The organism is Flavitalea antarctica (assembly GCF_054461535.1).
The window spans coordinates 1-57,671 of record NZ_JBTLQG010000019.1; the positions used below are offsets into that span (position 1 = coordinate 1).

Here is a 57,671-nt window from a genome sequence, read left to right on the forward strand (position 1 = left end):
AAAAGCGTGCAGGAAGTAACCCTGGATATGGCTCCAGGCATGCATTTGATCGTCAAACGATGCTTTCCTTATGCACACAAGGTAGTAGATCGTTTTCATGTACAGCAACTGGCTACAGAGGCGGTACAGGAAATAAGAATAAAGTACCGGTGGCAGGAGTTAGATGAAGAAAATGAACAGATAGCGCGATCAAAAAAACTTCAACAGACCTATATCCCACAATTATTGCCAAACGGTGACTCTCCAAAACAACTGCTAGCCCGAAGCCGGTACCTTTTATTTAAACAAGCAAATGCCTGGACCGACAGTCAAAAGCATCGTGCTGCTATCATGTTCGAAAGGTATCCGGAGCTAAAAAAGGCATATGACATCTCAATGAATCTATCCTCAATCTTCAAAATCTGTACTTCAAAAGAACAAGCCTTCAAACGGTTGGCGCTCTGGTACAATGATGTAGAAGACTGCGGAATCGCTTCCTTCAGAACCGTGGTAAGAACCATTCAAAGCTATTATTTGGATATCCTCAACTACTTCAACAATCGAAGCACAAATGCCTCAGCAGAATCTTTCAATGCGAAAATCAAAGCCTTCAGAGCTTCTGCCAGAGGTGTCCGAGACATTAATTTTTTCCTCTTCAGACTCGCAAAAATCTATGCTTGACAAAATTATCCCCCAAGAATTAAACTTGATCCCAAATACCCCGGGACCCGGGCAAAAAAAAACTGCCGTGAAGGCAGTTCATTTTGTTGAGTCAAATGTGTTTCAGGCGTTTGCCATATCTGGTATAAATTCAACCTTATATGCTCCGGCATCCAGTTTTTGCTTTGTCTCGTCAAAAGCCTCTAAAGTCTTTTCAATGTCCTCAGCTGTGTGTGCAGCAGTAGGAATGAGACGGTAGATAATATGCCCTTTTGGTATCACCGGGTACACTACGATCGAACAGAAAATATTATAGTTTTCACGCAGATCCATTACCATAGCAGTGGCTTCTTCCACGCCGCCATTCATATAAACTGGCGTCACGGGTGAATCGGTTTTTCCGATATTGAATCCCCGCTCTTTAAGACCAGACTGTAACGATTTTACGTTCTGCCAGAGTTTCTCACGAAGACCGGGCTCTGTTCTTAATAGTTCAAGGCGTTTGAGATTACCCAATACGATTGGCATGGGAAGACTCTTGGCGAAGATCTGTGAGCGGATATTATAGCGGATAAAATCGATTATCGTTTTGGGCCCTGAAAGGAATGCACCGATTGATGCCATTGATTTTGCGAAAGTAGAAAAATACAGGTCGATATCATCCTGAACGCCCTGCTCTTCGCCGGCACCCGCACCTGTTTTACCAAGTGTTCCGAACCCATGAGCATCGTCGACCAATAAACGGAACTGGTACTTTGATTTCAGGGCTGCTATCTCTTTTAATTTACCCTGGTCGCCGGCCATTCCGAATACACCTTCTGTAATAACCAGGATACCTCCTGCATTTTGCTTTTCAATAAGTGTGGTGGCCCGCTGAAGCTGTCTTTCAAAGTCGGCCATATCGTTATGCTTATATACATAACGATGGCCGGGATGAAGGCGCAGACCGTCTATGATACAAGCGTGGCTTTCCGCATCATACACCACTACATCGTGCCGGCTGCAGATTACGTCGATAATGCTTGACATACCCTGGTAACCGAAGTTTAACAATATTGTATCTTCTTTTGATTCGAATTCTGAAAGTTCTTTTTCAAGTTGTTCGTGATGGTTGGAATTTCCGCTCATCATCCTTGCGCCCATGGGAGTTGCAAGACCGAATTTAGCTGCTGCATCAGCATCAGCCTTTCTAACCTCGGGATGATTAGCGAGGCCAAGATAATTATTCAGGCTCCAGACGATCTTTTCTTTTCCCCGGAAATTCATCCTGCTGCCGATGGGGCCTTCAAGTTTCGGGAAAGCAAAATAACCATGAGCTCTTTCACGATGTTGCCCAATCGGGCCATAATTTTTCAGAAGCCTGTCAAAAATATCTGCCATATGTATTGGTTTGATAAGAAAACAAAATCTGTTTTGAGATAGATTAAATTCACGCAAAGGTAATGGATTTGGTACTTGCGCCGGATTGAAGGGGTTTAAGTTTTCCTACATTTGTCGAAAATTGTTCAACCTGATGAAGAAGCTACTACTGGTTCCCACTCTCTCTTTTGTTATTTCCTTAACATTTGCTCAAACAAAATCCGCCCCTGCCACTACTGCTGCTACAAAACTACGTCCCAAACTGGTTGTAGGCATCGTAGTTGACCAGATGCGTTGGGATTATCTTTATCGTTATTATGACCGCTATGCCGCAAACGGGGCATTCAAAAAGTTTTTGAACCAGGGTTTTAGCTGTGAGAATGCGCTTATTCCTTATACACCGACCATCACAGCATGTGGCCATACCTGCATTTATACCGGGAGTGTTCCGGCTATACATGGTATCACAGGCAATGGCTGGTGGGACCGCGAAATGAGCCGCTCCGTTTACTGTACAGAAGATAAAGACGTTAAAACGGTTGGCGCAACCGGTAACGCCGGCGAGATGAGTCCCAGAAATATGCTCGTTACATCGATAGCCGATGAATTGAAACTTGCAACAAATTTTCGCAGTAAGGTAATAGGTATTGCGATTAAGGATCGGGGAGCTATTCTCCCGGCGGGACATTCAGCAGATGCGGCTTACTGGTATGATGGACGAACCGGAAACTTTGTCACTTCTACCTGGTATATGAATGAAGAACCAGACTGGGTGAAAGCATTTAATGGCCGTAAACTGATGAACGGATATTATGAGAAAGGCTGGAACACACTGTATCCCATAAATTCCTACGTGCAAAGTACGAAAGACGATAATGTTTATGAAGGGAAACCTTTCGGAGCTGAGCAAAAGGGTTTTCCTTATGACCTTAAAAAATTCGTGGATAAATCATATGGAGTTGTTTCAAGCACTCCTTATGGAAATACGCTCACTATTGAAATGGCTAAGGCTGCCATCGAGAATGAAAAGATGGGTGCCGACCAGGTTACTGATTTGCTCGCGATAAGTTTTTCAACTCCTGATTACATAGGCCATACATTTGGGCCGAATTCTATAGAGGTAGAAGATAACTATCTGCGTCTTGATAAGGAGATGGGTGAATTTTTTACCTACCTTGATTCGAAGGTTGGAAAAGGGGAGTACCTGGTGTTTCTTTCAGCTGATCACGGTGTTTCGCATGTTCCGGGTTTTAATAAAGAAAATAAATTACCGGGCGGGGTGATCCCGGATGAAAAGTGGAACAGGGAGATCAATGATGGACTTAAGAGTCAGTTCGGTGCTGACAAATTGGTGGTCACCAATACCAACTACCAGGTGCATCTGAATAACAGGCTTATAGATTCCATGAAACTCGACAGGGAGCCCATAAAGAAATGGATCATTGGTTATCTTAACAGGCAACCGGAAATTTCCCGGGCGTTTGACCTCGAGGACGTTGCCGGTACTACCTTGAATGCAAAAATAAAAGAGATGGTGAGCAATGGATACTATCCGAAAAGGGGAGGCGATATCCAGATGATCCTTCAGCCGGGTTATATTGATGGCGGAGCTACCGGTACTACGCATGGTAGCTGGAATCCCTATGATGCCCGCGTTCCGATGTTGTTTTATGGATGGAAGGTAAAACCAGGCAAACTGAACCGGGAAACGCATATGACAGACATTGCACCAACAATCTCCGCGCTCCTGAAAATTCAGAATCCAAGCGGTAATGTAGGACAGGCGGTTGAAGAAGTACTCAGATAGACTTTCGTATATATTTCGGTGTGCCCGTACATTTCTACGGAATAAGTTTGATCATGCAGCCGTTGACCCGGATTTCCCGTCTGGATCAACGGCTGTCCCACTTTTTACACCAGTGGGAGTTAAATTGAACTGTCTCTCGATACATTTGTTTCCATTATATCTAACTGCTAACTTAAAAAATCAAATATGTCAATGAAGTCGATTTTTGCAATGCTGGTCCTGATTACGGTCGGGACGGTTTCGGCGCAGGTGGGCCAGGTGAATACGGCCGACAAATTGCCGCTCGATAGCAAGGTGACCATAGGTAAACTGGAAAACGGCTTAACCTATTATATCAGGCCCAATCCCCGACCGGAAAAAAAGGTTGAACTCCGCCTCGTCGTTAATACCGGATCCGTGCTGGAAGATGATTCTCAGCAGGGGCTGGCGCATATGGCCGAACACATGGCATTCAATGGGACAAAAAATTATAAGAAAAACGAGATCATATCATTTCTTCAATCAATCGGTGTGGGATTCGGAAATGATCTGAATGCATATACCAGTTTTGACGAAACGGTATATATATTGCCGATCCCGACAGACAAACCGGGCAATCTTGAAAAAGGTTTTGATATCCTGGAAGACTGGGCCCATAATGTCACCTATTTGGATGAGGATATTGATGCCGAAAGAGCCATCATCCTCGAAGAAAGGCGTCTCGGGAAAGGTGCAAATGACAGGATGATGCGGAAGATCTATCCCCAGTTATTTGCGGGTTCAAAGTATGGCCAGCGTATCCCCATCGGACAGGAAGATATAATCAAAAACTTCAAGTATGATGAGATCCGGCGTTTTTATAAAGAGTGGTACCGTCCGGATCTTATGGCGGTAATTGTAGTGGGTGATATCACCAAAGAGAAAGCGCTTGAGCTGGTTAAAAAACATTTCGCTGCACTAACAAATCCTCCTAACCCACGTCCACGTGTAAACGTAGAATTGCCACCGTATACTTCAAGTTCTGCCGCCGTAGTTACAGATAAGGAGGCAACCAACTACCAGCTGGCGATCAATTATCCCGCATTCAAGGCAAACGAGAAAACAACCGTAGGTGACTACCGGAAGGACCTGGTTCAAAACATCTTCACAACACTCATGAACCAGCGCCTCCAGGAAATCACTCAAAAAGAAAATCCACCCTTCCTTTTCGGCGCAGTTGATTTTGGATCTTATGCCCGTGGATATGACCAGTTCAGTGTTTATGCCGGAACCGGTACGGGTGACCTGCAAAAAGGTCTCAGCGCCCTGACGGCAGAGATTGAGCGGGTTAAACGTTTTGGATTTACTGCTCCGGAGCTGGAGCGTGCAAAAAAAACAATGCTGACGAATTACGAGCGAGCCTGGAACAACAGGGATAAAACAGAATCATCAAATTATGTAGACGAATATGTAAGTCATTTCCTGCAACAGGAACCTACTCCTGGAATTGATAAGGAATTTGAATACGTAAAGGCATTATTGCCCGGCATTAAGCTGGAAGAAGTAAATGCGGTTACTAGCGTATTTAAAGATGAAAAAAACAAGTTCGTTTTCGCTATCGGCCCCGATCCCAAAGCAGATCAAAAATTACCATCCGAGTCCGAACTGCTGACAGTAATTGATAATGGCAGTAAGCTCGAACTTACAGCTTATGAAGAAAAGGCAGTGGCCGCTGATCTTCTGACAACAATGCCAACCGCCGGTAAAATTGTAAGCAGTACCAAAGACGCGCTTCTGGGTACCACGGAAATGAAACTCAGCAATGGCATTACTGTGACGCTGAAGCCAACGGATTTTAAGAATGACCAGATCCTGATGGCTGCAACCAGGCCAGGGGGTAAAAACAATTATGGTCTGAAGGATAAATACAATGCGGAATATGCAGTCCCTGTTGTGAATGCAATGGGTGTGGGGGAATTCTCACCGACAGATCTTAAAAAGGCTCTTGCCGGTAAATCAATTACGGTTAGTCCGAGCTTTGGTGCTCTTTCAGACGGCCTCCGTGGCAGTTCTTCAGTAAAGGACCTGGAAACAATGTTCCAGTTAACCAATCTATATCTTACTCAACCCCGCAAGGATACTGCTCTGTTCAGGTCATATGTTCAACGTAACAAATCTCAATACGCGATGCTTGGATCAAATCCACAAGCTGCGTTTATTGATACCATGTATAAGGTGATGTATGCAAACAATGAACTCGCACCCGTGGCCGTTCCGAAGTCCGATTATTTCGATAAGATTGATCTCGACAGATCCCTCGCCATCTATAAAGAACGATTTGGAGACGCCACCGGAATGCACTTTGTTTTTGTAGGCAGTTTTAAGGAAGCTGACATCAAACCACTTATAGAAAAATACATTGCGAGCCTCCCGGTAAGTGGTAAAAAGTTCAGCTTCGTTGACAACAAAGTAAGACCTGTCGCGGGTACTAAAAAGTTGAATTTTAGTAAAGGTAAAGAGCAGAAGAGCCTGATCCTCGCAATTTATAGCGGAGAGATTCCTTATAGCGAAGAGCTGGATCTGAAATTACAGGCAATGAGTGAGGTGCTTAATATCCGGATCATTGAAGAACTCCGCGAAAAAGTGCAGGGTATATATGGAGGTGGATCTTTTGCAGCCCTGGAGAAGGCGCCTTACTCAAACTATTCTTTTATGTTGCAGTTGCCATGTGGCCCTGAGAAAGTTGACACATTACTAAAAGCGGTTAACAACGAGTTCAGGCAGATTGCAGATCAGGGTCCTACTCAATCTTACCTTGATAAGGTGAAGCAGCAATGGAAGGAGCAATACCGTACGAGTATGAAAGAAAACGGAACATGGCTGAGTAATCTTATTGAACTAAAAGAGAAAAAAGGTGATCCCAAACGTTTCGTAAACTACGAGCAATTTGTAGATAAACTGACGGTGAAGGATGTTCAGGAAGCCGCAAAGCTTGTGTTTAACGGGAAAAATCAATTCATAGCCGTTCTTATGCCGGAATCAGTTGCTCCACCTGCAGGTGAACCGAAAAAAGCGTTCTGACAAGAGTATAATTAACAGGAAGCAAAACATAACTGCTTTCATTGTTCAACCACCTCAATCTGTTAAGCCTATGCTCTGAAATAATGAGCATAGGCTTTTGTTTTAATGGGGGGATTTGGTACTGGTCTTTCTACAGCGTTACAATTTGACAACGAGTCCATCAGGGTCGTTGCGACCCAACCCTGCTGATTCAGAACGGGTGACCAGTGCCCCGCGATGGTTGTAAATGATTACATAGTTATATACAAGGGTTGTGAACACCTCCGGTGCGGCCTTTATGGTGGTGCTGATATTCTGACCAGGACGATGTGTGAACTCATATAAATTGTTATTGGTGACGATGGTGTCCCATAACGTTTGGCTCGAGTTCTCAGCAAGGTTAAGCCTTGTAATGGAGAGTCTTAGTTTCAAGGAAATGTTCTTCGAAGTTTCTTCATCAAACTGGTTGGCTGGTGTGATGTTAAACTGAAAGTTTCTCTCAATGGTAACCGGCTTACCAGGCGATATTGAACCTTCACTTTTTGAGCATCCCATAACGATTGTTGCGATAAGGAAACTGATGAGGACGGCTTTACAAAAATTTCTGGGTGACAGCATTGACTGCTGTACAATCTGGTTCATTGTATGATGGCTTAGGTAAAAGGTTTAATGACTAATGGCATTTCAGTAGTGCCACACAAATATAGACTCAACATATTCCCACTACAATCGCATATTTGTGTGGAATTGCTCACCGAAAACAGGGATTTGATTTGGATGAGTCACACAAAATTGTAAAAGCAGCTTAAGAGGGTAGGACTTGCTGTCGTGGTTTCCGTTCGCGAACAGCAACAAGAATGAGAGGTTTCCCCAAATTCATAAAGAAAAGATAAAGTGTAATCGATTTGAGGCGGGGAGTTGTGACTTAGTGATTATAAGGAACATATGGCATGTTAATTGAAATTGCGTTAGCCAAATAATGTTCTCACTAACCAACAATTCCTCAATTAAAACAACAATTATGACCAGAAAGATCCTGACGTCGCTCGCACTTGCATCGATGGTACTGTTTATGAATTCATGTAAGAAAGACGATGATGATGGCCCCGTTGAGCCGTCTAACTATATGGTCGTTCACGCTGCAACAGGAGCCCCATCTGTTGAATTGTACCTCGATGATGCAAAAGCAAGTGCTTCAGCCATAGCTTTCGGCAGCAACTCGGCTTATGCTACGACTCCGCCGAAGCAGTATAATGTAAAACTTGCCGGGGTTAACACCATCAATGCTTTGGCTGAAACTTCTATCAATATGAATGCTGGTCGTTCATATTCCATTTACGCTTATGATACTTTGCTTAGTAACAAATTGAAAGTGTTCACCCTGGACGATGATCTGTCTGCTCCTGCTACCGGGAAAGCCAAGGTCAGGTTTTTACATCTTAGTCCAAACACAACTGTGAACAAAATCGCCGTAGATCTGGCCGCAAACAATACCGTTATATTTCCAAACCGGACATACGCTGATGTAACCACTGACGCAAGCAAGGCCGCTTTTGTAAGTGTTGATGCCGGAAGTTATGTAGTTAACGTAAGACTTGCTGGTACAAATGTATCTGTTCTTAGCGTTCCCGGCGTTGTTGTAGAGGCTGGAAAGATTTACACCATTGTTGCGAAAGGTATACTGGGCAGGGGAGGTTCAAATGAACTTTCAGCGCAGTTAATTGTCAATAAATAAAAAAAGAGGCCCTGTAGGCCGAAGCGTACAGGGCTATGATCTTTATATAGGATCTCGAATACAGTTAGACTGAATAATCTATCTAAAGGATGACACCACAAAGATAGTCACATACAGCTAGCTTTGAACAGTTTGAGACATTCATTTCTGTGAACAAAAACTCCCGCTCAACATTTCGATGAGCGGGAGTTTTTATTATGTGATTTCTACGAATTGGCTTCGTGTTTTTACTATGCATTCCGGTTGATGCAGTTCAAATCTTCAAATGCTACTTCCAATCTCTTGATAAAATTTTCCTCTCCTTTACGTAACCAAACCCGCGGATCATAATATTTCTTGTTTGGTTTGCCTTGTCCTTCAGGATTTCCCAATTGAGCTTGCAGATAGGCTTCGTTCTTTTTGTAATAATCCTTTACACCTTCCCAGAATGCCCACTGCATATCCGTATCGATGTTCATTTTTATTGCTCCATATCCCAGCGCCTCACGGATCTGATTTTGCGGAGAACCGCTACCACCGTGGAACACGAAGTATACGGGCTTAGGCTGGGTCTTCAGTTCTTTCTCAATGTACACCTGGCTGTTCCTGAGTATGTCTGGGCGAAGTTCAACATTACCCGGACTGTACACACCATGTACATTTCCAAAGGCTGCAGCAACAGTAAACAATTTACCAACTTTGCTCAGCTCGGTATAAGCGTAAGCCACATGCTCTGGTTGAGTATATAACTTGTCATTTTCAACACCACTGTTATCAACGCCATCTTCCTCTCCACCTGTAACACCGAGTTCAATCTCGATGCTCATGCCGAGTGGCGCCATCCGTTTGTAAAACTCAACTGAGGTATGTATATTTTCTTCAATTGGCTCTTCTGAAAGGTCAAGCATATGAGAGCTGTAAAGCGGCTGGCCTTTCTCTTTAAAATATTGTTCACCAGCGTCAATCAGGGCACTTATCCAGGGGAGCCACTTCTTGGCTGCATGGTCGGTATGCAACACCACGGGAACACCATAGTGTTGAGCAACGGTGTGTATATGCAGTGCGCCGGAAATTGCGCCGGAAATGTTTGCCTGGAGTTTATCATTTGGCATTCCTTTGCCAGCATAAAACTGAGCCCCACCATTCGAGAACTGTATAATAACCGGTGAATTCACTTTGGCTGCAGTTTCAAGGACGGCGTTGATGGTATCGGTACCGGTTACGTTCACTGCTGGTAACGCGAATTGATTGTCTTTCGCATCGTTATACAATGTTTCCAATTCTTTACCGAACAATACCCCGGGTCTGTATTTTTTCATGCTTTAAAAATCTTTTACTGTGTTATTAAGATGTTTAGTAATAAGTCAGGCGCGAAGGTAAGTAATCTGCATGGCAAAAAATCAAGCGGCAATGTGATTGTTCTGTCGGCGGACGGCTGAAAACGGGAGGATTTTTGGCGCTTAGTCTCCAAACCGGCTTTGAATCTTTGGTATTAGCAAAAGATTCTTACGCAGCGTTTGTTTCAGGTTCATTTTAACGATCTCACCCATGGAATGACATCTTTTGAATCCCGGGTTTTTTTCATCATAAAACTGGTATAGCTCTTCTTTTAACTGGTTGACTTTTTCAGGAGTTGATATTGTGTCGACGGTCATGATGTCAAGCAGGGCCTTGATCCGGTATCTTGCAGAGGCGAGCCTGAAGGCAACCAGCGTTCTTTCTTCGGTCTGGTACTGTTCGATGGAGTCTTTGTTCAATAACCTGAGACTGAGATCAACCAACGCAAGGTTCTCTTTGAAAAACTGTGGCATGTACAAATTTTTCCGGCCCTCAAAAGATTGCTGGTCAAAATCGATACTGCGGATCCGGTATTGGAAATCTTCGATATCAGGTGTTATATCAACCACGAAATTATAGCTACGCATGTCGCCAAGCAGTCGTACAAAACAACGCTCGTTAAACTTTACGAATTCCTTGGCAAGGCGGATCTTGTTGGCCACCCCATCATTAAGGTATTGTTTGATAAAAAGATCTCCTGGGATACCAGCTATATGTTCTTCTACAAGGGTACCAAGGTGTGTGAAAAACGTAATCCGGTTTGGAGACAGCATATGTTCCAGCTCGAGTCCATAAACTCTCGATGCATCCGCTACCTTGATATAATAGTGATCGTAATTGTCATTGAATTTATTAACGATCCTTATCCTGAATGGATGTGAATTGCCAAAGGTGCAATAGTCGATCCTGGCAACATCAAGATGTTTGGTGAAACTGTAATCACCTTCCGTTTTTAATATAGCATATATGTTAACCAGTCCCTCACGTATGAAGTCCCACTCTCTTTTATCATAGATTACCTTTTCCCAAAAAGTATCATTACCGTTTTTATCCATGATGGGAACCGAATATGTATAGTGAAGGAGGTCCCTGTAAGCGACCGGCAGCCTGACTTCCCGCCCATGGTATTTGAGATAGCCGCGCAAAGCATCGTTCACCGGGAACATCGGCTTTTTCCTGGACGGCTTATCATTTGGTTCCTGCGGCATGATGCAATTTATTGATTAATGTCTGGAAATAAGATGGTGACATCGTCAGCCTGCTGCCGTACCATGAAAACATTTCACCGTCTACCAGCTCCACGATTGAATCCGGGAATGCGGATGCCAGATCCACCTGGTGTTTTTGCGTAAACGGGTAGGGCTCGGTTGATAGAAAAATAACATTGCAGTTTGCGGATGTTATTTCCTCAGTAGTAATTACAGGATACCTTGATTGACTCTTAAAAACGTTTTCAAAACCGCAAACCTCTATCATGCTGTGTATAAAAGTGTTGTTGCCTGCAACAATGAAAGGGTCCTGCCAGATAAGATAACAAACCCGCAATTTTTTATGCCCGGTGGCGGTTATCTCTGAAGAAAAGGATTGCATTGTTTCGGGTGCCTGGATGGACTGCTGCAGCATCCCGAATGAACTACGAATGTCGCTGATGATCTTTTGACCCCTACCCGTTGTTGCTGTGATCTTGCTGATCTGATCAATCATTTGTAAAGCTTCCTCCAGGTTGGAGACATCACTCAGCCATACGGGAAAAGATCCGGCGAGCGCTTCAATATCTCCTTTCCTGTTTTCTTCTTTGTTGCCAATGATGAGATCGGGCTGGAGCTGATGTATAAGTTTGTGATCCGGGTTTTTTGTGCCGCCGATCCTTTTTTTAGACCGGAACCAGTGATCAGGATGAATGCAGAATTTGGTAATCCCGATAACGGATTCGTCAAGGCCAAGATCAGCTAATAATTCAGTTTGTGATGGAACGAGGGAAATGATTTTAGTCGGGGGAGACTCGATATGAACGGAGCGGTTTGCCTGGTCAGTGAAAAAAGGCATGTTTTTTAGCGGAAGATAAGCTGAAAAAAACGTGATCCACAGAATCCGCAATTACCTCCTGCTAAAACAGATTTAGCAGGAGGGTACTGGATAAATTAAATGCGGTTTTAATAAAGGACTTGGATAACGAGTAAAGGTTTCTTCATTCAGGAATACTGGGTTTTTAACAGGTTGTTCAAACCATGGATGGTTAAGCCAGGGCTAAGATGTTGACATCTTACAGGATAAGGATCGCTCATCATAATTAAATGATGAAGGGCATCTAAGGATTTGGACGGTTAATCAAGGATACGGTCAAAAACTAATCTTTCTAAGGATACGGACGGTTAATCAGGGATACGGTCAAAAACTAATCTTTCTAAGGATACCGACGGTTAGTCAAGGATACGGTCAAAAACTAATCTTTCTAAGGATACGGATGTCGATAGATCCCGCTCGTGCGGGAGGTTAATCAGGGATACGGTCAAAAACTAATCTTTCTTAGGATAAGGATGTCGATAGATCCCGCTCGTGCGGGAGGTTAATCAGTTTGTTCTCTGAGATAAGCTTTGGTGTTTAGGATTGGTTTTTCGGACAAGGCTTAATCTTAGTTTGGTTTTCAAGGCAATGCCTGGATCTTAAGGGTTGGTTTTTCGGTCCCGTAAGTAGGAGTGCTTTGAGTGTTTGGTTTTTGTTTCGGTTTTTCTAGCATGGCCTGGATCTTAAGTGGTTAGGACTAGGTTTGGTTTTTAGGTTTTTTAAGGATACGGACTACTAAAAACGGACTCGGAAAAATCAAAAAAAAAGAAGTTGACTGATACTGGATTCGTTGGTTTTGGACGGATATTGGATACCTGGTTTCTCTTTGGATACTGGACGATTGATAAAAGCTATCAATCAACTTCTACATCAAAAGTATAAAGACAAGGCAATGTGCACAAGAGCAGTTCTGCTCTATTTAAATTGTATGGTTTTTACTGCGAAAATCGTAAGTATGCAAGACGGGCATGTAGAAAGCACGAAGAGGTCATCGTAACTCTACTAAAAAAGCGCGGGTAGTTGAGGAAAAGGGCTAATATGCTTGATTTGAATCAAGCCATTTTCATGCCAAACTGTGGATAACCCGATTTGAATTAGTTACTGACCGCCTGGATCACATCATATTTTGTAACGATGTGGAAACTACCCGTGTCATCTTTTCCAAGAACTGCTCCGTTCTCTTTATTTATCAGTGCGCTGATTCTTTCCAGAGTAGTGTCAAATGAAATTATCGGGTAAGCTGGCTCGAGTACTTCTGTAACTTTTCGGTTTTTGATGTCCTGTCCGTCAATCATCATTTTTGTAAACAAACCTCCCTCACTGATTGCGCCCACGGGCTCACCGTTATCACTACTAAGAACGGGTATGTTTTCAACATTGTATTTCTGCATAAGCTCGAACGCTTCACTCACAGTCTGCTCGCCTGTTACTGTAATAAGTTTTTGAGTGCCCCTGGTGCTGATGATATCTTTAAATGTCTTTACATCGAGGAAGCCCCGCTCAATCATCCACTGATCGTTGTATATTTTACCTACATAACGACTGCCATGATCATGAAAGATCACAACAACTAGGTCATCTTTTTTCAGCTTTTCTTTTAATTGCATTAATCCCTGCAGGCAGCTGCCGGCACTGTAGCCACAGAACAAACCTTCTTCGCGGGCTATCCGCCTGGCCATTACCGCACCGTCTTTATCTGTCACCTGCTCAAAGTGGTCAATCACACTCATGTCATAATTCTGCGGAACAAAATCTTCACCGAATCCTTCGGAAAAATAAGGGTGAACTTCATTCATATCTTCTTCACCCGTTCTATAATATTTGGTGAGCAATGAGCCGAATACATCAATTGCCCAAACCTGGATATCAGGATTTTTTTCTTTAAGATACATTCCTACACCGGTGACAGTGCCACCTGTGCCCGCGGTACAAACAAGATGCGTGATCTTTCCATCCGTTTGTTTCCAGATCTCAGGGCCGGTGCTTTCATAATGTGCCAGCCGGTTGGCCAGGTTGTCATACTGGTTACAGTAAAAAGAGTTTGGTATTTCCGTAGCCAGTCTTTTCGAAACGGAATAATAACTCCGCGGATCATCAGGTTCAACATTGGTTGGACAAACAATTACTTCCGCACCTACAGCTTTCAGGATGTCCATTTTTTCCTTGGACTGCTTATCTGTAGTTGCAAAGATGCACTTGTAACCTTTCACAATAGCAGCAAGAGCAAGTCCCATTCCCGTATTACCCGATGTGCCTTCTATAATGGTACCGCCGGGCTTTAACTTACCTTCTTTCTCCGCAACCTCGATCATTTTCAATGCCATACGGTCCTTGATCGAATTGCCGGGGTTGAAATAGTCAACCTTGGCCAACACTGTGCAGGGAAGATTTTTTGTGATCTTATTGAGCCTGATCATTGGGGTGTTGCCGATTGTTTCCAGTATGTTGTTCTTGATATCCATTACTACTATTTGTTCTGCAAAGGTAAGGTTTTGGCTTACAATGGCTGGTGAACTAAACAAACACTCCGAACTTTAACGATATTCATCGCGGCGTCCGAAGAATGAGATAGGAAGCCGTGATCATGATGCAGAGGCGCGGGACCACTTATAAGGCCGTCGTGAAGCACGCTGCCAGCAGGATTCAGAAAGATGTGACTAATGAGACCAGGGCTTGAGATCGAAACGGAAACTTGCTGTACCCTGCGTTTATGGATGGCCGGGAGTGTGCCCGGTTATAGACAAAAAGAGGCAGGTGGTCGATTATGGATCATGACCCGCGCGCTAATCCTCATCTTTGATGAACAAACCGATTATGGTTTGTAAAAAAAAATGCTGACATGACAAAAACGCTCAGGTTATCTTTTCACCTGTTGATCTGGACCATTTTTTACCTGGTTATGCTGACCCTGGTCGACAGCCTCCTCGAGACCGTCGGTATGGGGAATTTATTAAATATGAGATTGATCTCGGAGATCGCGCTCATGTTATTATTGTCGCTGGTAATTCCTTTCTATATTTTCTATTTTCTGTGGCAGGCAGGGTCCACAAAAAGGACAAGAGGGTGGTTCATGATATCAGGCGGACTAACGATCATACTTCTGCCATTTCTTTATGTACTGCTGGATGATGAACCACTCACTGTAACCCTATATTTCAAGCTGCTGGTCCTCGTGATATTCTTCTCCCTGCTTGGATACTTGTTTCGTGGTTTTTTGTATGGGCTCAAATTAAAAGGTGAAAAGGAAACACTACAGCAACAATTGCTTCAGACAGAGCTGGCGCTCCTGAAAGGCCGCATAAGTCCACACTTCTTATTTAACACCCTTAATAATATTGATGCACTAATAAAGATTGATCCGGACGAAGCTTCGCGTTCCCTGATTTCCATGTCAGAGATCATGAGGTACATGATATATGATACCAAAGACAATATGGTTCCGTTAAAACAGGAGCTCAACTATCTCGAAAGCCTCCTGGCCCTTTACAACCTGAGGTTTAAAAGACAGGGGCAGATTAAATTTAATGTAACCGGCGAACCGCTACATTACCAGTTGCCACCAATGCTTTTGATACCCATTGCTGAAAATGCCTTTAAACATCATAGTAATAAACATAGCCAGGAGGGAGTGACGATAGATGTTGCTATTACCGAAAAAGAACTCATAATGAAGAGTAGAAATGCCTATGATCCCGGCGCAAAAATTCCGGAATCATCAGGACTTGGACTTCAAACCCTTAAACGGAGGCTTGATCTGTTGTTTCCAGGTAAGTATACAATGGAAGTAAGCCATTCATCTTCTATCTTTAACACAAAGCTGGTTATTCCGCTAATCCCGGTCGACGGCGGGATCCGGGACATGCAATTAACCGGAATATCCCCCGGCAGATAGCAAGACATATTTTATGATCCGCTGTATTATTATAGAAGACGAACACCTGGCCGCTGCAAAATTGAAGGATTTTGCAGGCAAGATGGATTTATTGTCACTGCAACAGGTATTTGACAACGGAGCTGATGCCATCAGCTATCTGACCAATACTGAGACCGATCTCATCTTCCTGGATATATGTATGCCCGACCTGGACGGTATACAGGTGTTGCAGGCTTTGCAGCACCCTCCCAAGGTGATCATTACATCTGCCGAGAGCAGCTATGCGCTCAAAGGATACGAATACAATGTATCAGATTACCTGCTTAAGCCGTTCGGATTTGATCGTTTTGTAAAAGCAGTAACCAAAGTGGCTGACGAGCTTGCTGCTAAAAAACAAACACATTCGGCTGCCCCTTACATTTTTGTTAAGACTGAGTACCGTAGTGAAAGAATCGATCTCGATGAGATAAAGTATATCGAGGGAATGAAAGACTATCTCTCCATTGTTCTCGGAAAAAGAAAAGTGATGACACTTATGTCTTTCAATGAGATTCTGCAGCTCTTACCTTCTTCCCGGTTCCTGAGGGTTCACAAATCTTTTGTTGTGGCGCTAGACAAAATCCGCAGTATCGAAAAAAACCGCATCAGGATCGATGAAGAGCTCATACCCCTCAGTGATACCTACCGCGATTCGTTCCTCAACTTTCTAAAAAACCAAAAAAATATGATCTGAATGGTATTGAGCAGAAATACGCTCTCCATTCCCCGCATGACCTCCTGAATCTCAATGCCTACGAACTATTAACGAAACAAAATTTTTTCTTCCTCTCTATACTTTTACATTTGCTGCCCGTTAAAATAAGCCGTGCTCACCGGGAATCTGGATTGTAAATTGTAACATAGAAACCATGGATCAGAAGTATTTCAACAAGATTTCAGAGAAGCTCAACTTTTCGTTGAAGCAGATTAATAATATATACGAGCTGCATAATGAGGGGTCGACCATTCCATTTATGGCGCGGTATCGTAAAGAGGCAACCGGTAATATGGACGAGGTACAGATCAACGATGTTGTTGAACAGGTGAAGTATTTCAATGAGCTGGATAAAAGAAAAGAAACTGTTCTCAAAACCATCGAGGGTCTTGGTAAACTGACTCCAGAACTAAAGCAACGTATAGAAGACTCATACGATTCAACTGAACTTGAAGATATATATCTGCCATTCAAACCAAAAAGAAAAACAAAAGCAACGGTTGCGATAGAAAAGGGACTTGAACCATTGGCAAAACTCATCTTTGAACAGGGAGCAGAGGATCCCGCTACGGAATCGGTAAAGTTTATTACTGACCAGGTTAAGGATTCCAAAGAAGCTTTGCAGGGTGCAAGAGATATTATTGCAGAATGGATTTCGGAACATGAGCAGGCACGTAACAAAGTGCGGCAGTTATTTACCGAAGAAGCGAAGTTTTCTTCACGGGTGTTAAGTTCAAAAAAGGACGATCCTGAGGCCCAGAAATATCGTGATTATTTTGAGTTCAGCGAGAACCTCGCAGATAGTCCCTCACATCGGGTGCTTGCCATCCGTCGGGGTGAGAAAGAAGGTTTCCTGATCATGGACATTAATATCGATAAGCAGCATGCCGTTGAATCATTGGAAAGGATCCTGGTCAAAGCTTCGAATCCTAATGCCTCGGAAGTTAAAAAAGCGATAGATGATAGTTATGATCGCTTGTTGAAACCATCGATTGAAAATGAGTTCAGATTGCTCAGCAAAAACAAAGCAGATGAGGATGCGATAAAAGTATTTGCCGAAAATCTCCGCCAGTTGTTACTAGCTTCACCGCTTGGTGCGAAGAGAGTATTGGCGCTGGATCCCGGCTTCAGAACGGGATGTAAGGTCGTTTGTCTCGATGAACATGGAACGTTTTTAAACTATACTACTATATTTCCGCACGAACCTCAACGCGAGGTGTCAAAAAGCACAGCTGAACTAAAACGGCTGGTAGATACTTATAAGATCGAGGCGATCGGTATTGGTAATGGTACTGCTGGTCGTGAATCAGAGCAACTGATCCGTAGTATTGATTTCGGTAAGCCCGTTTCTGTTTTTATGGTGAACGAAAGTGGTGCTTCCATCTATTCTGCTTCCGAAGTTGCGCGTGAAGAGTTTCCCGACCAGGATGTTACAGTCCGTGGAGCTGTGAGCATTGGACGTCGGTTGCTTGATCCGCTCAGTGAACTTGTAAAAATCGATGCCAAATCAATAGGCGTCGGCCAATACCAGCATGATGTGAATCAAACAAAACTGAAAGATGAACTGGATCGTATTGTTGAAAGCTGTGTGAACCATGTGGGTGTTGATCTGAACACTGCCAGCAAACATCTGTTAGCGTATGTTTCCGGGCTCAGCTCAACCGTGGCAAAGAATATTGTTGAATACCGGGCGAAAAATGGCGGGTTCAAATCCCGGGATGAACTAAAGAAAGTGGCTATGCTGGGCCCCAAGGCATATGAGCAGTGTGCCGGGTTTTTACGTATCCGCGATGCGGTGAACCCGCTCGACAACAGTGCTGTTCACCCGGAGGCTTATCCTGTGGTGAAGGCAATGGCCGCGGATCTCAATTGTGATATTAAGGACCTGATCCAGAAGCCGGAACTCCGTAAGCAGCTTAACCGTAAGAAATACATTACTGAAACAGTTGGTGAACTCACTATCAATGATATCTTCAAAGAACTTGAAAAGCCCGGTCGTGATCCGCGCGAACACATTGAAGAGTTTCGTTTTGATGATAGTGTAAAAACCATGGATGATCTGAAGCCGGGTATGAAGCTTCCCGGCATTGTAACCAATATCACCAACTTCGGAGCCTTTGTTGATATTGGTGTAAAGCAGGATGGTCTTGTTCACATCTCTCAACTGAGTAACACGTTTGTTTCGGATCCGAACCAGGTGGTTAAATTGCAACAGCGGGTGATGGTAACCGTTACAGAGGTTGATGCTTCACGTAAGCGGATCGCTCTAACAATGAAAGAGGCATCTTCCCCGGCACAGGGCGGTAGTGATCGTCGCCCACCTGCTGCCAAACCACAAGGAACTGCTAACCCGGGAGCAAAGCCCGCGCCAGCCGCACCATTAAATCCATTCCAGGCCAAGTTGGCGGAATTGAAAAAGAAGATGGATAAATAACAAATAACTGAAGTCTCCTGAGACCTGGCTGAATTTACGCTCAGCCAGGTTTTGGAAATAAGTGTATTGTTGTTTACGGGAATTCGCGAGGCGTGGAACTTACCAACGCAGTTTATTCCTGCTGTTTGTAGATTATTATTTCAACTCGCCTGTTCTTATTGTCATCGGCATACTTTCGTGAAATACCTAAACCACGTGATTCTGTCAGGTATTTTACAAGTGGGAATTCGGTTATAAGGAGGTTCGCCACCGCCGCGGCACGTTGTGCGGACAAGGTATCGTTGTAACCAGGGCTGCCTTTGGCGTCGGTAAAACCTTCAACGAGTATCTTTGAAATTCTTCCGTTAATAATAGGTTGGATCTGTTGGACCAGTAGCGGGCGGTCTACCAGTTCGTAGCTATCAAATGCGAAAGCGATATCCGGTATCACCAATGTATCCACCAGGGTATTTATTTTTTTCCGCGGAGACATATTTTCAACGGCCATGATGGCATGCCTGTTTGCAAGTTCATAGAGACCACGATGCCTGTCACGGATATTGTAAAGTGAATCTTTTATTCCGGTGCTAATAATATCCGGATCCGCAGAAGTTAACGTTCCATTTTTGGCTACCGGCACCAGCGAAAGATTGTCGATATTGGTAACGATGTAGCCTTTTTTGTTTTTTCTTTCCTTAAGGATCTGGGCATTTGATTTCTGGCTGAAATTACCAATTACCAGTACTTGCATCGTGTCTGCGAATGAACAGATTTTCGACACACGGAACCAGCCATTTGGTAATTTTTTTACCTGGGCGTCTGCCAGGCTGATATATTCCTGTGGAAGTTTATAATCTGAATAAACCGCAAAGTACATTTTTTCCGAAAGCGCAATCCCGATATCATTCAAATCGGGGCTGCCACTTTCTGCGGAAACATCCAATTCCACCAGGTAATCCCGCTTTGGAATCACCCGCCGCGCCAGTACTGTCTGCCAGAATGATCGGGTGTTATCTTTATTTTGCGCTGAGAAAAGCTGTATCGCGTAGGGACTGCTGTTGATCTTAGGTTTATATCCCCAGCCCGGACCGGTTGCATAGACATAAAACCATCCGGCCGGAGCACATTTCGCCTCATATTCAGTGCAGACGTTTGGCTCGTCAAAACTGCCGTTGATCACAAGACTCTGGCCCCTGGCTGGGGGTGGACTCACCCAGCCAATAATCCATAAGACAGCAACTAATCTGAAGCCAATCATTGATAAAAATACACATCACAAGTTAAGCATTTCACTCCCAATCCCGGTTCTGTCCGTTTGATTTTCTGCCTCCAAACTAATCATATCGCTCTGTCAGCGATTCGTTGTAATTTTCGCCGGACAAAAAATAAACAAATGAGTTACACGCCAGCAATGAATCGGTATGATAAAATGAAATTTAATCGCTGCGGTACCAGTGGTTTGATGTTACCGGCCATGTCTTTAGGCTTGTGGCATAACTTCGGGGCAATCGATGACTTTGAAAATGCCAGGAACATCCTTCGGACAGCATTTGATAACGGGATAACGCATTTTGACCTGGCTAATAACTATGGTCCGCCGGGAGGGTCTGCAGAGTCGACCTTCGGGCGCATCCTAAAGGAAGATTTCAGGGATCTGAGGGATGAACTCATTATATCGACCAAAGCCGGCTGGAAAATGTGGGATGGCCCTTATGGAGACTGGGGCTCAAAAAAATACCTGGTGGCGAGCCTTGATCAGAGCCTCAGAAGGTTGGGACTTGACTATGTTGATATCTACTACCATCACCGCCCCGATCCGGGAACACCCATGGAAGAAACAATGAACGCCCTCGACCTGATCGTACGACAGGGTAAGGCTTTATATGTTGGCATCTCCAGCTATAGCCCCCCGGAAACAGAAAAGGCGTGTGCAATCTTAAAAAGTTTAGGGACTCCCTGCCTTATTCATCAACCAAAATATTCGATGTTCGAAAGAACAATTGAAAATGGCCTGCTCGACGTGATTGAAAAAAACGGCCTGGGTTGCATTCCTTTCTCGCCACTCGCCCAGGGTTTGTTGACCAATAAGTATCTGCAGGGCATCCCCGAAGGGTCAAGGGCAGCTTCTCATCGTGGCAATGGGGCCATCGAAGAAGATGCAATTACGGAGGATAAGATTGCAAAGGTTAAACTGCTAAATGAACTTGCAGCAAAAAGAGGACAAAACCTTGCGCAGATGGCGCTTTCATGGGTGCTGAGAGACAAACGGATAACTACCGTTTTGATTGGCGCGAGCAAACCGGCACAGGTAACTGACTCCCTGCAATGCCTCTATAGTACAACCTTTTCAGCATCGGAACTCAGGGAGATTGACCATATCCTGGCCGGTAGAAAGGACTATGCGGTATAGCGCCGGGCAGATGACTTGTAGGATGTTTTTACTGATGAGAAAAAATTGAATGCCGATGGTAGATCTTGAAAATCTGTTCAGGGACAAGACCATAAACTCAAAAGCAAAAACAGCCAAACTTGGCGGTTGGATAGCTGAAAGAAAAATAACTGTAAACGAACTTTTGGAATTTGCGCAGGATGCAAAAGATCCGGTCAAAGCAACCTGCATCGAAGCTTTGGAATTGGCAACAAAGCAAAACCGGGCAGTTGCCACCAGGGAGCTATTTAATTTCGTTACAGTTACTTTGAAAGACAAGGCGCCGAGGGTGAAATGGGAAAGCGCAAAGGTGATCGGAAATATTGCCTCTCTCTATCCGAAAGAGTTGGACAAAGCAATAGCTAACCTGCTTGTAAATACTTCTCACGAAGGGACTGTAGTGCGTTGGAGTACGGCATTAGCACTTGGTGAAATCCTAAAATTGAAAACAAAGCATAACACGAAATTAGTTCCTGCTATAGAAAACATTGTCGCAAACGAAGAACAAAACAGTATCAAAAAAATTTATCTTGACGCGTTAAAGAAATCGTCAAAGTAAATTGCTGAATGAAAGGCAATTGGTGAAGAAAAGAAACGTATTACCAGCCATATGTTATAAATAACTAAGCATCCATTTTTCACGATGGCTGGTTTTATATGCATCATATTTTTTGCATAAAGGATACAAAGCAATAACTACCAGCGCCCAAACCAGGTAAACGATACCGAGGCCATACCCTTCCCCGGGGGCAACAAACATGAAAGGAAAATTCCTGCCGACATTGGTTGCATCCTCGAAGGAATGCCCCCTTGCAAAAAACAAAATTGCGGCAAGCAAATGGATAAGATAAATATGGAGGATATAATAGAAAAAAGCAGTTCTTCCGAAAACAACCATCGCTTTTGTAAACCAGTTCCTGACATGCTCCAGGAAAGGCAATATCAACAAAGCCGGTCCCAGGGTGACACATAAATACAAAAGAGACGGCGGGTACTTATTGAGTTTGATAAATGAAAAGAAAGTGTACAGTGTATTTTTTTGTTCCGTCCATCTAGCCGGGTCACCATAGATGTTTAAGAAACGTAACACAACAAATAACAGGAGGGTTCCCAGGCCCAGGCCCACCAGGATCTTTTGCCTCTGCTGCATGCTGAATTCAGGTCCATATAATTTTCCGAGGCAATAGCCCAGCATCATTACACCAGTCCAGGGGGGAAAGGGGTAGACAAGCATAGCTACATGATCAGGAGCATATTCATACGTGGTAAAATGACCATGATGAAAAAGATCCCACCAAAAATTTGACTTGAAGCCCGGGGCAGATTCGGGAATGTCCAGGAGATTGTGACCCAAAACAAGTATTGCGCCTATTACCAGTATGCCATAGTAGGGCAGGCGGATCAGCACAAGTAAACCTAAGATAACCATACTTATCCCGATTGCCCATATAACCTGCAAAGGAATGATGTTCATGGCCGGATTAAATGTCCATCCGAATGCAATGATCACGATTTCTGCGACAATCAGCCACGCCCCCCGCTTTAGTAGAAAGACGCCGAGTTCCCTCCTCGTTTTACGAAGGCTCTGCAGGTAAACGGAAGTGCCTGAAAGAAAAATAAATATCGGAGCGCAGAAATGAGTTATCCACCTGGTAAAATAAAGCATCGGGGTAGTAGTCGCAAGATTCAGAGGATCGTCAGTATTCGCGCCGATATGGAAATAGTCTCTTACATGGTCAAGGGCCATGATCACCATGACTATGCCTCTTAAAATATCAATGGATTCAATTCTTTTCTGAGAAAGTGCAGTCGCCGGGGTTGCGACAGTTTTCTCCTCGAAAACTGCTGTCGATTGCATAATGGTAGTTTGTAAGGGGTATAATTTCCGTGTTCGTAAAATGTATCTGTTTTTTAAAAGTAGGAATTATTTTTGTAAGGTTTTGTCACCGGATTTAGTGATAAATGTTGGCGAGACGGGAAGATAATATTCGGGGATGCGAAAAAGCATAATACTTAAATTTGCATCAAGCCTTATTTATTATGACTTATTTCCGGCATTTTATCAACCTGGACCTCTCAACAACGACACCTCTTCCCACTGAGATGATTTTCAGTTTTCGTAAGCTGTTCAGATGGTGGGAACAACAGGCGCAAAGCGACGACGATATCTCAGCGTCAAAGGCCAGGAAGGTGATCACGGAAATAACAAAATTTCCCGACTTACTCGGGCCGCTTAAAGATAGTGATCTGGAAAAATATCAGCCGCAAATAGAAATGTTGTTGTCACCGTTTTTTCCGGAAATCTCATCAAAGTTTGATTTCAAGGCTGCGGGCATTCCCTTTAAGACAATGTTTTTCAATCCAACCAAAAGATTTGAAAACCTCCTGGACGCCGCAGAAGGCGATGTAAGCATACCGATGAAAGATAAGAGTATGATGTATGTCTTCGCCTGTATGGTGGTGCTTGATGGGTATTATCGTGCCGGAATAAATTTTATGCATGATCTCCATTTTGATTTTCATGATAAAAAAGCGGGTGTAACGCGCAGGTTCCTCTCCAAAATTAACGCAGAGTTTGTAGACATACTTCCAAATGAGAACACACAAAATCTGACCAAAGAAGATATCCACGACCTGCTTGATCACTTTGAAGATGTAGAGTATTGGAAAAAAAAGATTCCCCCCGGAAGTTTCCGCTTTGAAGGATTCACCATCGTCTCACTTTTTGATGTTACCCACGCCGAATCCAGGTCGGCCCTTAAATATGACCTTCTTAATAAGGATGCTTTTGTTGATCCCGTTATCGTTAACCGGATAGAAAAAAACTTTGCAGCACTTCTGAATCTTCCAAATGTCCATGCAGGGTTCATGTTGTATAACAAAAGCCGGCACCTACTTCGATTAATTGGATCAACTGTTTCCGGTAATAGCTCGTTGATGGGGCAAGCGAAAAGGAAACCTGCTGCGGTTTTCAATAAGCCTGCAATACACTGCATATTTGAAAACAGGAAGCCATATATCCAGTCGGTTGTAACACCAGATGATAAGGATTTCTTCACTAAAGGACTTCTGGAAAAAAATATCCGGAGCTATATTGCATTGCCTTTGTTTTATGACGAAGAGCTGATTGGAATACTTGAGCTTGGGGCGCATCAACCGAATATGTTGAACGCAATGACGATGTTCACGCTGGAAGAAATAATCCTGCTTCTCTCTACTGCAATGAACAGGCTCCAGAATGAACAACAAAATGAGGTGGAAGCTATCATCCGGCAGAAATGTACCGCTATTCATCCTACGGTAGCCTGGCGATTCACCGAAGCTGCGGAAAGGTTACTGGAATCAGCCAGATCAGGAATGGCGGGCCTGGCGGGATCACTCGAGGATATTGTATTCAACGACGTTTATCCCTTATATGGCCAGGCAGATATACAGGATTCATCTTTGGCACGTAACGGTGCCATCCAGGCCGATATGATTGAGCAATTGTCGCTGGCAAAAGACATTCTGGATCTTGCAGCGTCAAAGTTTTCATTGCCGGTTTATAAAGATCTGCAGTTTAGAACAGAAAGCTACATACGTCAGTTACAACAGCAACTGTCGGCGGGAGATGAAAACAGGATCCTGGAGTTTTTCCGTGAACAGCTTGAACCCGTGTTTAGCTTTTTTCATACGATGGGTGCTGTTATGCACGATGTACTTACGGCTTATGAAAACCGGCTTGACCCTGAACTCGGTGTAGTCTATGACAAGCGAAAAGAATACGAGCGTTGTGTGAAAGTGGTTAATGATACCATTGGCCACTACCTCGACAGGGCCCAACTTGCGGCACAGGAAATGTTCCCGCATTACCTGGAAAAATACAAAACGGATGGTGTTGAACATAACCTCTATATCGGGCAATCGATGGTTGAGACCCGTGACTTTCATCCGTTGTATCTTCAGAACCTTCGCCTTTGGCAATTGTTGGTTTGTTGCGAGATCGAAAATGAAGTTTATAATCTCCCCGCCCAGGATAAAAATGGGCTGCGTATTTGCTCACTTATACTTGTGCACGCAAATCCTGTTAATATTCGTTTCAGGATGGATGAAAAAAAGTTCGATGTAGATGGTGCTTACAATATCAGGTATGAGATATTGAAAAAGCGGATTGATAAGGCGTATGTCAAAGGGACCAATGAGAGGCTGACCCAGCCAGGAAAACTCGCTATCGTTTATTCGCAGGACAAGGAAGCCCGGGAGTATCTCAACTATCTACAGTACCTGCAGTCCGTGGATTATATCAGTTCAAATATCGAGCGACTTGAATTAAAAGATTTACAAGGTATCACGGGTTTGAAGGCCCTGCGCGCCGAACTTATTTATAACCCTAATTTCGAGGGCATCCAGCAAAGCAAGACTTTACAAATGTCTTTTGGCTAACCCGTGCTGCTATTTCCATTGTAACAGCTGTGCTAAACCGGATCCTCCGCTTTGCGGGCGTACAACTGCTGTAACGTTTGCGGACACTTGTAATTACTGTCATTGTCTATTTACTTAAATCTTAAGGCTTTGGGCAAATGGCATAGCTGTTGTTGCTGATCCGTATCACTCCTGCCGACCATTCAAAAAAAAACCAATGCTGCAAAATCACTTCAAATATGCTCTCAGAAACATCATCCGGAACAGGATCTATTCTGTTATCAATATAGCCGGCCTGTCCCTGAGCCTGGTTGCCGTACTATTGATGGCGCTGTATATCCGGGACGAATTAAGTTTTGATCGCTTCCATGCAAATGTGGATAATATATACCGGGTCGTCGATGACAAGGAAACGCCCGGAGTTACCATCAGAAGTGCCCAATCTGCTGCCCCGGTAGCCCCTGCGCTCAAGTCGGAATACCCCGAAGTGCTGGAAGCAGTCAGGCTGATTAATACAGAAGCGCTTGTTAAGTCCGGGGATCGCCTGTTTACCGAGAGAAATATTTTTTATGCAGATGAAAGCCTGTTCAGGGTCTTTAGTTTCAACCTCCAGGTCGGTGATGCTGACCTTGCACTTAAAGATCCTTCTACCGTGGTCATGACCAGGCAGATGTCAGAAAAATACTTTGGCAAGGAACCTCCTTTTGGCAAAACCATCACCATGGATGGTCAGACGCTTAAGGTGAGCGGCGTTGTGGAGAATGTGCCCGTAAACTCTCACATCAACTTTGATTTCCTGGTGTCTATGTCAACTGCACAGGCAAAGGGATCAGGATATGACTGGTTGTTCGAAAACTGGTACTCCAATAATTTTCATACCTATATCAAGGTAACTCCTGGTTTTGATATCTCAAGGCTGGCGGCAGATATGGCGGCATTTGATCAGCGGCACCAGGAAGCAGGCGGAACAACTAAACATCATTATGCATTTGAGAAACTTGCCGAAATTTATCTTCATTCAGATCGCGAAGATCAGATCGGCAAAACAGGCAATGCTTCCAACCTGTTTGTGTTTTCAGCCGTCGCGGTTTTTTTGCTGGTCATCGCCTGTATTAATTTTATTAATCTGTCAACTGCACGTTTCGCAACACGGGCTAAGGAGGTGGGTATCAAAAAAGTGGCAGGTGCCGGAAGAGGTCAGTTAATGAGACAGTTTTTCACTGAATCATTTATCCTCACAGCTATCTCAATGCTCATTGCAGTAGTGATAGCCGCAACGACATTGCCATATTTCAATCAATTCACAGGTAAACAGGTATTCATCAATTTATCTGAACCTGTTCAACTGGTATCCCTGACTTTATTATTGATCTTCATTGGGTTTCTTTCCGGCACTTATCCGGCGTTTGTATTAAGCAGTTATAAACCCGTAGCAAGTCTGAAAGGTAAAGTCAGCACCTCCCCCTGGAACATAAATTTCCGGAAGGGCCTCGTGATTTTTCAGTTTGCTACATCAACGGTTTTGATAATCTGTACAATCATTGTGTACAAGCAGATGCAATACATGCAGCATAGGGAACTTGGTTTCAAAGCCGGCCAGACGATGGTTATTAATTTCGAGGGGGATGGAAATGTGCGTCGCAGGATGGGAGCTATAAAATCATCGATTGCTGCAATCCCTGGTATCGAAAGTGTAACAGCTTCGTCGAACGTGCCGGGTGACGGAAAGCAGGGAAACTGGTCGATGGATTTTGTAAAAGCCAATGGTGATACACTCAGAACGGAACTCCCCATTTATCTCGTCGACTTTGATTTTCTCAAACAATTCAAAATACCTGTCGTTACCGGCCGGGGCTTTTCCATCGATTTCACTGCCGACACAGTTGAGTCAATGCTTATCAATGAAACTGCAGTGAGAAAGCTTGGCTTCGCGCGGGCTGAAGATGCGTTGGGTGTCAGGGTGCGCATGTATCCAAACGATGCAAACATTGTCGGAATAATAAAGGATTTTCATTTCGAGGGCTTGCAGAAGCCTGTCACACCACTGGCAATGCGTGTCCGGGGTGCCAACTACAGATTGTTATCTCTTAAGATGAACACCAGTGACATAAAAACTACTATTGCGGCTGTATCCGGCAAATGGCAACAACTGGTGCCTGAACGGCCATTGGAGTTTAGCTTTTTGAATGAAGCATTCACGCGTCAGTACGAAGCAGAGACCAGGTTTGGAAAAGTCTTTGCCTTTTTTGCCGCGATTGCAATATTGATAGCTTGCCTCGGCTTATTTGCCCTTGCTTTGTTCAGCGTTCAACAAAGAACAAAGGAGATTGGTATCAGGAAGGTTCTTGGTGCTGGTATAGCAGATATTACCCTAAAGCTGGGCAAACAGTTTATATGGCTAGTTTTTATTGGCATACTGATAGCTTCACCTGTTGCCTGGTTCCTGATGACAGGATGGTTGGAAAAGTTTGCCTTCCGCACGGAGCCTGGATTGATCGTCTTTCTTTCCGCAGGTGCGGCTGCGATGGTCATCTCACTATTAACAATAAGCTATCACACCATCAGTGCCGCTATTGCCAGCCCGGCAAAAAGCCTGAGATCTGAATAAATCCTGATTGCGCATCGTCTTTGCCTGGAGGTGACTCAAATGCACGGTCCAGGTTTGCTCTGTCCTTCAGAGAAGGGCCGTTATACGCGCGGCATGAGATTAGCAGCACGTTCCATATCAGCTTTATATGCCCCTGTCTGAACCACATCCGGGGAAGTTAAGTGATGACTGACCTCATATTTATCATGTTTTAAAACCTCATTTTATGAAACAAGTGCTGACTGTATTCTGTATGTTTTTCATTATTACGCCGATGTTAAAAGCGCAGGTGGAAATCAAGCCTGCTATCGGTATGAATTTTACAGATTTTTCCAAGGACCCAAACGGAGGAGATAGCAAGGCAAAGCCAGGCTACCAGCTTGGCGGAAGTGTCGCCTTTGGAAAAAAACTTTATGTAGAACCAGGGCTGTTCTTTATGAAACAAAGTACAGAATATACATCTTCAAATTCCAACGACCCAGACGTTGAGTACAATATCAGCGGACTGCGGATTCCAATAGCAGTGGGTTATAAGTTATTGGGCGATGAAAATTCTGAATTCGGTCTGCGTGCCTTTGGCGGTCTGTCTGCTTTTATTCTCACCCACGTAAAAGATCTGGATAAAGACAAATTTAAAAGCGCAAGTTTCGGAACCTTTCTTGGTGCAGGTGTTGATGTGTCCTTTGTATTTATTGAACTGCAGTACCAATGGTCGTTGACAAATGTGCAGGAGGAAGACATTAACTCGATCGATGTCGGAAAGTCCCGCTCCCTTTTTATCAATGCTGGTGTTCGGTTTAAATTATAAGCGTTCCGGGAACAATGCTGGGCAGTTGATAAAGCAGCCAGATACGGTAATCGGATAGCGATAGCTACTAAAGCCTCGAGCCCTGTAATCAGATCCAAAAGTTGGAACAGGTGCCTTAGATAAATATCCTTGTGCCGAAGTTCTGGTAACTATCGCGAAACGCTTTCGGTGTGGTGCTTTTTTTCTTTTTGAAGATGCGGTTGAAGTTTGAGATATTATTAAACCCTGAATGATAAGCAATTTCGGCGATAGAACGGGTAGTGTCGATCAACAGCCTTGACGCATGACCAAGCCTTATTTCATTCAGACTGTCGATAAAAGTCATCCCTGTTCTGCTTTTGAAGAAACGACTGAAAGCCGCTTCCGTCATATTTGCCAGTTTTGCCACCTCCGTCAATGTGATCTGTTTGTCGAAATTAAGCTTCACGTATTCCATTGTTTTTTCTATCCGGCGGCTGTTGTAGCTCGGCTTTTCGAAATTGTTAAAGGAGACGTCTGACAGGATCCTGATATTCCGCGAAGCCGAAAGGTCGTGCAATATAGATAGCAATTCGAGTACAGAATCGAACCCGTGTTTATGGCTCAGGGCGATCAGCCGGGGTGCAACTTTTTCGATCGTGTCACGTGAAAAGGAAATACCCCTGGTTGACTTCTCAAACATGGTCCGGATATATGTAAGCTGATTTCGGTTCAACAACTTTTCATCAAAGAGATCACGATGGAACTGAATGGTTACCTCAAAGATTTCCTTGCTCTCACATTTGTGTGTTAGCCAGGCATGTTGCAGGTTCGGTCCAACCAGTACCAACTCCAGGTTCTCAATCTCTTCCATATGATCACCAATAACGCGTTTCGCTCCTCTGCCGTTCCGGATATAGTTAAGCTCATATTCTTCATGATAATGCACCGGGAAGTCGAAACAATCCTTGACCCTCGAGAACATCGTAAAACAATCTCCTTGCGTTAGTGGCGTAATTTCTTTGAGCAGGTCATTTTTCATACAAAACCGGTTTTATAATCAGCCTGTTCATCAGCATTGGGGTAAAATAATATGCTTATTCATTCAAATCATGCACTCCCATAATAACCTCCTCATCAAACAATTAGCCGGAAACTTACGCCTTTATCTACAAAATCGTACAAGTAGCTGGTAAATTAATATCAAAAGGGTGTTGCACCACTAAATTAGTTTTCAGATCAGCCTAAAAACCAACAATTGCTTGGCTATTTTGCATTAATGATCAAACTGGCATTTATTGATATTGCTATTATCTTACTCTATCTCACAACGATGGTCAGCCTGGGCTTTTGGTTCAGGAAAAAGGCAAAAGCCAACAAAGAGAGCTACCTGCTCGGCGGTAAATCCCTTCCGTGGTACATGCTCGGGTTAAGTGACGCCAGCGACATGTTTGATATCAGTGGAACCATGTGGATGGTGGCGCTTTGCTTTGTTTATGGTATGAAAAGCATTTGGATCCCCTGGCTTTGGCCCGTATTTAACCAGGTGATCATGATGATGTTCCTGTCGAAATGGATGAGGCGGTCAAACGCCGACACTGGGGCCGCCTGGCTCGCCACACGATTCGGATCTGAAGGAAAGGGCGTGTCGGGCTCTCACAATATAGTTGTAACATTTGCATTGCTAAGCTGTTTCGGGTTCCTGGCTTATGGGTTTATCGGGCTCGGCAAGTTTATTGAAATATTCGTGCCTTATGAGAGTATAAGTGCATACCTGCCTTTTACTGTCCCTCCCGGCTACGTTGCCCATTTCTACGGCATCCTGTTTACATTATTTGCTATGTTCTATTCTATCCTCGGTGGCATGCACAGCATAGTATTGGGCGATTTTATCAAGTACATGATCATGACCGTTGCCTGCATATCCATTGGCATAATAGCCGCGATGCATCTTCATAATAATGATAATGTTTTAAATGTACCCCGGGGTTGGACAAATCCGTTTTTCGGGATCGATCTTGGTATGACGTGGGAAGGTATCAACAAAGATGCCGCAGCAAAGATTGACAAGGACAGGTTTGGGCTCTTCGGAATATTCTTTATGATGATGTTGTTCAAGGGAATTTTTGCAAGCCTTGCGGGTCCGGCTCCAAGTTATGATATGCAAAAAGTGTTGTCAACCCGATCACCAAAAGATGCTTCAAAAATGAGTGGCTTCGTTTCGATAATATTGCTGCCTGTTAGATATTCGATGATCATCGGGTTAACAGTACTCGGGTTGCTATATTATGAGCAGCTGGATATGAACACTACTAACGGAGTTGATTTTGAAAAGATCCTGCCCTCCGCAATCAACAATTTCCTACCTGCGGGTATCCTGGGAATAACGCTCACCGGGTTGCTCGGAGCATTTATGGGAACCTTTTCGGGGACACTCAATGCGGCGCAGGCCTACATAGTAAATGATGTTTATCTTAAATACATCAATCCCACTGCCTCAAACAAAAAGATTATTACGATGAATTACGCTGTTGGGGTTTTCGTCGTAATGTGTGGCGTTACACTTGGATTTTTTGCAAGAGATGTGAATTCGGTGCTGCAATGGATAGTCGGTGCGCTCTATGGCGGCTATATCGCAGCGAATATGCTTAAATGGTACTGGTGGCGATTTAATGCGAATGGTTTTTTTTATGGGATGATGAGCGGCATTATGGCAGCGCTCATTTTCCCCTACGTTTTTGATGGGCTTCCACTTTATAACTGGCCATTGCTGTTTTTAATTTCAATTGCAGGATGTTTAATTGGAACATACACGGCACCTCCTACGGATACTAAAGTCTTAAAAGATTTTTATCGCACCGTGAGGCCCTGGGGTGTTTGGAAGCCTGTTCATGATCTTGTCGTGAAAGAAGATCCGGAGTTCCGGGCCAATCCCCGGTTCAAACTTGATATGCTTAATGTCGTTTTAGGCATAGTCGCACAACTCTGCCTTACCATTTTGCCAATGTACCTGGTCTTATGGATGAAGTTGCCATTGATCATTACTGCTTTGCTGTTGACGGTAATCATCCTGATCTTAAAGCAAACATGGTGGAACAAACTGGAGAACTAGTCGCTACTATATTATTTTGCCCTGGAAGCATCGTGCTGCATCCCGCGCCATAAAACTGCTGAGGTTTCCAGCCTGTAATATTAAAGGCAATAATTTGTAAAAAAATGTTGATAATGCACCTTCAAAAATTCTCTGAACAACATGCATGATACTGAAACAATCGATACGTACGCCACAGAAGTAAAGGCGGAACTGGATTCCGTCCTGGAATTCTGGATGAAAAATATGCCGGATGAAATTTATGGTGGGTATATCGGTCGCATCAAAGGGGATAATTCCCGTGACCAAATATCTGAAAAAGGCGCTGTGCTGAACAGCCGCATCCTGTGGACTTTTTCAGCCGCTTACAATCATACAGGAGAAGGACAATATCTTGAATACGCCGACCGGGCATACCGGTATCTTGTTGAGCATTTTATAGATCCCGTTCATGGCGGGGTGTACTGGACTTTGAATCAGAAAGGAGAGCCTGCCGAAACAAAAAAACTCATCAGTGCCCAGGCTTTTGCAATCTATGGACTGTCTGAATATTTTAAATGCGATCCCCTCGTGGAGGTGCTCTCGGCTGCCGTGAATATTTTTAAGTTAATAGAACACCATGGTTTTGACAAAGCTAATGGAGGTTATGCAGAAGCATTTGACCGGGAATGGACACCGCTGGAAGATCAAAGGCTTAATGATACTGATGAGAATGAAAAAAAATCAATGAAAACCCATCTTCACCTGGTTGAGGCCTATGCAAACCTGTTCACGGTTTGGCAGGATGAAAAGTTGAAGTCAGCCCTTGTAGCGTTACTGAATAACTTTGATGAACATATCGTCAATCAGGAAACCGGGCATCTGAATTTGTTTTTTGATGAGGAATGGAATCCGAAGTCAGACATTGTGTCGTATGGCCATGATATTGAAGCTGCATGGTTATTGGTTGAAGCCGCGGGTCTAACCGGTGAAGAAGAACTTATGGAAAAGTTTCAGCAGGTTGCTGTCCGGCTCGCGGGAGCGGCCACGGAGGGACTTGATGCTGATGGTGCTTTGTGGTATGAAAAAGTCAACGGCAATATGATTCGCGAAAAACACTGGTGGCCGCAGGCTGAGGCAATGGTTGGATTTTTTAACACCTGGCAGTTGTCCAATGATGTTTCTTTTCTTGAGCGAAGTATTAATAGCTGGCGTTTTATTCAGCAGATTTTGCTCGATACGCCTGCAGGGGAATGGCACTGGGGTGTGGATGAACACAATAACCCGCTGCCAGGCAAGGATAAAGCGGGAATCTGGAAATGTCCTTATCATAATGCAAGGGCCTGTATCGAAATTTTGAACAGGATAACAACGATGGGTTTATCTGAAGATTAAGGTTGCTTCAAAACATGCGATATGAAAAAATTCTTTGTTATTGGTCTGTCAGTATTGATTTCCTCAGCCGGCTCAATGGCTCAGTTGAAAGTTATAAGACTGATAGATGAGAAGGCTACTAAAGAAACAAAGGCGCTGGCCGTCAATCTTCAAAAATTGTCAGCAAAACATATTTTATTCGGGCACCAGCATGCGACCGAATATGGACACGGGTGGAGCGGTGATGCGGATCGCTCCGATGTAAAATCCGTCACCGGGTCCCATCCGGCTGTCATCGGGGTTGATTTCAGTGCATTGTCTGGCAGGCCGGAACATGAAATCGCCAAAAACATGGCTGCTTTACGCAACAATATAACGGACACCTATAACCGCGGTGGCATTACAACCGTAGCCTGGCATTTTTCAAATCCTGCCTCTGGCGGTGGATTTTATTGGAAGGACAGCGTCTCAGTACCGGCGGTGAAGCTCATCATCCCTGGTGGTTCTCATCATGTGGAGTACAGGAAAATATTGCGTACGATCGCGACGCTTGCGAATTCAGTCAAGGGAAAAGATGGAAGTTCTGTGCCAATGATCTTCAGGCCTTATCATGAATTCGATGGAGACTGGTTCTGGTGGGGCAGGAGACACTGCACTGCTGAAGAGTTCAAAACTTTGTGGAGGTTTACGGTAAGTTACCTGAGGGATAGTTTGGGCGTACACAATTTTATCTATGCATTCTCACCCGATAATAAATTCGAAAGTGAAGCGGCATTTCTCGAACGATATCCGGGCGATGCCTATGTTGATATGGTTGGCATGGATAATTACGGTGACTGGGGCAGAGAAGGGAAGTATGATATTCCGGGTGGGATAAAAAAACTTCAGATAGTATCTGCTTATGCCCGGAGAAAGGGGAAACTTGCGGCTTTTACTGAAACAGGACTCGAGTCGATACCAAATGGTTCATGGTGGACAGAAACCTTATTGAAATCCCTGAAAGATTCAAATCTAAGGTTATGTTATGTCCTTGTCTGGCGCAATGACAGCAAAAGCCAGATTCATTTTTACGCCCCATATCCCGGCCATTCGAGTGTGCCCGATTTTATGAAGTTTTACAATGACGACTTCACACTTTTTGAAAATGATCTCAGGGATATTTATAAGTGATGTAATGTCATAGCCCTTCTTTTGCAGACAGCCCAGGTATTTTTTCATTCAACTTATCAATATTGCCAGGTTTAAGCACTCCATTGACCTTTTCTGCAAGAATAGTATCATGATTGATCAAAATATCAGGACTTAAGAATTCAAAAAGGAGATAGATTGAATTTAAATTCTAGCTCTTATGTCAAAACGCTTGCCTATCCGGAGGAGTGCTCCGGACCCTCGACTCCATGGAATATGCAGAAGATTCCTTGTCCTGCTCTTTGCGATTATTTCTTCCCAATTTATGTATGCTCAGTCTACCGTTACCGGTCGTGTCCTGGCCGGTGATTCTGCGCTTTCCGGTGCCACCGTACAGATAAAGGGAACTGCCACAGCCACCCAGACGGATGAAAACGGCAACTTTACGATCAGTGCAGCACCTACTGCAACGCTGATCATTTCTGCCGTGGGGTTCACTCCGCAGGAAATCAAGATAGACAATCGTACCAGTCTTAACGTAACACTGGTAAGTACAGCTACCCAACTTGGTGAGGTAGTGGTGGTTGGTTACGGAACCCAAAGAAGGCAGGATGTAACGGGCGCAGTCAGTAGTATTAATGCGGCAACCATTGAAAAGGTTCCGGTGAATACCATAGACCAGGCATTACAGGGACGTGCGGCCGGGGTTCAGGTTATTAATAATGATGCAAGACCGGGAGCAACAGTTTCAGTTCAGATCCGTGGAGTTGGTAGTCTTGCAACCAATGGAAATGAGCCACTGTATGTAGTCGATGGCTATCCGATCAGCGGTGGCCTTAATAATATAAATCCCAACGATATAGCATCTATCGACGTGTTGAAAGATGCCTCAGCTGCGTCTATATATGGAGTAAGAGCTGCAAACGGTGTAGTAATTATTACAACAAAAAGGGGACGTAAAGATGGTATGCAGGTTTCACTTGATGCAAGTCTTTCGTTTCAATCCGAACCCAAACGATACGATGTGCTGAACGCCCAGCAATTCAGTGCATTGTCAATAGAGGTTGACAAGGACTCTACCCAGGGAAGTTTTACTCCATTGCCTGAATGGAGCAACCCGGCATCGCTTGTAAGTGTTGACTGGCAGGACGCCCTGTATCGCCAGGGCTTAAAAGAAAATTATAATCTGGCGATCCGTGGTGGTAGTGACAAAATACAAACAGCCTTCTCCATTGGCTATAACGGCCACAAGGGGATCGTTGAACAATCTTATTTTAAAAGATTTAACCTTGGCCTGAACGTTGATTACGCTGTAGCTAAATGGTTGAAATCTTCAACCAGTGCCAAGTATGCCAGGCAGGATCAGAATACTCCTTTTGGTACAGGCGGCCTGCAACAGCTGACTGAGTTGATACCAACAATAACCGGGAATAAACTAACCAACCTGATTAAAGACGGTGCGGGAAACTATGGATTTTATAATCCCATCAATATTTATACAAAAAGCTGGGGCAATCCGCTCTATACGATTGAGAGCAATGATTATGTGAATCTCAGTAATTATTTTCTTGCAAATACTTCGCTTGAAGCCACCATAGTACCAGGGCTTCGCTTCAAAACAAATTTCGGGGTAAACATCAGTGATTACTCAGGATATTATTTTCAACCTGAAGATCGTCGCTGGGATGAACAATATGGACTGGGAGGTGCTAACCAGGATGCCTTATACTCACAGAGTGCTAATAATAGTTTCGAATGGGTTTGGGAGAATACCCTTTCTTATACCAAATCATTCGGTGATCATAATATAGATGTTGTAGCAGGAATCTCCGCCCAGGAAAATACTTACCGTTATATCTCTGCCCAGGGTAACAGGCAGATCAACAATGCGCTCAGAGATGTTGCGCAGGTCCAAAACCTTACTGCCACAGGCAGCCAGTCAACAAATTCTCTTGCTTCGCAGTTTGGACGTATTAACTATCGGTATGCTGACAAATATTACGTGACCGGTACCGTGAGACGGGATGGTGTATCGAAGTTTGCACCGGGCAATGAGTATGGTGTGTTTCCCTCCGGTTCGGTAGCCTGGAGAATGAAGGGCGAAAGATTTATGGAAAACGTAAACTGGTTGTCGGACCTTAAGATCAGGGCGAGTTATGGTGTGATGGGGAACCAGGCGCCGATCAGTCCTTTCCAATACCAGAATTTATTTTCAACTGGTGGGCCGGCAGCATCTGCTAATAATTTCGGTTACACATTTAATAATGTGTACCAGGGAGGGTTGGCACCAGTCCAACCGGCTAATCCATCACTCAAATGGGAAACAGATTATACGACTGATATTGGAATTGATGCAAGCTTCATGAACGGTGCTCTATCGGTAAGCGCCGACTACTACATCAGGCGGTCAGAAGATTTCCTGCTGAACTTGCCGGTTTCATCACAGGCAGGTTACAGCCAGAACCTTGCTCAGAACGTAGGTGAAATTGAAAACAAGGGATTCGAATTTGCGGTAAATTATAACCGCAGTGTAAATAAAGATTTCAGTTATGGGGTTGGGCTGACGTTTACAACCATCGATAATAAATTACTAAGTATCAACAAAAGCCTTGCCTTTATTGATAATCTGGTAACCATCACGGGCCTTAACGCAAACGGATGGAACCAATTCAGCCGCACAAATATCGGGCAGCCCATAGGTGAGTTTTTTGGATACCAGTCATTAGGCATATTCCAGAACCAGGGTCAGATTGATGCATTAAACAAAGCATCGGCAGCAAAAAACCCAAGCTTCCCGTTTTACCAGAAAAATGTAACGGCACCGGGTGACCGATATTTCGCAGACATAAATGGCGATGGCCATGTTGACGCTACAGACCGGACAAGTCTTGGTAGTCCTATTCCTAAATTTTTTGGAGGTCTGAACCTCGATGCTACCTATAAAAGATTTGACTTCAATATCTATTTCTATGGTAGTTACGGCAACAAGATTTTTAACTACCAGGCACGTATGCTGGAAAGCTTCCAGGCTCCTGGTTTTGTTGGTGTACAAAATGTCGGACTTGATTATTTCACCAATCACTGGACCCCATCAAATCCATCAAACAGGTATACACGGTTAACGTATAATGATGACGTTATCGCAAGCAATGTTCCTTCCAGTCAATATGTGGAAGATGGCAGTTATCTCCGTTTGAAAAACCTGCAGGTTGGCTACACGATACCTGCGCAGAAATTTAACGGCGTACCAATTCCAAAGATCAGGGTGTACGCTTCTACACAGAACCTGTTTACGATCACTAATTATTCAGGGCTTGATCCTGAGATAGGTGTATCGGGTGGCAGCGCAACGGCATCAGGTGTTGATGCGGGTACCTATCCATTGTCGAGATTTTTCACATTGGGTTTAAATGTAATTTTCTAATTGGAACAGATTAAATCTATCAAGATGAATAAAAAGATATTGATCATGCTGGCGGTATCGCTGATGGTGATACCACTGGCTTGTAAAAAAAGCTTCCTGCAGCAGGATAACTATACACAGCTGACCAGGGAATCATATTTTACCAAAGCTTCGGATGGAGTAGCGCTGGTGAATTCAATATATGATACCTATCAGAACGCCGATCTGCTCAAGAAATCGATCTGGTATTATGCTAATTTCCAGACCCACGATTTCTTCAACTGGGGTAACGACCGGTTTTACAATTATTATGATATCCAGACAAACTTTGGCCCGATCAGGGTTTTCTGGCAACGCTCTTACGTGGGAATAGCGAGGGCGAACACAGCGATTGAAATAATTCCAGATATGAAAACCAAAGGTGTCATTACAGCCGAACTGGGTGACCGTTTACTTGGGGAAGCTTATTTTTTACGTGGCCTCACTTATTATTACCTGGCAGGAAGTTTCGGGGGAGTTCCACTCGAACTTAGTTCCATAACCGATGGTCTTAAGCCCCGTGCTTCACAGGATTCAGTATTCAGGCAGGTTGTTGCCGACATGCAGCAAGCTGCAACTTTGCTTCCCTTTAAAGAAGGTTACCCTGCATCTGAAACAGGACGGGCCACCAAAGGTGCAGCGTTAGCTTATCTCGGGGCTGCAAAAATGTGGCTGAAAGATTATGCAGGCGCACTTGCCGATTTCAACCAGCTTGAGGGTAAATACCAATTGCTTCCGAATTTCATTGATGTCAATGAATTTGACAAGGAGAACAATGCAGAATCGATCTTTGAAGTTCAATTCGCCGTCAATGGAACCCAGAGCTGGGGCGCAGGTAATGAGGTCGCCTGGATCTCAGATTTCAGCTGGCCTGAAGAAGTATCCAATTTCGGATATGATTACGGCAATCCCGGTTTGTATCTTTCCTATCAACCCGGAGATACCCGTAAGCTCGCCACTATTATTGGTCCGGGAGATTCTTCTGTGAGTCCGGGAATTATCAGGAGAGGTGGAATACGATCCTATCCGTTGGTAATTTCAGGATTTGCAAGTACTAATCCGGCTACAAAAGCCAAGTACACTGGTGATGATGGCAAAATCATCAATTCAGTCGGTACCAAATCGAATCCATGGTATGGTTCAGATGGCGATGGATTGAGAACCGGATTTTATTGTGCGAAAATGTGGCGCGATCAAACCCTGAATGCCAACTCTGGTGATGGTACCATTTTCGGCGCACAGAACCAGATCCTGATGCGGTACGCCGAAGTATTATTGAGTAAGGCTGAATGCCAGGCCCGTACCGGTGACAATGCCGGTGCCCTTGCAACAATCAAACGGGTAAGAGACCGGGCATTTGGCGGAACCGCTCCGGCTGTAATGCAGGATGGTGCAAAATATGATGGCACACCTGCAGCGCCAATTACCGATCCGCTTCAGATGGTTTATAGCGAATACCGTCACGAATTATCGGGAGAGTATTCAGTGTTTTATCTGTTACGTCGTGCAGGTATTGAACGAGATTTCGTAAAGACCACATATGGTACCCAGGACAACAACACCAACATGATCGTTAATCCCGCAGCAAGCATAAGGAACCAGGATCCCGATAATGGCGGAAAGCTGCATGGTTTGTATAACAATTCGATACCTGCAGGTAAAGAATTGTACCCGATACCTGAACTTGAAATCGGTCTCAATCCAAATCTGAAACAGAACCCAGGATATAATTAAACCTGTTGACTATAAGGTTCAGTAAAACTGTCTGATCCTGTAAATACTTCAAAATATTTTTTTCTCTGTACGCCTCTTGAAAGTCAGCCGCTTTCAGGAGGCTTTTTTTTTAGGGACAGGGCAACTTAATACTGCCTTGAAATAAATTGTACCCAGGCCTTAACTCTTTTTAATTTCCAATGTTATTCCAAAAATGCCTGATAAATCCAGGAATTTTAAAAAAATGGAACCAAAAGACTTCCGTACAAGGATCGGTATACTTGGTGGTGGCCCTTCCGGTTTATTCGTCTTCAAACGCCTGGTAGAAAGCGGTCGGGAGGATCTCGAGATAAGCCTGTTTGAGAAAAAGAATCAACTGGGAGCGGGTATGCCCTATAGTTATGATGGGGCTTGCCATGAACATATCACCAATGTTTCGGGTAACGAGATCCCTGATATCGTTAACTCCATGAAAAATTGGATCCGGACCGCTTCTCCGGAAGTGTTGAAACCATTTAATATGGTTGCGGAAAAGTTCAATGATTACAAGGTGGTTCCGAGACTGCTGTTTGGTCAATACCTGGAGGATCAGTTCAAATCATTGTTGAAGCAGGCAAAAAAGCAGGGCATCATCACCCATATATTTCTTGAGACCGTGGTAACCGACATGGTCGACAATTCAGACCTGAACGAAGTTATTGTGATCGCCGGAGAGAAAAGTTACCATTTTGACCATGTTATTATGACGACCGGCCACTACTGGCCCACAAAAAATGAGGGGTTAATACCAAACTATTTTGATTCTCCTTATCCACCGGCAAAGCTAAAGCTTGAAGCCAATTTTCCGGTGGCTATCAAAGGAGCTTCACTCACAGCAATAGATGCGATCCGAACCCTGGCAAGAGAGAACGGATCTTTTATCAAAGGCGAGGACGGAGCGGTCAGTTATCAGCTTAATGAAACCAGCCCTGAATTCAGACTTGTGATGCATTCCATAGATGGATTGCTTCCAGCCATCCGTTTTCACCTCGAGGATACTAACCTGTTAGGTAACCCCAGGCTGAGTGAAGAGGAAATTAAGGCAAGCATCGAAGCAAACGATGGATTTATACCTCTTGACTATTTGTTTGAAAAAAATTTCAAGGATCCTATCCGTGAGCAGGATCCCGAATTTTATGAGATGATCAAAGACATGAACATTGAAGCCTTTGTTCAAAAAATGATGAGTCTTAGGGAGCGGCTTGATCCTTTCGTACTTTTCAGGGCAGAGCTTGTTGAAGCAGAAAGATCAATCCGGAAGAAACAATCAATTTATTGGAAGGAAGCGCTGGCAGAACTGAGTTTTACCCTGAATTATCCTGCTAAATATTTATCAGCTGAAGATATGATCAGGCTCAAGCGAACTTTGATGCCGCTGATCTCCATTGTAATTGCATTCGTGCCACAGAGCTCCTGCCTTGAACTGCTTGCTCTGTATGATGCGGGTATACTGAGCCTGGTGCCGGTTGACAAAGAAAGCCAGGTTTTTCCGCGGCCGGAGGGAGGAATTATATATAAGTATACTTCGCCCGATGGGGAATCCTGTACCACCAGTTACCAGATGTTTGTGAATTGTATTGGTCAGCCTCATTTTATGTATGAAGAATTTCCTTTCAAGTCACTTCTTCAGTCAGGAACCATAAGCCCGGCATTGTTGAAATTCAGATCAAGGGAGGCTGGTGCTGAAGGCATGGACAACAATGACCAGGTTGAAAAACATAGTGATGGGGATTATTACCTGCGAGTGCCTGGAGTGAAAATAAACGACCATTTCCAGGTATTGGATAAATACGGTGCCTATAGTGAAAGAGTCTTTGTAATGGCAGTACCGCATATTGGCGGTTTTAACCCCGACTATTCAGGGCTTGATTTCTGCGAAGCGGCATCAGAGAAAGTGGTGTCCCATTTATCAACGCTGTCAAGTTTAAAATAACCCAGGTGTAACTCGTCTTCCGGCTGATCTTCAACCAGTGGGGTAATGGAGAGACTGTATTGCGTTTTAGTGATGGCAGGGAGAATATCGGGAATGGCAAAAAAGTCATCCACATCAACTCCATAACGGTCATCAATATGCGCTCTTGCACCTTTGAAACCGGTATGGCGAAAAAAAGCGACTTGTTTTGCCTTTGCCACTGCCTCCCCCTTATCCGCAGCCGCTATGATCATTTTATAATGAAATTCTTCAAATTCACCGGCTTTATACCCCCCGAGGTTGATAAAAAACAATTGCACCGCGCTGGGAACTCCGGGTGAAGGGAGGACAGCGATTTTGTGGCCGTCAACTTTTGTCACTTCACGCCACGCGTCAAAATGCAGACTTTTTTTTGCCTCCGGCCAGAATGCCTGCACCTGGGGAATAACCTCACGGATAGTTTCACCGATCGTGAAAAAAACGTCATGTTGTTCAACGTGCCTTCCAGGTGGTGTACAACCAATCAGTAACATAAAAAGTTTTGGCATAGATGCAAATTTAGCCGCAAATATTCTATTTCTTTAAGCCGGAATTTCAATTAATTTCACCTTACCCTATACAGTAATCATATGGAAAGTCCAAAACTAAAAGCGTTTCTACCTGTTTTCTACCTTGTATGGTCTGACGATCTTTTGACTCAAAAAGAACTGGGCACTTTAAGTGAATTTATAAACGCCCAGGACTGGCTGAGCAACCATGAACAGGAGATATTGCTGGCGAATGTTGACATCTCAGCCCCGCCTTCACGTCAGCAACTTGCGAAATGGAAGCATGAGATCCAAAAAAGCTTACAGGCAAATCCCGAGGCCACCGGAATATTTGATCTGTCGGTCTGGCTTTCCAACAATGATGAATCCATCATCCAGTTGAAACCTGTATTCTCAAAACTTGAAAACGACCTTGGAATATTAGGCGATGAGATTGTCACCAATTTCAGCAGTCATACCGAAACCCTCACCACCCGTTACCATACCGTCAGTAGTTTCGACATCAGGAAACTGACAGCCGTGCTTGACGGTCCGCAGGCACTTATCATCCGGAAGGTGAAGTTATTGCTCAGTCGCCCGGAATTTGCCTATGAAACATCAACGGATACAGCTGTTTACCGGGAGAAGGTTTATGAATGGTGTAAGATCCTTGCAAGGGAGAATCTCGGCAATATGGGTTATCCCCATCAGTATGGTGGCGGTGAAAACATGGCTGATTATTTTGCCATCATGGAAACGTTGAGTTATCATGACCTGAGCCTGGTCATCAAATTCGGGGTGCAGTTCGGTTTGTGGGGCATGAGCGTGCAATCGCTCGGTACCGAAAAACATCATCGCAAATATCTCGCTGATATCGGTTCACTGAAAATACCGGGATGTTTTGCAATGACGGAAACGAACCATGGCTCAAATGTAAAAGGTATAGAGACCATTGCGACTTATCAACATGACAGCAGGACATTTGTCATTCACACACCGCATCCTGATGCCAGGAAAGAATATATTGGCAATGCTGCCTTGCATGGACAAATGGCAACAGTGTTTGCAAAACTCATTATCAGGGATAAGGATTATGGTGTAAATGCATTTATTGTTCCACTGCGTGATGCTAACGGAGTAGTACAACCGGGAATTTCAGTCGGGGACTGTGGTCTGAAGATGGGACTTAATGGAGTTGATAATGGCACCATTATTTTTGATAAGGTTGTTATTCCGAAAGATAATATGCTGGATCGGTTCGCCTGCGTGAATGAAGCAGGTGAGTTTGAAAGCTCTATTCCCAGCGATAACAGGCGGTTCTTTACCATGCTGGGTACATTGGTCGGGGGAAGGATAGGGATACCCAGGTCGGCGTTGTCAGCAGCCAAATCAGGCCTGGCGATTGCCATCAGGTACAGCGACCGGCGCCGGCAGTTTGGTCCTGAAGGCGGTCCGGAGGTTCCGATTTTGAATTACCGCATGCATCAGAGACGCCTGATGCCACTGCTTGCACGGAGCTATGCGATCCATTTCGGTCTGCAATATCTTACCCGTCGGTTCTTAAAGAAGACTGAAACCGAGATGCAGGAGATAGAGGCACTTGCTGCAGGAATGAAATCTTACTCAACCTGGAGTACCAGCCAGATCCTGCAGGAATGCCGCGAAGCCTGCGGTGGTAAGGGTTATCTTTCAGAGAACCGAATCGGTGCGTTGAAAAACGATACCGAGATCTACACCACCTTTGAGGGCGACAATACCGTGCTGATGCAGCTGGTGGCCAAAAACCGGTTGGCAGAGTTCAGGAAAGAATTTGGTCAGATGAATGCAGTAGGCATGATCTACTATGTATATGAAAACGCCAAAACAGCTCTTTCAGAGAAAAATCCTATCGTTACCCGTAAGACTGATGAAGCGCATTTGCTCGATGACCAGTTTCAACTGCATGCGCTGGAGCATCGTGAAAAGACAACGCTGGCTTCGGCCGCAAAAAGGTTGAAGAAACTGATAGACAGCGGGCTCGATTCATATGATGCCTTTAATGTGACACAACACCAGATGCTTGATGTTGCCCGGGCATGGCTGGACAGGATAATATTTGAGCAGTTTCAACTTGCCGTATCAAAAATTGAAGATGATAAAGTGAAAGCAGCATTAAAGCGCCTGCAACAATTATTTGCCCTGTCGGTCATTGAACAAAACAAGGGTTGGTACCTTGAAGATGGATACATGGAGGCCGTGAAGACCAAGGCAATCCGGAAGATGGTGAACCAGCTTTGCTGGGATATCAGGAAAGATGCCGTGCCCCTGGTTCAGGCGTTTGATATTCCTGACTCATGTCTTGCAGCACCGATAGCTTTCTGATGAAGCTTCCGACTGCAACATCTCTAAGTCTTTATAAGTTTTTCGTATCATGCCGAGTAAAGATTTTCCCTGTTTCATTAAGAGATAATAAACGATGTGCAAATGAGATCAAAATGGAGAATGAATTTGATGCTGGTTGTCTTTTTGTTCTTCCTGTTGCATTGGTCATGCCTGGCGTCAGACGAGATACCACAATGGTCAAGATTTGAAAAAACTTTTACAAGTGCGCGTGAGTATGCCAACGTCTTGTATGATGTGAAAAAATTCGCGGTTCGTTTTGTGTCTCCCACCGGTCGGATCAAAACCATCAATGGTTTCTGGGATGGGGCGCTACAATGGAAGGTCCGTTTCTCTCCTGATGAAAAAGGAGCCTGGACCTGGGAATCTTTTTGTTCCGACTCCGTCAACAGCGGATTGCATGGTCTCAAAGGACAAATCAGTTGTATACCGAATTCAAGTCAGCTTGATATCTATAAACACGGAGCTGTGGTCCGTGAAAAATCTTCCTATCATCTCTCACATGCTGATGGATCACCCTTTTTCTGGGCCGCTTGTACTGCATGGAACGGAACCCTGAAGTCTACCGAAAAAGAATGGGATCAATACCTTACCAATCGCTCCCAAACCGGTTATAATGTGATCCAGTTTGTCACTACGCAATGGCGCGGCTCCGACAAGAACAGCCAGGGCCAGGTTGCCTTTGAAGGAAGTGGCCGGATAACAATCAATCCCGGGTTTTTCCGACACCTTGATGGTAAGATCGATGAGATAAATAAACATGGACTCGTGGCTGCCCCGGTTTTACTTTGGGCACTGGGAAGTGTACAGGGCAGGGAATTGAGCCCGGGTTATTACTTGCCGGAACATGAGGCCATTCTGCTGGCGCGATATATGGTGGCCCGTTACGGTGGAAACCATGTGATCTGGATACTTGGTGGTGATGGCAAGTACACGGAAGAGAATGAACAGAGATGGAAAAATATAGGCCGTGGTGTATTCAGGGAAGAACATCCGGGCCCGGTGTCACTTCACCCTGGTGGTGGCAGCTGGATAGGAGAGGCCTATGCCAGTGAAGATTGGCTTGATATCATCGGGTACCAGTCAGGGCATAACAATGGCCCCAATGCAATAAATTTTATGACCCGTGGACCGATATCCAGGATGTGGCACAGACTGCCTCCACGCGTGCTGATTAATATGGAACCGGTTTATGAGGAGATAGCGCCAGATATAACTGATAGGGACATACGAAATGCTGGTTACTGGAGTGTATTGAACGCTCCTGCGGCCGGTATTACTTATGGGGCAAATGGTTTATGGCCCTGGTTAAGAGACGGTGAGGAAATTCTGAATCATGCCGGGAAAGGGGAAAAGTCAAGCCGTTGGTACAAAGCGATCCTCTTACCGGGTAGTCTGCAAACCGGTTATCTCGCAAACTTTATGCGAAGTATCGAGTGGTGGAAACTCAGGCCCGCCCAGGAGTTGTTGACTGAACAACCAGGGGAACAACAGCCAGGTAACTTTGTTTCTGTTGCCCAAAGCAATGATCGCAAATTGATTGTTGTTTATATCCCAAAATCAACTCCGATAAAACTACTTAACCTACACAACAAAGAATACAATGTTCAGTGGTTTAATCCGTCTACGAATAAATTAACCAATGGCAGGATAATCCGGAAAAATAATCTTCTTGAAATTTCGCCTCCTGAAAATACCGACATGATATTACTGTTGAAGTCACAGGGCCAGGTAAAATAATTAACACAGGTATACGGGAAGCGCATGTATTACGATAATGAACCGTTAAAGACTAATCGACCAACCCTGCTTCGGCAACCAGGATCAACAATGCGTTTTGTATAGCTAAGTGACCCTTGTCATTTATCCACCATTCGTCCAGTGCATGTGCGCCACCACCAACACCACCTCTTCCGATAGTAACCGCCGGTACACCTTTGGAAATGGGAATATTTGAATCCGTAGAACTCATTCCCAGGCTCGGCGTTGCACCCAACAACATAGCTGAGGCCATACTTCTTTGAACCAGCGGCAGCGTATTACTTTGTACTCCCGATGGACGATCACCAACCAGCGCAACGTCTACGGTAAGATCACTACCTCTTCTTTTCATTTGATTTTCCTCGGTCAGCGCTTTCCTGATCGCGCCCTTTAATAAGCTATCTATGCCGCTCAGTCTTTCCGGTGATTCCGAACGCATATCAACCTCCATCCAGGATTCAAACGGAATGGCATTCACCGAGGTGCCGCCACCCATCACCCCAACATTGTATGTAGTTCTGGCGCCGCTACGTGTATATGTGTTGGCTTCCTGTATGAAATAATAGATGGCCCTCGCCGATGCATTATGCGGATTCGCGAGCCCGAATGCACCATAGGAATGTCCACCAGGGCCTTTGAAGGTTATGCGGTAACGGTGTGAACCGGTTCCACCTGAAGTTATTCCACCGATACCACCACCATCAATAGCTATGTAAGAATCAATCTTTGGCTTTTGATCAATGAATAATTGTTTCACGCCCCTGAGGTCACCCAAACCTTCTTCACCGACTATCCCTGCAAACAAGATATCAGCATCAGTTTTTACTTTTGCCAGTTTCATTGATTTCATCACGGCAAGTACAACTGCAAGCCCCCTTGTATCATCCCCGATGCCAGGTGCTTTTAAGGTGTCTCCGTGGTGTTTAACAATTACATCTGTCCCTTCGGGAAACACAGTGTCCAGGTGTGCTTCCAGGATAACTGTTTTCTTTCCGGATTTCCCTTTTATCAATGCCAGTACATTGCCGGCCTTATCGATCCATATTGAATCTGCACCGATCGCCTTAAGCATCTCCCTGAACTTTTCCGCTCTTTTTTCCTCTTTAAATGGCGGCGCGGGAATTTCATTAAGCGTGATCAGATCCCTGTTTGTCTCGGGTTCCAGATCCATGATAGCTTTGAACGCTGACCTGATAACAGGTTTCTCTGACAGGCTCTTCATTTCGGCCTGGTAACGTTTATCTACTGATACCTTAGAAGATTGCTGTCCACCGCTCTCCTGGGCCTGCAGGCCGGAGACACACATAATACAGGCAGACAGGTAAACTCCTTTGAGGAATAATTTCATGTGATGATGTTTATTTGTATAATTCATTAAATAATAATTTGAATGTTCCCTGGGTTTGACCACGGAACGTGATCTCCGGACCAAAAGCATATAGTTTACCCTTTCCGATGGAGGCAACAAAAGCAGCTACGCCATCTTGCAGGTAAGCTTGTCCCCAGGCCCATCCGCTGCGAAGTGGTTTATTTGAGGAGAACCATGCAATTGGTTTTACCTGGCCCCTTACAACTGCTTCCGGTGAAAGTTTAAAGACCGGGCTTGCATCAAAATAAACATCACTTTCTGAGCCCATACCCCAGGCAGCCGATTGGGTAGAATCTATGCTTACCCTTAAAATACTTCCGGGGATATAGAACTTTTCACCCGGTAAAGGTCTTTCCAATCCTCCATTCATTTCCATCAATGCATTACGTACGGGCAGTCCAAGATGGTATGCCAGGTTGGTACTGCTTCCGATGGTAACAACGGAACCACCTGCCTCCAGGAACTTCCTGATTTGTGGAATTGTAGTGTCGGCAGTTATTCTGCCTAAGGTGTTGTGATAAGCGGTGGGAATTTCATTACGGTTTGGCTGCCTGCCACCAAAACCTCCCCCGGTGTTGCCACCTCTTCCCACTGGAGGGATTGCACCGGTAACAAATACAATTACATCATATTTATCATTGAGATTTCCTTTATCAATTTCATTTGCATACAACATGCTGATGGGAAAGTGATGTTGTTCCATCAGCCACCGCACCCAGCCGGACGGCATTGACCCGCCATATGTATCCCACAATCCAATACGTAACCGGGAAACGCTGATCACATCAGCCGGCATCCGCGAAGCAGCAGTAATCCTGATGCCGAGTTCAGCAGCGGCTTTTTGAAGTATCGCTTTGCCGTTGGCAGGCACATAAAAGGTTCCGGGACCACCGGCAGCGCTTCCACTAACGCCTTTGGGCAACCGAAATACCCTGATCCCTGCTTTCAACAGATCGTTGACCGCTATAAAAGTATTATTTGACCTTGCATCCAGCAGGTATCCGGCCGCGTTAGTAACGGTGCTTTGTACCATGGGGGACTGGATCTCTCCGTAAGGTAACTTTTGAAACGGACCATCAAACCCGTTTAAGATCCGGTCGAACCGGACGCCCATGCTAAATGCGGGGGTCCAGCCTGCTGCATCATACGGTCTCACCGGGGGACCACCAGGGTATGCAAAATCATTTGGATGATCCTGCGGTTCGAACATATCCATGACATGAGGACGGAATGCCTGTGCTGTCTTGACTACAAAAGAACCTGCAGGATAATTTTTTCCCTGCACTGAAAACGCTGTTGTGGCTTTATGCACAGCTATTCCTGATCTGATGAGTGCATTGATAAATTTGACCGCGGTGGGAAAGTCAGCTTGATCGGCTGGGATGATATAACCACGAGGGTCACGAAGGGTTGAATCCTTCAGCACAATATCGAAATATCTTAAAGGAATGGTATCAGATGTACCGGTCCTGATCGCCCCGGTGGTATTCATGCCGGTTTCAACGGGTCTTGCATTACGCTGATCTTTTCTGAAAGCATTGTTGATGGAGTCGATATGTCTCGGAGAAAGACCCCAGTAATCCCGGCTTCCATTCATTATGGAATTTTTGCCCATCCGGTATATTCCATAAAGCAGATCTTTGCGATTGTTTACGGCATAGGTCAGCACTGCATAATTCAGGGAAACAGAATAGTCAATGGATTGCCGGAAATGCCAGACCTGCGGCGTCACCGGATTGGGTGTAGACATATTGGGTATAAGCCGGGAAGGGACCAGCGGTATTGCGGATGGGGTAGGGCTACCTATAATTTCTGTTAGTATTCCTACCATGTTATGGAAGTATGGTGTTGTACGCAAGCCCCCGTTCCACCAGGTTGAATAGTTTGAGCCTGCACGCTGCGTATAACCAGGTTTGCCTTCCCTGCTGAGACGATTGTTCATTGCTGCACCAACTCCATCCAGGGTGGTTACAAGCAAGGGATCGTATACATAATTAAAGGGATCGCGGTAAGGCGGCCCTGCAAGAACAGAACCCGCCGGGCCCGTCTGGTGATGGTTATAAACGATCTGGGGCATCCACTCGACATACTGCTGCTGGCTGATGTTCCTGGTTTCTTTCATGTTATTCATGAAAAAATCCCTGTTATTATCATGACCTATGTATTTCTGGTAAAGCCTGGGTAACTGGGAATATGAGCGTTTTTTCGGGTCAGGATTTCTCATATACCAGTCTGATACCAATTCATGTCCGTCCGGGTTTGCATGGGTAAACAGGATAATGGTGTTATCAAGGATTTCCATTGTCTCGGCATCCTTCCTGCTTACAAGCTGGTACATAGATTCGATCAACTGGTGTGCTCCAACCACCTCTGTAGCATGTAAGCCGCCATCTATCCAAACGACAGCTTTGCCTTCTGCAGCAAGCGCTAAAGCCTGCTGGTCATCGATGTCTTCGGCCCGCGCCAGTCTGCGCGCCATGTCCTTATAATGGTCAAGGTTTTTGATGTTGGCGGGGCTAGACACAATCAACATATACTGATGACGGCCTTCTTCGGTAAGACCTATATCTACCAGTTTTGTTCTGTCCGATGTTGCCAGCTTTTTGAAATAGGCCTCGGCCTGGGTGTAGTTGGTCAGCTTGTAATCGTCACCGATGTCAAATCCAAAATGTTCTTTGGGTGAAGGAACTGTTTGACCATTTACCAGTGTGTGTATGCTGATACTCATCAGAACGGTAAGACAAAAAATACGGATCATCTAAAAACTATTAGTTGTTTAATTATGACGGAAAGATATGTCTGGCACTCATTGTTAACATTCATTTTTGGCTTTAACCCATGCCAGCAACACTATAATTTCATAAGTATGTTGCTGATCATCCACAGCATGACCAGCGCCATTGATATGAACTAAAACTGCCTGTGACCGGGAATATCGTTGAAGGCAAGGAATGTCGGGCTCCAGGTGTACATACATATATGGCTTATATGCATATGTATCATGAACCTGCTAAAAATAGGGCAAATAGACGATTTTTTAAATTTTGAATGTCCGGGAAGTAACCAGGCAATTGGGCCAGGCAATGGCAATGCATATGAAGGATTGCGTTCCTGTATCAAATTACTGTTCGGAAATGTGCATTTGCAAAATGCCGGGAAAGAATTTTTTATGAACTGCAGTCTGCAGGTAAAATAAATTTTATAACGAATTCTTAAAATAGTCTTTCAACTTATCTCAAACCTTCTTTGACGTTTATCAACTTATCTCAAATGGTTTTGGCACGCTCTCCAATAAAAAAAATTTTGCCAATCAACAGTCAAAAAGCTCATCAATTATCAGTCAGGAAAAGAAGAATGCTATCGTGATATGGTTTGACAAAGTAAAATGATACAAGGACTGTATCATTATCATACACTTCTGTAAACGCTCTTCCCGTAAGCATTTCATAATTAATGTTCTGCGAAATCGGTATATGTATTGGCACGTATACAATAACCATTAATCATCAAAACCATTAGTTATGAAAAAGATTATATTATCAATCAGCGTGCTTCTTGTATTATCATTTTCCTCTCTTGATGCAACTGCAAGCGTTAATCCCGGTGACAATCCTGAAGAAAAATTCAAGGCAGCATTTCCCACAGCTGAATGTGTGAAATGGAGCAGGGAAGGCGATTATAGAAAAGTGTCTTTTATGCTTTACGGAAAGGGGGCGCAGGCCTTTTTCAGCCCTGAAGGCGATTTGTTGGGTACCATGAGAAATGTTTTGTACGCAGATCTCCCGATCAAGATAATGATTGCAGTAAGAAAACGATTTGACAATTCTGTGCCTTATGCGATAACTGAAATCAATAGGGTTGACGGAACATATTATAAATTCTCCGTCGAAACAAAAAAACGCCGGTATGACGTTACGATTTCCGAGGACGGCAGCTTTACTAAAGTCGCAGCAAGATAAACTCAGCTATTCCTGTCCTGATCGTATTGTATACGTGCAACACCAACCTTAGCATTGCTGTCATGATCACTTCACATTCATTTTATAATAGCCTGGCAAGGTGTCTTGCTTGAAAATACCGTTAACGTATAACCGAAGTAGAGAAGTTCCTGTTTCATAAGAAAAAACCAGGAAGTATTGCTTCCTGGTTTTTTCCTGGTACCATGTTGGTAAAAGCATTTTATTTTTTCTCTTCAAACTTGTCTGCCACCACTTTAATACGTTTGTTGGGTTCCTTGTCTATTGTCACCACCAATGATACCACTCCGTCTTTACCTTCGATCACAATGGTGACGGCACCAGGGTCATCCCCGGGATCGGCTATTACCGTTTTGATCACTGTTTTACCTTCTTTATAAGGTATCTTCCAGTTACATGTATTGGAGATAAATGTTCCTTTCATCGTCCGGCCATTTTCATTGCCCGGCGAAATAAGTATCTCGGTCTTCGTTATCTCAATTGTAGTGTTTTCGTCAACCGTACGCATGACCGTATTGTTTGAATCCAGGTATAGCGTCTTCGATGATGTAAATACTGAATTCACATCACACTGGGCATTTAACCCACCGGTGGTGAGTAATAGTCCGCCTACACAAAAAAGAGCCGCGATTAACTTTTTCATTTGTCAGTTTTTTTATCGGTGTTAAAAGGAGATTCAGGTGTCAAGAAAGGAGATTAGCAAGGTTTATTCACTTGCTTTCAGGGCCCGCCCGTATTCCATTTCAGAGTTAATGGATTTTGCAGACCTGGTATAAGCTGACTGTATGTTCTCTGTGCGTGGCATTCTGGCGGCTATATGTGTTAGGAGATTTGATTTCTCAAAATCATTGTTTACCCGCCCGGCTTCTGAAATCAATGCGACCCAATCATCTTCAGAAACCGGGTTTCTATCCGCGATCTTTTTCATCAGGCTCACTTTCTCAAACTCACCATTCATATCGTGTACTACCATCAACACCCGGCCTATCCGCTGGTTTTCGGCGCCGCCGCGATCAAGCATCTTTTTCAATAATTCTGATTTTTCGTGATCTCCCCCGAGGCCGCCTGCTATCAGAGCCATCTCATGAAATATAGCATCACTGACAGGTTGATTAAGAACGTTCTCCAAAGCGCGTACTTTCTCGAAGTCACCATCCATGCTTTTTACCACTTGCAGATAAGCGCCGGCCGTTACAGAGTCTTTTAACCGGGAAGAGAATTGTTTTAAAAGATTGTTTTTTTCAAAATCTGCGCCCATCCCCTTTACGACCGAAAGAATGCCAACTGCTGTTGATGAATCGGGTGGTGTTTGTTTTATCATCACGTTAAGGACCTGTGCTTTCTCATGATCAGCATTCATTCCGGCAATTGTTTTAAGTATGCCCTGTAACGCAATACTGTCAGTAGGTTTTTTTAATAGATGTTTAAGAACGCCCGCTTTTTCATGGTCAGCTTCTATGCCGTTGACTATATCCAAATAGGTCACCGTCAAACTTGAATCCTTTAAGTGATCAGAAAGCGAGCGAAGCAATTTAGCTTTTTCAAAATCGGCTTCTATCGTCCCGGTTTTTTTGATTACTTCCAGCAAATCTGAATTTGAAAGGGTGTCGGTGTTGATCAGGAAATCATAATAAATGGCTTTGGTATAGTCATGCTCCATGGTTCCGGCTGCGGCCATCACTGCAGGTACACCGCCCTTTCTGTACAGGCGCTCAACTCTTCCTCTTGCATCAAAGCCCGTTTCGAGAATTGCTTTGATGGTCTCCGCAAGAATACGTTGCCCGTTGGCGTCATTTACGTTCAAGGCTTTACCGTCATCAGTGAGTTCATAAACAATTTTGCCTTCTTTGGATTGTACCTTAAGTTTCAGGTCATTATTTTTATATTGAAGGAAGCCATTTTGAGATATGCTTTCAACGGCCGTCTCCGCGTCATTAAAAATAATTCTGCCCCGGCTGCTTATTTCCTGTTCGTTTGTTCCATCGAATATGCGCGTTGTTGATACTCCATGCCTGTCGAAGCGCTGAATAGTAAAGTAAATGCTCAGCGAAAAAGTGAGCAATGTCAAAAATATCAGGACTGGTTTCATGTTGAATAGTTGTGAAAGTGTTTAGTGTTTATGCATGGTGTCATTCACCAGCATGTTGAATTGAATCCGGGACCGACTGTGTTTCTGTTTTTTTGATAAAATAGTAATAGCACAGAAAGCTTAGTGAGATACAAAAAGACATGATCATTACAGAGTGAATACCAAATGGCGGAAACAGTAACATCAGTGTAAAGCCGAGCCCGATGCCCCCGACAATGATCGCCCATTTGACTGCCGTGATGCGGCTGTCTTTTTTCTGTGGCTGCAGGAACTCATGGATGATTTTTTCGGAAGCACCCTTATCCATCATTTTGTTTTTCAGCTTGTAGTCGAGGAACATACGGATGATGGAAAGGAAGAAATTTGATATCAGGTAAATGACCAGTAAGATAGCGGTTGCCTGGAAAGTCTTTTCTAAAAACTCCCTGTCCCTGAAGGGATCATAGTTGACAATTTCCTGGGCATTCAATGCCAGTGACAGCAAAACAGTGCCGGTGAGTAGTGTTATTTTTTTCATCATTGTATTTTTCAAATTAGACTATTACTCTGGAATAATGTTGCAGATAATTCAGATATCCAGGCTGTTAATCCGATGAGTGTATTTGCGGTATTCATCGACCACCAGGAACACTGCAATCAGGAGAACGGTGATAATGATAAGGTATGTACCCATGACAGATACTTCTGCAACGATGTCCGTGAAGTAGTCCTGGAAGAGATAAACGGGAGTACCGATTAACCCGATTGCCATCAAACCGATCACGATCCCCGGCCATATAACTTTTGGTTTGGTCAGGTATCCTGTAGTTGGTGTATGTTCAATGGCTGACTTTGCAGGAATCGAAATACTCGCGTTGTCAACTACTGCGGAAAGATTTTGTTCCCTGATCTGGTCAAGAACAAGCCTGGAAATGTCAACATTAAAAACCGGCTTCGGAAGTTCTTCCAGGTCAGCAAAGAGCAACCGGTAATTTTCCGCGCGGGTTTTACAGTAATCGCAAATGAGTATATGCGTCTTTGCTGATTCATCGGGCATGTGTGCGTCCCAGATAAACTGCTGGATCATATCATCAGTAAGATGCAGGTTGTTCATAGTTCTTCTTTTTTATACCGTAGCAGCAGATTCGTTTTCAGCATCTTCCTGGCCCTGAAAAGATAGCTCCTGAGCGTACCCGTTGGCAAACCAGTCACGATCGCAATCTCTTCGTAGCTCATCTGTTCGTTATGGAAGAGCGTTATGAGCGTCTTGAAAACCGGTGGCAATTTTTCGACTTCAAGTTTAAGAATCGCTGCCTGCTGTTTCTGAAAAACAAAGGTTTCAATTTCCGGTTCAGTCGAAGCCGGGTGGTTGTGATCAGCATGCCCGGTTTCTTCATTATCAGTTCCGCACAGATCCGAAAGCACCAGTTTCTTTTTTTGCAGGTGACTGATGCATGTATTATAGGCAATCTGTGCGATCCAGGTTGACAATTTTGACTGAAACCTGAACCCGGGAAGGTTAGCAAACACCTTCAGGTATACGTCCTGCGCCAGGTCACGCCTGTCTTCCCTGTTCTCTACCAGTTTAAATACTATCTGAGCCACGAGCCCCTCCGTGTTTTTGATGATCTTCCCAAACGCCTGTGTGTCCCCTGACAAAACGGATTTTACCAGGCTCTTGTCTAAGTCATTATTTTCACTAATATGGTTCACTTATATGGATTTGACTGATGAAGACGGATAATGTTGCAAAAATTTTTAAATATCCGGGACATCGAAGAACAAACCTCCTGTTTCACGACAAGAATGAGCAATAATGTGACGAAACGCCACCTTTACGGGATTATCCCGCGCTGCCATCGCCCCCGTGGCACCACCACGATCGCTTAAGGCAAAAAAAGTAATCATTATTAACAACGAAAGGAAAAATAATCCTGTTGCTATTGGGACGATACGCAGAACTTGTACCGGTTTTCATGGTTCAATGGATCCTTTCAAATGCCATGGTTATTGCCGTAATCAAACTATCTGTTATGTTCAAGTCTGTATATATTTCGGTAGTTACAAAATATTTAGGTGGGGACCACGCCGAAAAAAGCTGGGAAGAGGTGGAGAGGAAATACTCCAAAACCAACCGGTATTACCATAATCCTAAGCACCTCGAGAGTCTTTTTTTCGAATTGGACCCGATTAAAAATAATATTGATGATTGGGAGATAGTCATTTTTGCAATCGCTTATCATGATATTATATATAATGTGTTAAGGCAGGACAATGAAGAAAGAAGTGCGGAAATCGCAACTAAAAGGCTGGAAACATTTGGTATGGAAAAAGAAAGGATAGACTTATGCAGAGAGATGATAGTAAATACCAAAACACATCAAGTCAGCAAAACAGGCGATGTAAATTTTTTTACTGACGCAGACTTAGCGATCCTTGGCAAGCTTCCCAAAGAATACCTGTCTTATGCATCCGCAGTGAGAAAAGAATATAAAATATACCCCGATCTGGTGTATAAACCCGGCCGCGCTAAGGTGCTTGAGCATTTCCTGGCAAAGGACCGTATATATCATTCTGATTTGTTTTATTCCCGGTATGAAATCGCAGCGAGAGAAAACCTCAGTCGTGAGCTGGATTTCCTGCGGAAAAGATGAAATAGCGCAAGCTTGCTAACTCATAATATTCATGTATACTTGTTAAGGTAACCGGCCGTTCAAATCCAGGCCTCCCAACTAACTCAAAATCAGCATGAGCACAAGATATTTTCAGCCTGCCCGATCTCAGTGTCTATTCCTTCTTTTTCTTCTTGTGAGTACTATATCCTGTAAGGACCGCAAGGATCTGAAAGGGGATTACAAAGGCTGGAGAGCGTATGCTGGTGGGAAGGATGGTATCCGGTATTCATCCAACGATGAGATAAACAAAAACAATGTATACACCCTCAAACTGGCATGGAGTTATAGCTCGGGCGACAAAGACACCGGCAGCCGTTCCCAGATTCAGTGTAACCCGATCGTAATCAATGGAATTCTCTACGGTGTTTCACCCCAGTTAAAATTGTTTGCACTTGACGCTGCGACCGGAGTGCAGAAATGGAGCTTCGATCCGGCGAAAGAGGACACTGCAGCCGCAAAAATTCCGAATGCTTTTTTCCAGGTAAGCAGGGGAGTGATGTACTGGGCTGATGAGGCTGGTGAGCACGAACGCATATTTTATGGTGCAGGATCAAGGATTTATGCAATTGATATAAACGAAGGGAAACCTGTAAGAAGTTTTGGAAAAAACGGGCATATTGACCTGGCAGATAGCACCGGCAGACAACCAGGAACCTACAATCCTTATATAGTGGTGACAACGCCAGGAGTAATTTATAAAGACCTGTTGATTTCGGGTATGCGTGTCAGTGAGTCTGCCGATGCGGCCCCAGGTGCTATCCGCGCTTTTGATACAAAGACAGGTCAACTGGCATGGACGTTTAATACGATTCCCCATCCCGGCGAAAAAGGCTATGAGACCTGGCCGGATAAAGATGCCTGGAAAAAACTCGGCGGAGCGAACAGCTGGGGTGGGATGGCCCTGGATGAGAAAACCGGGATTGTTTATATCCCCACCGGTTCGGTAGGCGGCGACTTTTATGGAGGGGTTCGTAAAGGGCAAAATTTATTTGGTAACAGTCTGATCGCGCTTGACGCTTCAACCGGCCGCTATATCTGGCATTACCAAACCATACATCATGATCTGTGGGACCGC

Annotated in this window: 40 protein-coding genes (1 of these 40 running past the window's edge); 23 read left to right on the forward strand and 17 right to left on the reverse strand. The window is 44.3% G+C overall.

Annotated elements, in window-relative coordinates; genetic code table 11:
- On the forward strand, window positions 1–660 hold a 660-nt coding region (locus tag ACX0G7_RS16550), incomplete at its 5' end, for an ISAon1 family transposase (RefSeq protein WP_458924618.1).
- Between the two features lie 102 nt (window positions 661–762).
- Here ACX0G7_RS16550 and ACX0G7_RS16555 read toward each other — a convergent pair.
- A complete protein-coding gene (locus ACX0G7_RS16555; RefSeq protein WP_458924619.1) occupies window positions 763–2,019 on the reverse strand; it encodes an aminotransferase class I/II-fold pyridoxal phosphate-dependent enzyme in 1,257 nt (418 codons plus the stop codon).
- Window positions 2,020–2,152: 133 nt separating this feature from the next.
- Here ACX0G7_RS16555 and pafA point away from each other — a divergent pair, with 133 nt between their 5' ends.
- Together pafA and ACX0G7_RS16565 are read left to right on the forward strand one after the other, a co-directional pair.
- Window positions 2,153–3,805: an alkaline phosphatase PafA gene (gene pafA, locus ACX0G7_RS16560; RefSeq protein WP_458924620.1), complete on the forward strand. Its 1,653-nt coding sequence runs from the start codon at window positions 2,153–2,155 to the stop codon at window positions 3,803–3,805.
- A gap of 192 nt (window positions 3,806–3,997) precedes the next feature.
- Window positions 3,998–6,844: a M16 family metallopeptidase gene (locus ACX0G7_RS16565; protein WP_458924621.1), complete on the forward strand. Its 2,847-nt coding sequence runs from the start codon at window positions 3,998–4,000 to the stop codon at window positions 6,842–6,844.
- A gap of 138 nt (window positions 6,845–6,982) precedes the next feature.
- On the opposite strand, the gene ACX0G7_RS16570 is transcribed toward ACX0G7_RS16565, so the two are convergent.
- Complete coding sequence (locus tag ACX0G7_RS16570) at window positions 6,983–7,465, reverse strand: hypothetical protein (protein WP_458924622.1); 483 nt, start codon at window positions 7,463–7,465, stop codon at window positions 6,983–6,985.
- Between the two features lie 379 nt (window positions 7,466–7,844).
- On the opposite strand from ACX0G7_RS16570, the gene ACX0G7_RS16575 reads away from it, so the two are divergent.
- Window positions 7,845–8,558: a DUF4397 domain-containing protein gene (locus tag ACX0G7_RS16575; RefSeq protein WP_458924623.1), complete on the forward strand. Its 714-nt coding sequence runs from the start codon at window positions 7,845–7,847 to the stop codon at window positions 8,556–8,558.
- 230 nt (window positions 8,559–8,788) lie between these two features.
- Here the strand turns inward: ACX0G7_RS16575 and fbaA are convergent, their stop codons facing one another.
- The 4 genes from fbaA to ACX0G7_RS16595 all read right to left on the reverse strand — a co-directional run bounded on the left by fbaA (window position 8,789) and on the right by ACX0G7_RS16595 (window position 14,401).
- Complete coding sequence (fbaA, locus tag ACX0G7_RS16580; RefSeq protein ID WP_458924624.1) at window positions 8,789–9,856, reverse strand: class II fructose-bisphosphate aldolase; 1,068 nt, start codon at window positions 9,854–9,856, stop codon at window positions 8,789–8,791.
- Between the two features lie 141 nt (window positions 9,857–9,997).
- Window positions 9,998–11,083, reverse strand: coding sequence for a hypothetical protein (locus ACX0G7_RS16585; RefSeq protein ID WP_458924625.1), 1,086 nt, complete (start codon window positions 11,081–11,083; stop codon window positions 9,998–10,000).
- Window positions 11,064–11,921 carry a helical backbone metal receptor gene (locus ACX0G7_RS16590; protein ID WP_458924626.1) on the reverse strand — a complete coding sequence of 286 codons (858 nt, stop codon included), beginning with the start codon at window positions 11,919–11,921 and terminating at the stop codon, window positions 11,064–11,066. The genes ACX0G7_RS16585 and ACX0G7_RS16590 overlap by 20 nt, the downstream gene beginning before the upstream one ends.
- A 1,112-nt stretch (window positions 11,922–13,033) precedes the next feature.
- A complete protein-coding gene (locus tag ACX0G7_RS16595; protein WP_458924627.1) occupies window positions 13,034–14,401 on the reverse strand; it encodes a pyridoxal-phosphate dependent enzyme in 1,368 nt (455 codons plus the stop codon).
- A 377-nt stretch (window positions 14,402–14,778) separates the two neighbouring features.
- Here ACX0G7_RS16595 and ACX0G7_RS16600 point away from each other — a divergent pair, with 377 nt between their 5' ends.
- The 3 genes from ACX0G7_RS16600 (at window position 14,779) to ACX0G7_RS16610 (ending at window position 19,001) form a co-directional block, all read left to right on the forward strand.
- Complete coding sequence (locus ACX0G7_RS16600) at window positions 14,779–15,831, forward strand: sensor histidine kinase (protein WP_458924628.1); 1,053 nt, start codon at window positions 14,779–14,781, stop codon at window positions 15,829–15,831.
- Between the two features lie 13 nt (window positions 15,832–15,844).
- Window positions 15,845–16,546: a LytR/AlgR family response regulator transcription factor gene (locus ACX0G7_RS16605; RefSeq protein WP_458924629.1), complete on the forward strand. Its 702-nt coding sequence runs from the start codon at window positions 15,845–15,847 to the stop codon at window positions 16,544–16,546.
- A gap of 175 nt (window positions 16,547–16,721) precedes the next feature.
- Complete coding sequence (locus ACX0G7_RS16610) at window positions 16,722–19,001, forward strand: Tex family protein (RefSeq protein WP_458924630.1); 2,280 nt, start codon at window positions 16,722–16,724, stop codon at window positions 18,999–19,001.
- Between the two features lie 112 nt (window positions 19,002–19,113).
- On the opposite strand, the gene ACX0G7_RS16615 is transcribed toward ACX0G7_RS16610, so the two are convergent.
- Window positions 19,114–20,238, reverse strand: a complete 1,125-nt coding sequence (locus ACX0G7_RS16615; protein WP_458924631.1) for an OmpA family protein — start codon at window positions 20,236–20,238, stop codon at window positions 19,114–19,116.
- Window positions 20,239–20,373: 135 nt separating this feature from the next.
- Between ACX0G7_RS16615 and mgrA the strand changes: the two genes are divergently transcribed.
- Window positions 20,374–21,390 carry an L-glyceraldehyde 3-phosphate reductase gene (mgrA, locus tag ACX0G7_RS16620; protein WP_458924632.1) on the forward strand — a complete coding sequence of 339 codons (1,017 nt, stop codon included), beginning with the start codon at window positions 20,374–20,376 and terminating at the stop codon, window positions 21,388–21,390.
- Window positions 21,391–21,445: 55 nt separating this feature from the next.
- Entirely contained in the window at window positions 21,446–21,967 is a 522-nt protein-coding gene (locus ACX0G7_RS16625) for a HEAT repeat domain-containing protein (RefSeq protein WP_458924633.1), read from the forward strand.
- A gap of 54 nt (window positions 21,968–22,021) precedes the next feature.
- On the opposite strand, the gene ACX0G7_RS16630 is transcribed toward ACX0G7_RS16625, so the two are convergent.
- Window positions 22,022–23,266, reverse strand: coding sequence for a DUF1624 domain-containing protein (locus ACX0G7_RS16630; protein WP_458924634.1), 1,245 nt, complete (start codon window positions 23,264–23,266; stop codon window positions 22,022–22,024).
- A 182-nt stretch (window positions 23,267–23,448) separates the two neighbouring features.
- On the opposite strand from ACX0G7_RS16630, the gene ACX0G7_RS16635 reads away from it, so the two are divergent.
- The 3 genes from ACX0G7_RS16635 to ACX0G7_RS16645 all read left to right on the forward strand — a co-directional run bounded on the left by ACX0G7_RS16635 (window position 23,449) and on the right by ACX0G7_RS16645 (window position 29,204).
- On the forward strand, window positions 23,449–25,830 hold the full coding sequence (locus ACX0G7_RS16635; RefSeq protein WP_458924635.1) for a GAF domain-containing protein: 2,382 nt from the start codon (window positions 23,449–23,451) through the stop codon (window positions 25,828–25,830).
- Between the two features lie 196 nt (window positions 25,831–26,026).
- Window positions 26,027–28,417 (forward strand): ABC transporter permease, encoded by a 2,391-nt coding sequence (locus ACX0G7_RS16640; RefSeq protein WP_458924636.1) that lies wholly within the window; start codon window positions 26,027–26,029, stop codon window positions 28,415–28,417.
- A 205-nt stretch (window positions 28,418–28,622) separates the two neighbouring features.
- Window positions 28,623–29,204, forward strand: a complete 582-nt coding sequence (locus ACX0G7_RS16645) for an outer membrane beta-barrel protein (protein ID WP_458924637.1) — start codon at window positions 28,623–28,625, stop codon at window positions 29,202–29,204.
- 115 nt (window positions 29,205–29,319) lie between these two features.
- Here the strand turns inward: ACX0G7_RS16645 and ACX0G7_RS16650 are convergent, their stop codons facing one another.
- Complete coding sequence (locus ACX0G7_RS16650; protein ID WP_458924638.1) at window positions 29,320–30,204, reverse strand: helix-turn-helix transcriptional regulator; 885 nt, start codon at window positions 30,202–30,204, stop codon at window positions 29,320–29,322.
- Between the two features lie 216 nt (window positions 30,205–30,420).
- Here ACX0G7_RS16650 and ACX0G7_RS16655 point away from each other — a divergent pair, with 216 nt between their 5' ends.
- From ACX0G7_RS16655 to ACX0G7_RS16680, 6 genes are all read left to right on the forward strand, one after another.
- The gene (locus tag ACX0G7_RS16655; RefSeq protein WP_458924639.1) at window positions 30,421–32,274 is read left to right on the forward strand and encodes a sodium:solute symporter family protein; all 1,854 of its coding nucleotides are present in this window, start codon (window positions 30,421–30,423) and stop codon (window positions 32,272–32,274) included.
- Between the two features lie 141 nt (window positions 32,275–32,415).
- Entirely contained in the window at window positions 32,416–33,627 is a 1,212-nt protein-coding gene (locus ACX0G7_RS16660) for an AGE family epimerase/isomerase (protein ID WP_458924640.1), read from the forward strand.
- 21 nt (window positions 33,628–33,648) lie between these two features.
- Window positions 33,649–34,776 carry a glycoside hydrolase family 26 protein gene (locus ACX0G7_RS16665; protein WP_458924641.1) on the forward strand — a complete coding sequence of 376 codons (1,128 nt, stop codon included), beginning with the start codon at window positions 33,649–33,651 and terminating at the stop codon, window positions 34,774–34,776.
- A 178-nt stretch (window positions 34,777–34,954) separates the two neighbouring features.
- The gene (locus ACX0G7_RS16670) at window positions 34,955–38,158 is read left to right on the forward strand and encodes a SusC/RagA family TonB-linked outer membrane protein (protein WP_458924642.1); all 3,204 of its coding nucleotides are present in this window, start codon (window positions 34,955–34,957) and stop codon (window positions 38,156–38,158) included.
- Between the two features lie 24 nt (window positions 38,159–38,182).
- Window positions 38,183–39,910 carry a RagB/SusD family nutrient uptake outer membrane protein gene (locus tag ACX0G7_RS16675; RefSeq protein WP_458924643.1) on the forward strand — a complete coding sequence of 576 codons (1,728 nt, stop codon included), beginning with the start codon at window positions 38,183–38,185 and terminating at the stop codon, window positions 39,908–39,910.
- A gap of 223 nt (window positions 39,911–40,133) precedes the next feature.
- Window positions 40,134–41,861, forward strand: a complete 1,728-nt coding sequence (locus ACX0G7_RS16680) for an FAD/NAD(P)-binding protein (RefSeq protein WP_458924644.1) — start codon at window positions 40,134–40,136, stop codon at window positions 41,859–41,861.
- Here the strand turns inward: ACX0G7_RS16680 and ACX0G7_RS16685 are convergent.
- Window positions 41,783–42,388: a DUF1543 domain-containing protein gene (locus ACX0G7_RS16685; protein WP_458924645.1), complete on the reverse strand. Its 606-nt coding sequence runs from the start codon at window positions 42,386–42,388 to the stop codon at window positions 41,783–41,785. The genes ACX0G7_RS16680 and ACX0G7_RS16685 overlap by 79 nt on opposite strands.
- 81 nt (window positions 42,389–42,469) lie before the next feature.
- Here ACX0G7_RS16685 and ACX0G7_RS16690 point away from each other — a divergent pair, with 81 nt between their 5' ends.
- A complete protein-coding gene (locus ACX0G7_RS16690; protein ID WP_458924646.1) occupies window positions 42,470–44,728 on the forward strand; it encodes an acyl-CoA dehydrogenase family protein in 2,259 nt (752 codons plus the stop codon).
- A 102-nt stretch (window positions 44,729–44,830) separates the two neighbouring features.
- Window positions 44,831–46,486, forward strand: a complete 1,656-nt coding sequence (locus ACX0G7_RS16695; protein ID WP_458924647.1) for an apiosidase-like domain-containing protein — start codon at window positions 44,831–44,833, stop codon at window positions 46,484–46,486.
- A gap of 52 nt (window positions 46,487–46,538) precedes the next feature.
- On the opposite strand, the gene ACX0G7_RS16700 is transcribed toward ACX0G7_RS16695, so the two are convergent.
- Both ACX0G7_RS16700 and ACX0G7_RS16705 read right to left on the reverse strand, forming a co-directional pair.
- Complete coding sequence (locus ACX0G7_RS16700; RefSeq protein WP_458924648.1) at window positions 46,539–47,855, reverse strand: M20/M25/M40 family metallo-hydrolase; 1,317 nt, start codon at window positions 47,853–47,855, stop codon at window positions 46,539–46,541.
- Between the two features lie 10 nt (window positions 47,856–47,865).
- Window positions 47,866–50,634 (reverse strand): M14 family metallopeptidase, encoded by a 2,769-nt coding sequence (locus tag ACX0G7_RS16705; RefSeq protein WP_458924649.1) that lies wholly within the window; start codon window positions 50,632–50,634, stop codon window positions 47,866–47,868.
- A 763-nt stretch (window positions 50,635–51,397) separates the two neighbouring features.
- Between ACX0G7_RS16705 and ACX0G7_RS16710 the strand changes: the two genes are divergently transcribed.
- Window positions 51,398–51,835 carry a hypothetical protein gene (locus tag ACX0G7_RS16710; protein ID WP_458924650.1) on the forward strand — a complete coding sequence of 146 codons (438 nt, stop codon included), beginning with the start codon at window positions 51,398–51,400 and terminating at the stop codon, window positions 51,833–51,835.
- A 220-nt stretch (window positions 51,836–52,055) separates the two neighbouring features.
- Here the strand turns inward: ACX0G7_RS16710 and ACX0G7_RS16715 are convergent, their stop codons facing one another.
- The 5 genes from ACX0G7_RS16715 to ACX0G7_RS16735 form a co-directional block, all read right to left on the reverse strand.
- Entirely contained in the window at window positions 52,056–52,496 is a 441-nt protein-coding gene (locus tag ACX0G7_RS16715; RefSeq protein WP_458924651.1) for a hypothetical protein, read from the reverse strand.
- 63 nt (window positions 52,497–52,559) lie between these two features.
- On the reverse strand, window positions 52,560–53,942 hold the full coding sequence (locus tag ACX0G7_RS16720; RefSeq protein ID WP_458924652.1) for a hypothetical protein: 1,383 nt from the start codon (window positions 53,940–53,942) through the stop codon (window positions 52,560–52,562).
- 40 nt (window positions 53,943–53,982) lie between these two features.
- The gene (locus tag ACX0G7_RS16725; RefSeq protein ID WP_458924653.1) at window positions 53,983–54,459 is read right to left on the reverse strand and encodes a hypothetical protein; all 477 of its coding nucleotides are present in this window, start codon (window positions 54,457–54,459) and stop codon (window positions 53,983–53,985) included.
- A 51-nt stretch (window positions 54,460–54,510) separates the two neighbouring features.
- Complete coding sequence (locus ACX0G7_RS16730; protein WP_458924654.1) at window positions 54,511–55,035, reverse strand: hypothetical protein; 525 nt, start codon at window positions 55,033–55,035, stop codon at window positions 54,511–54,513.
- A complete protein-coding gene (locus tag ACX0G7_RS16735; protein ID WP_458924655.1) occupies window positions 55,032–55,634 on the reverse strand; it encodes an RNA polymerase sigma factor in 603 nt (200 codons plus the stop codon). The genes ACX0G7_RS16730 and ACX0G7_RS16735 overlap by 4 nt, the downstream gene beginning before the upstream one ends.
- A 320-nt stretch (window positions 55,635–55,954) precedes the next feature.
- Between ACX0G7_RS16735 and ACX0G7_RS16740 the strand changes: the two genes are divergently transcribed.
- Both ACX0G7_RS16740 and ACX0G7_RS16745 read left to right on the forward strand, forming a co-directional pair.
- Entirely contained in the window at window positions 55,955–56,575 is a 621-nt protein-coding gene (locus ACX0G7_RS16740) for an HD domain-containing protein (RefSeq protein ID WP_458924656.1), read from the forward strand.
- A gap of 94 nt (window positions 56,576–56,669) precedes the next feature.
- Window positions 56,670–57,671, forward strand: the 5' end (the start) of a protein-coding gene (locus ACX0G7_RS16745) for an outer membrane protein assembly factor BamB family protein (protein ID WP_458924657.1). 1,236 nt of this gene lie beyond the right edge of the window; the window shows 1,002 of its 2,238 coding nt (coding positions 1–1,002); the start codon lies at window positions 56,670–56,672; its stop codon lies off the right edge, out of view.

What these genes read in the sequence shown, in the direction of transcription:
- ACX0G7_RS16605 (WP_458924629.1), top strand. Translation starts at nt 15,845, where the DNA reads ATGATCCGCTGTATTATTATAGAAGACGAACACCTGGCCGCTGCAAAA.
- ACX0G7_RS16700 (WP_458924648.1), bottom strand. Translation starts at nt 47,855, where the DNA reads ATGAAATTATTCCTCAAAGGAGTTTACCTGTCTGCCTGTATTATGTGT.
- fbaA (WP_458924624.1), bottom strand. Translation starts at nt 9,856, where the DNA reads ATGAAAAAATACAGACCCGGGGTATTGTTCGGTAAAGAATTGGAAACA.
- ACX0G7_RS16680 (WP_458924644.1), top strand. Translation starts at nt 40,134, where the DNA reads ATGGAACCAAAAGACTTCCGTACAAGGATCGGTATACTTGGTGGTGGC.
- ACX0G7_RS16615 (WP_458924631.1), bottom strand. Translation starts at nt 20,238, where the DNA reads ATGATTGGCTTCAGATTAGTTGCTGTCTTATGGATTATTGGCTGGGTG.
- ACX0G7_RS16570 (WP_458924622.1), bottom strand. Translation starts at nt 7,465, where the DNA reads ATGAACCAGATTGTACAGCAGTCAATGCTGTCACCCAGAAATTTTTGT.
- ACX0G7_RS16740 (WP_458924656.1), top strand. Translation starts at nt 55,955, where the DNA reads ATGTTCAAGTCTGTATATATTTCGGTAGTTACAAAATATTTAGGTGGG.
- ACX0G7_RS16685 (WP_458924645.1), bottom strand. Translation starts at nt 42,388, where the DNA reads ATGCCAAAACTTTTTATGTTACTGATTGGTTGTACACCACCTGGAAGG.
- ACX0G7_RS16650 (WP_458924638.1), bottom strand. Translation starts at nt 30,204, where the DNA reads ATGAAAAATGACCTGCTCAAAGAAATTACGCCACTAACGCAAGGAGAT.
- pafA (WP_458924620.1), top strand. Translation starts at nt 2,153, where the DNA reads ATGAAGAAGCTACTACTGGTTCCCACTCTCTCTTTTGTTATTTCCTTA.
- ACX0G7_RS16630 (WP_458924634.1), bottom strand. Translation starts at nt 23,266, where the DNA reads ATGCAATCGACAGCAGTTTTCGAGGAGAAAACTGTCGCAACCCCGGCG.
- ACX0G7_RS16730 (WP_458924654.1), bottom strand. Translation starts at nt 55,035, where the DNA reads ATGAACAACCTGCATCTTACTGATGATATGATCCAGCAGTTTATCTGG.
- ACX0G7_RS16715 (WP_458924651.1), bottom strand. Translation starts at nt 52,496, where the DNA reads ATGAAAAAGTTAATCGCGGCTCTTTTTTGTGTAGGCGGACTATTACTC.
- ACX0G7_RS16575 (WP_458924623.1), top strand. Translation starts at nt 7,845, where the DNA reads ATGACCAGAAAGATCCTGACGTCGCTCGCACTTGCATCGATGGTACTG.
- ACX0G7_RS16640 (WP_458924636.1), top strand. Translation starts at nt 26,027, where the DNA reads ATGCTGCAAAATCACTTCAAATATGCTCTCAGAAACATCATCCGGAAC.
- ACX0G7_RS16710 (WP_458924650.1), top strand. Translation starts at nt 51,398, where the DNA reads ATGAAAAAGATTATATTATCAATCAGCGTGCTTCTTGTATTATCATTT.
- ACX0G7_RS16610 (WP_458924630.1), top strand. Translation starts at nt 16,722, where the DNA reads ATGGATCAGAAGTATTTCAACAAGATTTCAGAGAAGCTCAACTTTTCG.
- ACX0G7_RS16675 (WP_458924643.1), top strand. Translation starts at nt 38,183, where the DNA reads ATGAATAAAAAGATATTGATCATGCTGGCGGTATCGCTGATGGTGATA.
- ACX0G7_RS16695 (WP_458924647.1), top strand. Translation starts at nt 44,831, where the DNA reads ATGAGATCAAAATGGAGAATGAATTTGATGCTGGTTGTCTTTTTGTTC.
- ACX0G7_RS16600 (WP_458924628.1), top strand. Translation starts at nt 14,779, where the DNA reads ATGACAAAAACGCTCAGGTTATCTTTTCACCTGTTGATCTGGACCATT.
- ACX0G7_RS16595 (WP_458924627.1), bottom strand. Translation starts at nt 14,401, where the DNA reads ATGGATATCAAGAACAACATACTGGAAACAATCGGCAACACCCCAATG.
- ACX0G7_RS16590 (WP_458924626.1), bottom strand. Translation starts at nt 11,921, where the DNA reads ATGCCTTTTTTCACTGACCAGGCAAACCGCTCCGTTCATATCGAGTCT.
- ACX0G7_RS16645 (WP_458924637.1), top strand. Translation starts at nt 28,623, where the DNA reads ATGAAACAAGTGCTGACTGTATTCTGTATGTTTTTCATTATTACGCCG.
- ACX0G7_RS16725 (WP_458924653.1), bottom strand. Translation starts at nt 54,459, where the DNA reads ATGAAAAAAATAACACTACTCACCGGCACTGTTTTGCTGTCACTGGCA.
- ACX0G7_RS16720 (WP_458924652.1), bottom strand. Translation starts at nt 53,942, where the DNA reads ATGAAACCAGTCCTGATATTTTTGACATTGCTCACTTTTTCGCTGAGC.
- ACX0G7_RS16625 (WP_458924633.1), top strand. Translation starts at nt 21,446, where the DNA reads ATGGTAGATCTTGAAAATCTGTTCAGGGACAAGACCATAAACTCAAAA.
- ACX0G7_RS16660 (WP_458924640.1), top strand. Translation starts at nt 32,416, where the DNA reads ATGCATGATACTGAAACAATCGATACGTACGCCACAGAAGTAAAGGCG.
- ACX0G7_RS16670 (WP_458924642.1), top strand. Translation starts at nt 34,955, where the DNA reads ATGTCAAAACGCTTGCCTATCCGGAGGAGTGCTCCGGACCCTCGACTC.
- ACX0G7_RS16555 (WP_458924619.1), bottom strand. Translation starts at nt 2,019, where the DNA reads ATGGCAGATATTTTTGACAGGCTTCTGAAAAATTATGGCCCGATTGGG.
- ACX0G7_RS16635 (WP_458924635.1), top strand. Translation starts at nt 23,449, where the DNA reads ATGACTTATTTCCGGCATTTTATCAACCTGGACCTCTCAACAACGACA.
- ACX0G7_RS16585 (WP_458924625.1), bottom strand. Translation starts at nt 11,083, where the DNA reads ATGCCGCAGGAACCAAATGATAAGCCGTCCAGGAAAAAGCCGATGTTC.
- ACX0G7_RS16565 (WP_458924621.1), top strand. Translation starts at nt 3,998, where the DNA reads ATGAAGTCGATTTTTGCAATGCTGGTCCTGATTACGGTCGGGACGGTT.
- ACX0G7_RS16665 (WP_458924641.1), top strand. Translation starts at nt 33,649, where the DNA reads ATGAAAAAATTCTTTGTTATTGGTCTGTCAGTATTGATTTCCTCAGCC.
- ACX0G7_RS16690 (WP_458924646.1), top strand. Translation starts at nt 42,470, where the DNA reads ATGGAAAGTCCAAAACTAAAAGCGTTTCTACCTGTTTTCTACCTTGTA.
- mgrA (WP_458924632.1), top strand. Translation starts at nt 20,374, where the DNA reads ATGAGTTACACGCCAGCAATGAATCGGTATGATAAAATGAAATTTAAT.
- ACX0G7_RS16705 (WP_458924649.1), bottom strand. Translation starts at nt 50,634, where the DNA reads ATGATCCGTATTTTTTGTCTTACCGTTCTGATGAGTATCAGCATACAC.